Source organism: Actinomadura sp. NBRC 104412 (genome assembly GCF_030269515.1).
Taxonomy (GTDB): domain Bacteria; phylum Actinomycetota; class Actinomycetes; order Streptosporangiales; family Streptosporangiaceae; genus Spirillospora.
On the sequence record NZ_BSTM01000023.1, the window covers coordinates 56,548 to 113,622 of the forward strand.

51 protein-coding genes and 2 tRNA genes (2 of these 53 cut by a window edge) are annotated in these 57,075 nt (G+C 71.7%); 38 read left to right on the plus strand and 15 right to left on the minus strand.

All coding sequences use genetic code 11. From position 1 onward, the window contains the following. The 11 genes from QSK21_RS25400 to QSK21_RS25450 form a co-directional block, all read left to right on the plus strand. Positions 1 to 433, plus strand: partial view of a DUF397 domain-containing protein gene (locus QSK21_RS25400; protein ID WP_285699592.1) — the 3' portion only. The gene continues 251 nt to the left of window position 1, outside the view; the window shows 433 of its 684 coding nt (coding positions 252-684); the start codon falls outside the window, past its left edge; the stop codon is at positions 431 to 433. Then, positions 430 to 672, plus strand: a complete 243-nt coding sequence (locus QSK21_RS25405) for a hypothetical protein (protein ID WP_285699471.1) — start codon at positions 430 to 432, stop codon at positions 670 to 672. Before QSK21_RS25400 ends, QSK21_RS25405 begins: the two co-directional genes overlap by 4 nt. Before the next feature lie 151 nt (positions 673 to 823). Then, entirely contained in the window at positions 824 to 1,558 is a 735-nt protein-coding gene (locus QSK21_RS25410; protein ID WP_285699472.1) for a GntR family transcriptional regulator, read from the plus strand. 124 nt (positions 1,559 to 1,682) lie between these two features. After that, complete coding sequence (locus QSK21_RS25415) at positions 1,683 to 2,126, plus strand: plasmid replication, integration and excision activator (RefSeq protein ID WP_285699473.1); 444 nt, start codon at positions 1,683 to 1,685, stop codon at positions 2,124 to 2,126. Further along, on the plus strand, positions 2,123 to 2,413 hold the full coding sequence (locus QSK21_RS25420; RefSeq protein WP_285699475.1) for a hypothetical protein: 291 nt from the start codon (positions 2,123 to 2,125) through the stop codon (positions 2,411 to 2,413). The genes QSK21_RS25415 and QSK21_RS25420 overlap by 4 nt, the downstream gene beginning before the upstream one ends. A gap of 104 nt (positions 2,414 to 2,517) precedes the next feature. Beyond that, a complete protein-coding gene (locus QSK21_RS25425; RefSeq protein WP_285699476.1) occupies positions 2,518 to 2,703 on the plus strand; it encodes a hypothetical protein in 186 nt (61 codons plus the stop codon). After that, the gene (locus QSK21_RS25430; protein ID WP_285699477.1) at positions 2,700 to 2,900 is read left to right on the plus strand and encodes a hypothetical protein; all 201 of its coding nucleotides are present in this window, start codon (positions 2,700 to 2,702) and stop codon (positions 2,898 to 2,900) included. Before QSK21_RS25425 ends, QSK21_RS25430 begins: the two co-directional genes overlap by 4 nt. Positions 2,901 to 2,985: 85 nt before the next feature. Further along, positions 2,986 to 4,455, plus strand: coding sequence for an FtsK/SpoIIIE domain-containing protein (locus QSK21_RS25435; RefSeq protein WP_285699478.1), 1,470 nt, complete (start codon positions 2,986 to 2,988; stop codon positions 4,453 to 4,455). After that, entirely contained in the window at positions 4,452 to 6,179 is a 1,728-nt protein-coding gene (locus QSK21_RS25440; RefSeq protein WP_352231320.1) for a replication initiator, read from the plus strand. Before QSK21_RS25435 ends, QSK21_RS25440 begins: the two co-directional genes overlap by 4 nt. Further along, entirely contained in the window at positions 6,176 to 6,421 is a 246-nt protein-coding gene (locus QSK21_RS25445; RefSeq protein WP_285699479.1) for an excisionase family DNA-binding protein, read from the plus strand. The genes QSK21_RS25440 and QSK21_RS25445 overlap by 4 nt, the downstream gene beginning before the upstream one ends. After that, positions 6,421 to 7,587 (plus strand): tyrosine-type recombinase/integrase, encoded by a 1,167-nt coding sequence (locus QSK21_RS25450; RefSeq protein WP_285699480.1) that lies wholly within the window; start codon positions 6,421 to 6,423, stop codon positions 7,585 to 7,587. The genes QSK21_RS25445 and QSK21_RS25450 overlap by 1 nt, the downstream gene beginning before the upstream one ends. Positions 7,588 to 7,640: 53 nt before the next feature. Here the strand turns inward: QSK21_RS25450 and QSK21_RS25455 are convergent. After that, positions 7,641 to 7,714 (minus strand) — tRNA-Gly (locus tag QSK21_RS25455). Positions 7,715 to 7,836: 122 nt separating this feature from the next. Here QSK21_RS25455 and QSK21_RS25460 point away from each other — a divergent pair. Next, a tRNA-Pro gene (locus tag QSK21_RS25460) sits at positions 7,837 to 7,910 on the plus strand. Positions 7,911 to 7,967: 57 nt separating this feature from the next. On the opposite strand, the gene QSK21_RS25465 is transcribed toward QSK21_RS25460, so the two are convergent. Beyond that, positions 7,968 to 9,203, minus strand: a complete 1,236-nt coding sequence (locus QSK21_RS25465) for a PP2C family protein-serine/threonine phosphatase (RefSeq protein WP_285699481.1) — start codon at positions 9,201 to 9,203, stop codon at positions 7,968 to 7,970. A gap of 117 nt (positions 9,204 to 9,320) precedes the next feature. On the opposite strand from QSK21_RS25465, the gene QSK21_RS25470 reads away from it, so the two are divergent. Next, positions 9,321 to 10,010, plus strand: a complete 690-nt coding sequence (locus QSK21_RS25470; RefSeq protein WP_285699482.1) for a nucleotidyltransferase domain-containing protein — start codon at positions 9,321 to 9,323, stop codon at positions 10,008 to 10,010. 2 nt (positions 10,011 to 10,012) lie between these two features. Here the strand turns inward: QSK21_RS25470 and QSK21_RS25475 are convergent, their stop codons facing one another. The 4 genes from QSK21_RS25475 to QSK21_RS25490 all read right to left on the minus strand — a co-directional run bounded on the left by QSK21_RS25475 (position 10,013) and on the right by QSK21_RS25490 (position 15,501). Next, positions 10,013 to 10,534 carry a hypothetical protein gene (locus QSK21_RS25475; protein WP_285699483.1) on the minus strand — a complete coding sequence of 174 codons (522 nt, stop codon included), beginning with the start codon at positions 10,532 to 10,534 and terminating at the stop codon, positions 10,013 to 10,015. 57 nt (positions 10,535 to 10,591) lie between these two features. Then, entirely contained in the window at positions 10,592 to 13,288 is a 2,697-nt protein-coding gene (gene alaS, locus QSK21_RS25480) for an alanine--tRNA ligase (RefSeq protein WP_285699484.1), read from the minus strand. Between the two features lie 296 nt (positions 13,289 to 13,584). After that, a complete protein-coding gene (locus tag QSK21_RS25485) occupies positions 13,585 to 14,865 on the minus strand; it encodes a glycoside hydrolase family 18 protein (protein ID WP_285699485.1) in 1,281 nt (426 codons plus the stop codon). Positions 14,866 to 15,003: 138 nt separating this feature from the next. Next, on the minus strand, positions 15,004 to 15,501 hold the full coding sequence (locus tag QSK21_RS25490; protein ID WP_285699486.1) for a MarR family winged helix-turn-helix transcriptional regulator: 498 nt from the start codon (positions 15,499 to 15,501) through the stop codon (positions 15,004 to 15,006). A gap of 59 nt (positions 15,502 to 15,560) precedes the next feature. Between QSK21_RS25490 and QSK21_RS25495 the strand changes: the two genes are divergently transcribed. Beyond that, positions 15,561 to 15,983, plus strand: a complete 423-nt coding sequence (locus QSK21_RS25495; RefSeq protein ID WP_285699487.1) for a cupin domain-containing protein — start codon at positions 15,561 to 15,563, stop codon at positions 15,981 to 15,983. Positions 15,984 to 15,990: 7 nt separating this feature from the next. Here the strand turns inward: QSK21_RS25495 and QSK21_RS25500 are convergent, their stop codons facing one another. Together QSK21_RS25500 and QSK21_RS25505 are read right to left on the minus strand one after the other, a co-directional pair. Next, positions 15,991 to 16,638 (minus strand): LuxR C-terminal-related transcriptional regulator, encoded by a 648-nt coding sequence (locus QSK21_RS25500; RefSeq protein ID WP_285699488.1) that lies wholly within the window; start codon positions 16,636 to 16,638, stop codon positions 15,991 to 15,993. Next, positions 16,590 to 17,882 (minus strand): sensor histidine kinase, encoded by a 1,293-nt coding sequence (locus QSK21_RS25505; RefSeq protein WP_285699490.1) that lies wholly within the window; start codon positions 17,880 to 17,882, stop codon positions 16,590 to 16,592. The genes QSK21_RS25500 and QSK21_RS25505 overlap by 49 nt, the downstream gene beginning before the upstream one ends. Positions 17,883 to 18,126: 244 nt before the next feature. Here QSK21_RS25505 and QSK21_RS25510 point away from each other — a divergent pair, with 244 nt between their 5' ends. Continuing rightward, a complete protein-coding gene (locus tag QSK21_RS25510; protein WP_285699596.1) occupies positions 18,127 to 20,598 on the plus strand; it encodes a Tex family protein in 2,472 nt (823 codons plus the stop codon). Here QSK21_RS25510 and QSK21_RS25515 read toward each other — a convergent pair. Then, the gene (locus QSK21_RS25515; RefSeq protein ID WP_285699492.1) at positions 20,595 to 22,028 is read right to left on the minus strand and encodes a DMT family transporter; all 1,434 of its coding nucleotides are present in this window, start codon (positions 22,026 to 22,028) and stop codon (positions 20,595 to 20,597) included. The genes QSK21_RS25510 and QSK21_RS25515 overlap by 4 nt on opposite strands. 362 nt (positions 22,029 to 22,390) lie before the next feature. Here QSK21_RS25515 and tig point away from each other — a divergent pair, with 362 nt between their 5' ends. The 4 genes from tig (at position 22,391) to clpX (ending at position 26,845) form a co-directional block, all read left to right on the plus strand. Beyond that, positions 22,391 to 23,854: a trigger factor gene (gene tig, locus QSK21_RS25520; protein ID WP_285699493.1), complete on the plus strand. Its 1,464-nt coding sequence runs from the start codon at positions 22,391 to 22,393 to the stop codon at positions 23,852 to 23,854. Between the two features lie 182 nt (positions 23,855 to 24,036). After that, a complete protein-coding gene (locus QSK21_RS25525; RefSeq protein ID WP_285699598.1) occupies positions 24,037 to 24,669 on the plus strand; it encodes a ClpP family protease in 633 nt (210 codons plus the stop codon). Positions 24,670 to 24,758: 89 nt separating this feature from the next. Then, positions 24,759 to 25,385, plus strand: coding sequence for an ATP-dependent Clp protease proteolytic subunit (locus tag QSK21_RS25530; RefSeq protein WP_285699599.1), 627 nt, complete (start codon positions 24,759 to 24,761; stop codon positions 25,383 to 25,385). 185 nt (positions 25,386 to 25,570) lie between these two features. After that, complete coding sequence (gene clpX / locus QSK21_RS25535; RefSeq protein ID WP_285699494.1) at positions 25,571 to 26,845, plus strand: ATP-dependent Clp protease ATP-binding subunit ClpX; 1,275 nt, start codon at positions 25,571 to 25,573, stop codon at positions 26,843 to 26,845. Here the strand turns inward: clpX and QSK21_RS25540 are convergent. The 3 genes from QSK21_RS25540 to QSK21_RS25550 form a co-directional block, all read right to left on the minus strand. Next, positions 26,842 to 27,621: a response regulator transcription factor gene (locus QSK21_RS25540; RefSeq protein WP_285699523.1), complete on the minus strand. Its 780-nt coding sequence runs from the start codon at positions 27,619 to 27,621 to the stop codon at positions 26,842 to 26,844. The two genes, clpX and QSK21_RS25540, sit on opposite strands and share 4 nt — an antisense overlap. A gap of 139 nt (positions 27,622 to 27,760) precedes the next feature. Then, the gene (locus QSK21_RS25545; RefSeq protein ID WP_285699524.1) at positions 27,761 to 28,558 is read right to left on the minus strand and encodes a sensor histidine kinase; all 798 of its coding nucleotides are present in this window, start codon (positions 28,556 to 28,558) and stop codon (positions 27,761 to 27,763) included. Positions 28,559 to 28,788: 230 nt separating this feature from the next. Beyond that, positions 28,789 to 29,490 carry a hypothetical protein gene (locus tag QSK21_RS25550; protein ID WP_285699526.1) on the minus strand — a complete coding sequence of 234 codons (702 nt, stop codon included), beginning with the start codon at positions 29,488 to 29,490 and terminating at the stop codon, positions 28,789 to 28,791. A gap of 137 nt (positions 29,491 to 29,627) precedes the next feature. Between QSK21_RS25550 and QSK21_RS25555 the strand changes: the two genes are divergently transcribed. The 13 genes from QSK21_RS25555 (at position 29,628) to QSK21_RS25615 (ending at position 46,458) form a co-directional block, all read left to right on the plus strand. Beyond that, positions 29,628 to 32,252: a valine--tRNA ligase gene (locus QSK21_RS25555; RefSeq protein WP_285699527.1), complete on the plus strand. Its 2,625-nt coding sequence runs from the start codon at positions 29,628 to 29,630 to the stop codon at positions 32,250 to 32,252. A gap of 37 nt (positions 32,253 to 32,289) precedes the next feature. Further along, entirely contained in the window at positions 32,290 to 33,291 is a 1,002-nt protein-coding gene (locus QSK21_RS25560) for a hypothetical protein (protein ID WP_285699528.1), read from the plus strand. 103 nt (positions 33,292 to 33,394) lie between these two features. After that, complete coding sequence (locus tag QSK21_RS25565) at positions 33,395 to 34,777, plus strand: bifunctional folylpolyglutamate synthase/dihydrofolate synthase (protein WP_285699600.1); 1,383 nt, start codon at positions 33,395 to 33,397, stop codon at positions 34,775 to 34,777. Continuing rightward, positions 34,774 to 35,127, plus strand: coding sequence for a DUF4233 domain-containing protein (locus QSK21_RS25570; RefSeq protein WP_285699529.1), 354 nt, complete (start codon positions 34,774 to 34,776; stop codon positions 35,125 to 35,127). Before QSK21_RS25565 ends, QSK21_RS25570 begins: the two co-directional genes overlap by 4 nt. Before the next feature lie 119 nt (positions 35,128 to 35,246). Continuing rightward, positions 35,247 to 36,611 (plus strand): hypothetical protein, encoded by a 1,365-nt coding sequence (locus QSK21_RS25575; protein ID WP_285699530.1) that lies wholly within the window; start codon positions 35,247 to 35,249, stop codon positions 36,609 to 36,611. 95 nt (positions 36,612 to 36,706) lie between these two features. Then, complete coding sequence (gene ndk, locus QSK21_RS25580) at positions 36,707 to 37,117, plus strand: nucleoside-diphosphate kinase (RefSeq protein WP_285699531.1); 411 nt, start codon at positions 36,707 to 36,709, stop codon at positions 37,115 to 37,117. A 235-nt stretch (positions 37,118 to 37,352) separates the two neighbouring features. Then, positions 37,353 to 38,387 carry a rod shape-determining protein gene (locus QSK21_RS25585; protein WP_285699552.1) on the plus strand — a complete coding sequence of 345 codons (1,035 nt, stop codon included), beginning with the start codon at positions 37,353 to 37,355 and terminating at the stop codon, positions 38,385 to 38,387. Positions 38,388 to 38,503: 116 nt separating this feature from the next. Next, positions 38,504 to 39,514, plus strand: coding sequence for a rod shape-determining protein MreC (gene mreC / locus QSK21_RS25590; RefSeq protein WP_285699553.1), 1,011 nt, complete (start codon positions 38,504 to 38,506; stop codon positions 39,512 to 39,514). A gap of 5 nt (positions 39,515 to 39,519) precedes the next feature. Continuing rightward, positions 39,520 to 40,155, plus strand: coding sequence for a rod shape-determining protein MreD (gene mreD / locus QSK21_RS25595; protein WP_285699601.1), 636 nt, complete (start codon positions 39,520 to 39,522; stop codon positions 40,153 to 40,155). Next, positions 40,152 to 42,233: a penicillin-binding protein 2 gene (mrdA, locus tag QSK21_RS25600; RefSeq protein WP_285699554.1), complete on the plus strand. Its 2,082-nt coding sequence runs from the start codon at positions 40,152 to 40,154 to the stop codon at positions 42,231 to 42,233. Before mreD ends, mrdA begins: the two co-directional genes overlap by 4 nt. Then, positions 42,230 to 43,414: a rod shape-determining protein RodA gene (gene rodA / locus QSK21_RS25605; protein ID WP_285699555.1), complete on the plus strand. Its 1,185-nt coding sequence runs from the start codon at positions 42,230 to 42,232 to the stop codon at positions 43,412 to 43,414. The genes mrdA and rodA overlap by 4 nt, the downstream gene beginning before the upstream one ends. A gap of 87 nt (positions 43,415 to 43,501) precedes the next feature. After that, positions 43,502 to 45,424, plus strand: a complete 1,923-nt coding sequence (locus tag QSK21_RS25610) for a TIGR03960 family B12-binding radical SAM protein (RefSeq protein ID WP_285699556.1) — start codon at positions 43,502 to 43,504, stop codon at positions 45,422 to 45,424. Between the two features lie 164 nt (positions 45,425 to 45,588). Next, positions 45,589 to 46,458 (plus strand): TIGR03936 family radical SAM-associated protein, encoded by an 870-nt coding sequence (locus QSK21_RS25615; protein ID WP_285699557.1) that lies wholly within the window; start codon positions 45,589 to 45,591, stop codon positions 46,456 to 46,458. Here QSK21_RS25615 and QSK21_RS25620 read toward each other — a convergent pair. After that, the gene (locus QSK21_RS25620; protein WP_285699559.1) at positions 46,419 to 47,291 is read right to left on the minus strand and encodes a hypothetical protein; all 873 of its coding nucleotides are present in this window, start codon (positions 47,289 to 47,291) and stop codon (positions 46,419 to 46,421) included. The two genes, QSK21_RS25615 and QSK21_RS25620, sit on opposite strands and share 40 nt — an antisense overlap. 249 nt (positions 47,292 to 47,540) lie before the next feature. Then, positions 47,541 to 47,714 carry a hypothetical protein gene (locus QSK21_RS25625; RefSeq protein WP_285699560.1) on the minus strand — a complete coding sequence of 58 codons (174 nt, stop codon included), beginning with the start codon at positions 47,712 to 47,714 and terminating at the stop codon, positions 47,541 to 47,543. 783 nt (positions 47,715 to 48,497) lie between these two features. Between QSK21_RS25625 and QSK21_RS25630 the strand changes: the two genes are divergently transcribed. From QSK21_RS25630 to QSK21_RS25655, 6 genes are all read left to right on the plus strand, one after another. Continuing rightward, positions 48,498 to 51,629: an Rne/Rng family ribonuclease gene (locus QSK21_RS25630; protein WP_285699561.1), complete on the plus strand. Its 3,132-nt coding sequence runs from the start codon at positions 48,498 to 48,500 to the stop codon at positions 51,627 to 51,629. 271 nt (positions 51,630 to 51,900) lie between these two features. Then, entirely contained in the window at positions 51,901 to 52,215 is a 315-nt protein-coding gene (rplU, locus tag QSK21_RS25635) for a 50S ribosomal protein L21 (RefSeq protein WP_285699563.1), read from the plus strand. Positions 52,216 to 52,227: 12 nt separating this feature from the next. Then, a complete protein-coding gene (gene rpmA, locus QSK21_RS25640) occupies positions 52,228 to 52,482 on the plus strand; it encodes a 50S ribosomal protein L27 (protein ID WP_285699564.1) in 255 nt (84 codons plus the stop codon). A gap of 92 nt (positions 52,483 to 52,574) precedes the next feature. Beyond that, positions 52,575 to 53,972, plus strand: coding sequence for a GTPase ObgE (gene obgE / locus QSK21_RS25645; RefSeq protein WP_285699566.1), 1,398 nt, complete (start codon positions 52,575 to 52,577; stop codon positions 53,970 to 53,972). A 47-nt stretch (positions 53,973 to 54,019) separates the two neighbouring features. After that, positions 54,020 to 55,276 carry a glutamate 5-kinase gene (gene proB, locus QSK21_RS25650; RefSeq protein ID WP_285699568.1) on the plus strand — a complete coding sequence of 419 codons (1,257 nt, stop codon included), beginning with the start codon at positions 54,020 to 54,022 and terminating at the stop codon, positions 55,274 to 55,276. Next, positions 55,277 to 56,548, plus strand: a complete 1,272-nt coding sequence (locus QSK21_RS25655; protein WP_502871599.1) for a glutamate-5-semialdehyde dehydrogenase — start codon at positions 55,277 to 55,279, stop codon at positions 56,546 to 56,548. 17 nt (positions 56,549 to 56,565) lie between these two features. Here QSK21_RS25655 and QSK21_RS25660 read toward each other — a convergent pair whose 3' ends face one another. Further along, on the minus strand, positions 56,566 to 57,075 hold the 3' end of the coding sequence (locus tag QSK21_RS25660) for a M48 family metallopeptidase (RefSeq protein ID WP_285699569.1). The gene runs 528 nt beyond the window's last position; 510 of the gene's 1,038 nt are visible here — the last part of the coding sequence; its start codon lies beyond the right edge, outside the window; the stop codon is at positions 56,566 to 56,568.

Sequence of the window (57,075 nt, forward strand, 5' to 3'; positions counted from 1 at the left end):
GATGCTGGTGCGCCGGTTGCCGTGTGATGCGACGGCGGCCGTGCGGGCGCGTCGGGTGCTGCGGGGCGAGCTGGCGCACTACCCGGCGGGCCTGCTTGATGACGTGGTGCTGTGTACCTGCGAGACGGTGACGAACGCGGTGCTGCATTCGGGGACGGCGCCGTGCGGGTTCCTGGTCCTGGTGGTGGTGGAGACCTTCGACCGGCTGCGCGTTGAGGTGCTGGACGAGGGGAACGGCGCCGGTTCTGTGCTGGGTGAAGAGGCCGGGTTGTTGGCCGAGGGCGGCCGGGGCCTGTTCATCGTTGCGGAGCTGTCGGCGGCGATGGGGGTGTACGCCGATGGGGCGGGTCAGAACGTGTGGTTTGAAATCGACCTGTCCTCTCAGCCCGAGCGGCCGGGTTGTGGTCTGAGCCGGGCGGGTGACCGGTCATGACTCTGCTGGCCAAGGTCGTGGGTGCGGATACCGATCAGGAGTGCGAGTTTTGCCCGGTGCGCGCGGTGCTGCGCGCTGAGCTGGTCCCGGCTGTGCAGGGGTCGGGCCGGTTGCTGGTGTGCCGGTTGCATGGCCGCATGCCGATGATGGTCATGGAGTTCCGGAACGTGGTGATCTGGCTGGATGAGGACGCCGGGAACACGCTCAACTGGACGACGGCAGGGCCGGTGGTGAGCTGACCGGCGAACTGCCCGGCGTGCGGGTACCTGGCCGGGGTGCTCGCCCGCCTTGATAGGTGCCTGGTGGCGGTCCTGTGAAGTCGTGACATGACGTGCGGCAACCCGCTACGCTGCCTGGACGGTTGAGTTGTCGAGCTGATGGCAGGATGAGATGTCGGACGATATGGGGTACGCGCCACCGAAGTACGCGCAGATCATCGCGGCGCTACGGCGCAGGATCGCCGATGGCACCTACCCGCCCGGCTCCGCCCTGCCCTCGGAATCGCAACTGATCAAAGAGTTCGGGGTAGCGCGCCCGACCGTGGTGCGGGCGTTGCAGGCGATGCAACTACGCGGGGAGATCGTCCGCGAGCACGGCCGCGGCTCGTTCGTCAAGGCGGCCCCGCTCACGCCCGAGGGTGAGCAGGCGCACCCGGCGCGCACCGTGCTCGATGACGCAGAGGCCGGCGCCGGGGTGCGCATCCTGCACGTGGGCCAGGTGGACGCTCCGGAGCATGTGGCGCGGCTGCTGGGTGTGGTGGCCGGTGCGCCGCTGCTGCGGCGGCAACGCCTGGGCCTGCGCGGGGAACTGCCGTGTGAGCTGGTGTCGCTGTGGGCGTCGCCGGAGGTGGCGCGCTCGTCCGGGCTGGACCAGGCCGAGCCGCTGACGGCCCCGGTCCGTCAGCTCGTGCAGGCGGGCACGCGGACACGGCTGGTGCACGTGGTGGAACGGCTCAGCGCGCGGCGGCCCACGGCGGCGGAGGCCAAACCGCTCCAGATCTCCAGGACGGCGCCGGTGTTCGGAGTGCTGGCCTCGGTGCTCGACGGTGACGGGCGTGCGGTGCTGGTGGTGGAGCTGGTGCTGCCGGGTGAGCTGCACGATTTGGAAGAGACCTACACCCTGTGACGTGACCTAAGTCACACTATCTCCCTCGGGTACTCGACTTGTCGAGTCGTCTCCGGCGACGTACTCTCATGGCAACTCGACAGTACAAGTTGTCGAGCGGTCGAACGAGTGGAGTGATGCCACCATGGCGATTCAGGGCAGGATCCCCGTCAGCTTCGGTGAGGTGTTCCCGCACGGGGTGTACGCGACCGGTCCGGCGGAGGCGCTGGAGAACTTCGAGTCCAAGCGGCAGGAGATCGACAAGGCCACCGGCCTTCCGGTGTGGGTGATCGATGTGTACGACGCCGACCCGGCGGCGGGTCACAGGGCGTCGGCGATCCGGGTCAAGGTGGCCGCCGAGGTGTGCCCGGTGGTGCCGGATGCGGTGTTCGGGCCGTTCCGCCCGATCGAGTTCGAGGGGCTGACGGTGACGCCGTATGTGGAGGAGACCGGCCGCAAGCCCAACGGGGATCCGCGGGTGCGGGTGGCCTACTCCTTCCGGGCGCGCGGCATCCGTCCCGCCGCTGCCGCAGGTAAGGGCGCGGGCCGTTCCGCCTCCTCCGGGTCGTCCGGTAAGGATGCGGCATGATGGCGGGCCGGGCCAGTCGGCGTGTGTCGGCGTTGTCGCTGCCGGTTGACGCGAACGCCTCTAGTGAGTTCCGGGCGTTCCGTACGCGCACGCCGCTGTTCACGCTCTCGGCCGGGCGGGTGCTGGTCATCCTCACCCTTCCCGAGCGTTTGGGGCCGGGTGATGTGCAGTTCGCGCGGGGCCTGGCCGAGCAGGCGACCGCGTACGCGATCGAGGTGGAGCGGCTGTATCGGTCCGGGCGTCGCGTCTCCTCGCCGGGCCGGTCGGGGAAGCGGGGTGTGGCGTGATGGCCGGGAAGGTCCGTGGTACGTGGGCGGCGTTGTCGGTCAATCCGGGTTCGGGTGCGTGGGTGATCTGTCACGCCTACCCCGGTAAGGCTCCGATTCTGGAGATGCACGGCGCCCCGGTGAGCGTGAGCATCACTCCGGCCGGGCGGGGTGAGGGGCCGGTCACGGCGGCCGATGTGGACCTCGCCCGGCAGTTGGTCACGGCGGCGCAGACCTACCTGGCCGAGATGCAGCGGCTGCACGCCCCAACCGACGGGGCGGGCACGGCCGGACCGGAGCGTGCAGCATGAGCGCGCCCCTCGTCGCCCTGGCGGTCCTGTTCGCGGTGCTGGTGCTGGGCGTGGCCGGGCTGCGGGCCTTGCTGGGCTGGGCCGAGTCGCGCCGGGCGGCGCGCTGGTCGCACACCCTGGCGCGGTTCTGCGGCGACCCCGGCTGCGGGGTGTGCCGGTCCCGCTCGCTGCCGACCGGATCCGTCCGGCCGGTCTGACACAGGTGGGGCGGCTGGAGGTCGCATCTCCGGCCGCCCCGCATCTCTCCCCTCGCAAACCCGCAAGTTGAAGAGGTGATCCATCATGGCATGGGAGTTCCGCAAGCTGGGGCCGGGTGAGAACGTCGCCGTCGAGGCCCAGCGTGACCCGTTCGCCGCGCCCAAGTGGGCGCCCCCGGTCTGGCACATGCCTGAGGGCCTGGTCCTCGCCGTGAACGCCGTCCGCGTCCTGGTGCGGGTGTTGGTGTGGCTGGTCCGCAACATCGTCCCCGTGAGCGTGGCGGCCGTCCTGTCCTTGCTGGGCTACGCCTTCGGCTGGCCGGTCCCCGTCCTGCTCGTCGTGCTGGCCGTGCTCGTCCTGGCGGCCTGGGCGGTCGCGGACCGTCCCACCTTCGTCCGCTACTTCGCGGGTCCGGTGCGGTCGCGGTGGCGGCTGGCCTGGGTGTACCGGCGGCACTGGCAACCGGTCCTGGTCACCGCCGGGTTGACCAAGGTCCACCGGGGCCGTGAGTACCTGCCCTCGATCGTGCGTGTCCGCTCCGGCCCCACCTCCGATCGGGTGCTGGTCCGCATGCTTAAAGGGCAGGCGCCGGAGGCGTGGGAGCGGGTGGCGGCCAACCTGGCGCACGGCTTCGGCGCCCGCCTGGTCCGCATCCGGGAGGGGGACCGTCCGGGCCGGATCTGGCTGGAGTTCGTCCGCCACGACGCCCTAGCCCACCCGATCCCCGCTCTCCCGATCCCGGAGGCGGACCAGGTGGACCTGTCCGGGGTGGTGATCGGGCGGCAGGAGGACGGCTCACCCTGGCGGCTGCGGCTGCTGGGGACGCACGTGCTCATCGCGGGGGCGACGGGGGCCGGCAAGGGGTCGGTGATCTGGTCCACCATCCGCGCGGTGCTGCCGCTGATGCTGGGCGGGCTGGTGCAGGTGTGGGCGATCGACCCCAAACGCATGGAACTGTCCTTTGGGCGGGCGCTGTTCGAACGCTACGGCCGCTACTCCTCCGACCCGAACGGCGGCATGGTCCGCCTGCTGGAGTCGGCGGCGCAGGACATGAACGCCCGCGCGGACCGGTTCGCCGGACACACCCGCTCGTTCACCCCCTCGCATCAGGATCCGTTCCGGCTGGTGATCGTGGATGAGCTGGCGTTCCTGACCGCCTACTGCCCCGAACGCGACCTACGCCGCCGGGCCGAGTCGGCGTTGGCGGTGCTGACCTCACAGGGCCGGTCGGTGGGGTACTGCGTGCTGGGCGCCCAGCAGGACGCCCGCAAAGAGGTCAACAACCTGCGCAACCTGTTCCCCGACCGGATCGCCCTGCGCCTGGACGAATCCGAACAGGTCGACATGGTGCTGGGCGACGGGGCGCGTGACCGTGGCGCGCTGGCCGATCAGATCTCCTCCGTCCCCGAGATCGGCGCCGGGGTCGGTTATGTGCGGCTGGAGGCCGTCCCCGACCCGGTACGGGTCCGCGCCGCCTACGTCTCCGACACCGACATCCGCCACATGGTCGCCCTCGGCCTCGGCGAGACCGGCGGGTTCGGGGAGGTGGCGTGACTCAACTCCTGCTCCAAGAGCCCTCCGGCTCCTCCTTGCCGGGCGTCTCGGCCGAGTCGGCGGGCGATGCTCCATCGGGTGCGCAAGCCTCGGGCGGGGCGGTGGTCAAGACGCTGCCGCCGCTGGCGCGGGGTGTGCTGGAACAGGTCGCCATCGACCATGGGGTGTGCATCCGCCCGGTGCCGATGCGCCGCGTGGACCTGCACACCGGCGCCTCCGACGTGGTGTACCTGCCGTGCGGTCACACCCTGGCCTCGGTGTGCCCGCCCTGCGCCGAACGCAAGCGCCGGCTGCGCGCGGTGCAATGCGCCCAGGGCTGGCACCTGGACGCCGAACCGGTGATCGAACGGGCCGACCCTGATGCCGAACAGGCCGGGCTGATGGAGCTACGCGCCCGTGCCCAAGCCGAACGCGACCGCGCGGCGGCAACCGGGACGGCGGCCGGGGAAGGCGTGGAGTTCTGGGACCGGCTCTTGGCCGAACTCGATGGCGAGATCGAACGTTCCGGCGTCCGCGGCTCCCTCAAGACCGGCGACCGACCGGCGCGGCGTACCCGCTCGACCCGGCGCCGCCAGGACGCCCCCGACCTGCCCCGGCGCCCGGTCGACGCCCGCACGGTGGGCAAGGTGTACCGGGGCCGGGACGGCACAACCTTCCGCCCGTCGCTGTTCCTGACCCTGACCCTGGACTCCTATGGGCGGGTCAACTCCGATGGGACCCCGGCCGACCCCGACACCTACGACTACACGCGGGCGGCACGCGATGCGCTGCACTTCGGCAAGCTGATCGATCGGTTCGTGCAGAACCTGCGCCGGTTCGTCGGCTACGACGTGCAGTACTTCGCCACCGTCGAACCCCAACGCCGCCTCGCCCCCCACCTGCACATGGCCATCCGCGGCACCATCTCCCGCGCGGAACTGCGGCAGGTCGTAGCGGCGACCTACCACCAAGTGTGGTGGCCACCCACCGACCGCGTGCTCTACCAGGCGGACCGGCTCCCGGTCTGGGACGCTGCGGCGGGCGCAAACGGCGGCTACATCGACCCCGACACCGGCGAGGTGCTGCCCACCTGGGATGAAGCCCTGGACGCGATCGGGCAGGACCCCGACGCTGAGCCGCTGCACGTGGTGCGGTTCGGGCGTCAGCTCGACGCCCAGGGCGTCATGGCCGACACGCCCCAGTCCCGCAAGCTGATCGGCTACCTGACCAAGTACCTGGTCAAGGGCGTAGCCGAATGCCACGAACCCGAAACGGCGGCCCAGCGGGAGCACATGGACCGGATGGCCGAAGCGCTGCGGTATGAGCCGTGCTCCCCGACGTGCGCGAACTGGCTGCGCTACGGCGTCCAGCCCAAGAACGCCCGGCGGGGCCTGACTCCGGGGTTCTGCAAGGGCAAGGCACACCGGCGCGAACACCTCGGCTATGGCGGGCGCCGCGTGCTGGTCTCCCGCAAATGGTCCGGCAAGACCCTGGCCGACCACCGCGCCGACCGCAAAACCTGGGTCCTGGCCCGGCTCGCAGAAGCCGGCATCCCTGTCATGAACACCGCCGACACCCACACCACCCATGTGTGGGAACGCGCCGGGCCAAGTGATCCGGACGTGCGGCCGGTCGAGCATCGCCTGTTGCTGCTGATCAACGAACGCATCCAACAACGCACCCAACTCGACCAAGCCACCCAGCACACCACCCCTGAGATTTCGGCAACTGCGGAGGCGGCGTGAACAAGACGGGCAAGGACAAGCCGTTCCATCCCGATGACCGGCTCCTGAACTACAAGCAAGCGGCGGAAGTACTCAACACCAGTCCGCGGTTCCCCCGGCGGCTGGTGGAGGAACGACGGATCCGCTTCGTGCGGGTCGGACGGTTCGTCCGCATCCCCGAATCGGCACTACGTGAGTTCATCGCGGCCGGTCTCGTCGAGCCGGTCACCCTTCACGGCCACAAGACAAGGAGGGCTGCCTGATGGCTGGCAAGCGACGGTTCGGACGCGTTCGGCAACTCCCCTCCGGGCGCTACCAAGCGCGGTACCTCGGTCCGGATGGGGTCGACCGTCCGGCGCCGAATACCTTCGCGAGCAAGACGGACGCGGATCAGTGGCTCGTGCTGAAAGAGGCGGAGATCCGGCGGGGCGAGTGGATCGACCCCGACGCGGGCAGGGTGCCGTTCGAGGTCTTCGCGAAACAGTGGATCGATGACCGCGTGCTCAAGCCTCGGACGGAGGGGCTGTATCGCGGGCTCCTGCGGAATCACCTGCTCCCGACTTTCGGCAACTTCGATCTCGTCGACATCCGGGAGGCTGATGTCCGGCGGTGGCGTAAGGAGCGGCTCGGCGTGGTCGGACAGTCGACGGTGGCAAAGGCTTACCAGCTCCTCAAGTCGATTCTGAACACAGCGGTGGATGATGAGCTGATCCGCCGTAACCCGTGCCGGATCAAGGGGGCCGGCGTCCCGGACACTCCGGAGCGACAAATGATCCCGCTGGGCAAGGTGATCGAGATCCTTGCCAAGACGCCCGAACGGTATCGAGCGCTCGTCCTGCTGGGCACCTTCGCAAGCTTGCGATGGGGTGAGTTGGCTGCGCTGCGCCGTAGGCATCTCGACTTGGAGGCGGGGCTTGTCCGGGTGGAGGGCGCGATAGCTGAGCTGGACGGCGGCAAGCTCGTGGAGGACACGCCCAAGTCGCGCGCTGGGCGGCGGGTGGTGTCGATCCCGGCGGAGATCATCCCTGACCTTCGGGCCCACCTGGACAAGTTCGCTGAGGAGGGGCCGGATGGCCGGGTGTTCGTGGGTCCCAAGGGCGGGCCCCTACGGCGGTCGGGATTCCGGCGGATCTGGAACAAGGTCCGGAAAGATGTCGACCTGCCTGACCTGCACTTTCATGATCTCCGGCATGTGGGGAACACGCTCGCGGCGACTACTGGGGCCAGTCTCAAGGAGCTGATGGCTCGGATGGGGCATGCCTCGACGCGGGCGGCGCTGATCTACCAGCACGCGACTCAAGATCGGGACCGGGCGATCGCTGAGGCGCTGGGGGAGGCGTTCAAGATCGCGCGGGACGGCGGCAAGCCCAGGAAGGGCACGAAGAAGCGATCGGGCACGCAACGGGCACGGAAGCCCAAACGATCTTGAGTGCGAGCAAGGCCCAGGCGGGAAAATCGGTCCCTGACCTGGGCCTTCGTGGTTGGAGCGGGCGACGGGAATCGAACCCGCGTAGCCAGTTTGGAAGACTGGGGCTCTACCATTGAGCTACGCCCGCGTCGGTGGGCCGGAGGGCCGCTGATCGACACCCGTAGGGTACAGGGTTTCGGGCGTGCTCGCGTTGCGCGGGTATTGGGCGAGGCGTCCGGGCTTGATCGGCATTAGACTGCTCGGGTCGGACGGGCTGTAGCGCAGTTTGGTAGCGCACCGGCTTTGGGTGCCGGGGGCCGTGGGTTCAAATCCCGCCAGCCCGACGGAGGGCAGGGGCTCTGGACTCCAACGTGGAGGACGGGGCCTCTTTCGCTTGGTGGTCAGACCGCCAGGCGGGCGGCCAGGAGGGCCACGTCGTCTTCCAAGGGGTGGCGGCTGCCGGCCAGGAGGGTGTCGCAGAGTTGGGGCAGCGGGCAGTCGGCGTGGGTGGCGGCGATGCTGACGGCGCGGTCCATGCCTTGTTGCAGGGTGTGGGCGCGGTCTTCTACCAGGCCGTCGGTGTGCAGGATGACGGTGGCGCCGGCGGGCATGAAATGTTCGTTGTCGGGGCGGTCCAGCTCCGGGGCGACGCCTAGTGGGGGTCCGGCCTCGGTGTCCAGGTAGCGGGCCGGTTCGCCGGGGACGGCCAGCAGGGGCGGCAGGTGACCGGCGCTGGACCACCAGATACGGCGGGACGGGCCGGTGCCCTCCAGCCGGGCCACGATGACCGTGGCCATCGGGCCGCCGTGGAGGGCGTGCAGGACCTCGTCCAGGCGTTGCAGGATGCGGCTCGGCGGTTCGCGCTGGTCGAAGGCGATCACGCGGAGCATGTTGCTGATCTGGCTCATGACGGTGGCGGCCCGTACGTCGTGGCCCATCACGTCGCCCACCATGAGGCACGGCACCTTCTCGGGCAGATGGATCAGGTCGTACCAGTCGCCGCCGATGTTCGGCGCCTGGCCCGAGGGCTCGTACCGGGCCTCCAGCGTCCATTCGCTCAGTTGCGGCATGGAGGGCAGCAGCCGGCGCTGGAAGTCCTCGGTGGCCGCGCGGAGCCTGGCGTACAGGCGGGCGTTCTCGATGCTCACCCCGGCCGCGCCGGCCAGCGCGGTCGCCACCTGCTGATCCCGGTCGGTGAACCGTCCCCCGGCCTTGTCGATCAGGTACAGGTGGCCGTACACCGCGCCGCGGATCGGGATCGGCACCGTCAGCAGCGAGGCGATCGTCGGCTGTTGGGCCTCCGTGAGCTGGTCGAGGCGTAGTCGCAGCGGGTCCTGCCGCGCGTTCCCCGGAGTGGGCAGGTCGCCGACCTGCTCGGCGAACGACCCGGCCCCGGAGCCCGAGCTGATCAACTTGCCGAACCGGCCCTCCTCGTCCGGGACGCCCACCGAGGCGATCCGGGCGTTCACCACCTCCTGGGCCGCCCGGGCGACGGCCTCCAGGACCTCCTCGAGCTCCAGATGCCTGCTGATCTCCACGACGGCGTCCAGGAGCGCACGGGCCTCGCCCCGCTCGGTGGCGAGCCGTTGAAGCTTGGCCTGGATCTGGTCGCGCTCCCCGCCGCGCGGCTCGGCCACGTCCTCACCCCCCTGAGGTGGGTCTACCCCTGGTGCGGCGAATCCTTCCCGCCGTCCTGGAAAAGGTGGTGCGGCGGTGAGGGGCGGTCTCCAGAATGTCCCGGGAAGGAGGCCGTGATGGTGGATGTGACGAATGTGCTGCTTGCCGGTGTCGTGGGGTCCACCGCGTACGGGCTGGCGACTCCGGAGTCGGACGTGGACCGGCTGGCGGTGTTCGCCGCGCCGACGGTGCTGTTCCACGGGTTGCATCCGCCGGTGGGCAAGCAGGCCACCAAGGTCACCACCGACCCGGACGTCACGCGACATGAGGCGGGGAAGTTCGCGGCGCTGTGCCTGGGCGTGAACCCCACGGTCACCGAGCTGCTGTGGCTGGACGAGTACGAGACGCGCACGGAGCTGGGCGATCGGCTGATCGGCGTGCGGGAGGCGTTCCTGTCGGCCAAGCGGGTCAGGGACGCGTACTTCGGCTACGCGGTGTCCCAGTTCCGCAGGCTGGAGGGACGCGGGGACGGGTCGTTCTCGGCGGACACGCGCAAGCGGACGGCCAAGCACGCCCGGCATCTGGCGCGGCTCGTCCACCAGGGGCTGGACCTGTACCGGACGGGACGGCTCACGGTAAGGCTGGAGAACCCGCAGTGGTACCGGGACTTCGGCGAGCGCGTGGCCCAAGGGGAACTGGACGAGGCCAAGAGCCTGCTGGCCGAGGCCGAGTCGAAGTTCGACGCGATCCGGACGCCGCTGACCGAGCGGCCGGATGAGGACACGGTGGAACGCTGGCTGCTTGAGGTGCGCGCGGCCTTCCTCTGACCTCAGGCCGGCGGGCCGGGGCGGACGGGCACCTTGGCCAGGTCGCCCGCGCGCACGCCTTGGAGGACGTTCGTCACGCTCAGCACCACCTCGCCCAGGCCCTCGCGGAGGGCGTCGGCGGAGGGACGGTACGCGTCGAGGTCCTGGATCCCGGCGTCCTCCAGCAGGGAGAGGGGGTCGGCGAGCTGGCCGGCCAGCCAGCCCATCGGGTTGGCGGTGAGCTCGTCGCGGAAGGTGCGCCGGCCGGGCTCGTTGTTCCGCATGCCGGGGTGGTAGTGCATCCGGTCCTTGCTGCCGGGCCCGCCCTCCTCGGTCTCCAGGAAGTCGGCGCGCCACACGGCCTGGTCGACGACCACCTTCTGGGACGCGTTGATGGAGCCGCGCCACGGCTGCGGGTCGAGCAGGCGCAGCTCGACCCGCGCGCCGCGTTCGCGTGCGGCGTGCTCGGGGTCGGGATCGATCAGGAAGACGTCCTCCACCGTCACTCCCAGACTGCCGAAGCAGAACACCCGCAGCACAGCCACGCTCCCCTCACTCGATCGGCCCGACTGATTCGGACGATACGCCTGAAATATCAACAATCAAGGCGCGCTGGTGAGGAGCTCGCGGGCGGTGCGCGCCGCCTGCGCGACCGCCTTGTCCAGCCGTCCGGTGTCCCGTCCGCCCGCGGTGGCGATGCCGCCCTTGCCGCCCGCGCCGCCGCCGACCGTCCGCGCCGCGGTGGTGAGCAGCTCGGCCGCGCGCAGCCCGGAGCCGGCGAGGCACGGGGTCAGCGCCGCCGCGAGGGACGCCGCCGTGCCCGTGCGCGCGCCCAGGACGACCGCGCCCTCCCCGGACGGGCAGCGCGCGATCGTCTCCAGCGCCAGCGTCCGCAGGTCGCCGGCGTCGGAGACCACCCCGTCCGGGACGGTCGCGGTGACCAGCCAGATGCCGCCGGGGAGGATCTCGGCGCCGCCGGTGAGGCGGTCCGCGAGCGCCGCACGTTCGGACGCCCGTAGCGCCTCCAGATGCCGTTGCGCCTCCGCGAAGGTGTCGAGCCTCTGCCGGAGCCGTTCGGGCGCCTGGTCCGGGGGCACCTTCAGCAGCGCCGCGAGCTCGTGCAGCAGCGCATGCTCGTGGTCGTGGTGGCGCAGCGCGTCCGGGCCCGTCAGCGCCTCGATGCGGCGCAGTCCCGTCCCGATCGAGGTCTCGCTGAGGATGTGCAGGGGACCGGCCTGTGACCCGTGCCCGACGTGCGTGCCGCCGCACAGTTCGCGGGACGCGTTCCCGATGTCGACGATCCGCACCCGTTCGCCGTACCGTTCGCCGAACAACGCGACCGCGCCCGCCTCCGCCATCAGGCCGAAGCCCGGAGACATGACCTCGTCCCGCTTCGCCTCCCACACGCGGACTTCGGGGTCGTCCATCAGGTAGTCGTTCACCAGGGACTGGACGTGCCGCACGTCCACATGCGCGAAGTGCGAGAAGTCGAAGCGGAGCCGCCCGGGTTCGACGCGCGACCCTCGCTGCACCGCGTGCTCGCCCAGGAAGCGGCGCAGCATCGCATGCAGCACGTGCGTCGCGCTGTGCGAACGCGCGGTCGCCGCCCGCCGCGCCGCGTCGACGATCGCCTCCGCCTCGTCCCCGGTACGGATCTCACCCGAGACGACCCGCGCCGAGTGGACGTGCAGCCCGTCCAGTCCGGGACGGGTGTCACGGATCTCCAGGACCGTCCCGCCGGACGTGCGCAGCGTGCCCGTGTCGCCGACCTGGCCGCCGCCCTCCGCGTAGAAGGGACTCCGGTCGAGGATCACCTCCGGCTCGTCGCCCTCCGACGCGGACGCGACCGAACGGCCCGACCCGTCCAGGAGCGCCAGCACCCGGGACTCGGCCGAGGTCGCGTCGTACCCGACGAAGGTGGTCAGGCCGTGTTCGCCCGCGACACGCCGGTAGAGGTCGCGCCGCGCCACCTCGCCGCCCTTGCGTTGCCGGCTCGCCTCGTACGCCTGCCTGCGCTGCTCTTCGAGGAGCGCGGTGAACGCGTCCTCGTCCACCGTCAGGCCCGCCGCGCGCGCCGCGTCCACGGTCAGGTCGAACGGGAAGCCGTAGGAGTTGTGCAGGTCGAACGCCGCCCGTCCGGGGAGCACCGTGGAACCCGACGAGCGCGCACGCCCGATCGCCGAGTCCAGCACCCGCGACCCCTGCCGCAGCGTCCGCGCGAAGGTCTCCTCCTCCGCCCCGCACACCTGCGCGATCAGCTCGCGCCCGTCCACCAGCCGCGGCCAGGCCGGGCCGAGCGTGTCGACGACGCACGACGTCAGCGCGGGCAGCGCCGGCTCGTCCACCCCGAGGAGCCGCGCGTGGCGGACGGCGCGGCGCATCAGCCGCCGCAGTACGTACCCGCGGCCCTCCGGGGACGGCAGCACCCCGTCCGCGATGAGGAAAGCGATGGTGCGCGCGTGATCCACCACGATCCGGAACGACGTGGACTCCTCGCCGCCGTCCCGCCCGGGGTACTCGCGTCCGGACAGGTCCTGGACGAGCCGCAGCGTCGGCGCCACCAGGTCGGTCTCCATCAGCGTGTCGACGTCCTGGAGGATCGCCGCGAGCCGGTCCAGGCCCAGGCCGGTGTCGATGCTGGGCGCGGGCAGGTCGCCGACGATGGGGTAGCCCTCCTTGGACGGCCCTTCCCCGCGCACGTTCTGCATGAAGACCAGGTTCCAGATCTCCAGGTGACGTTCGCCGTCGACCGCGGGTCCGCCCTCGCGCCCGAACGCCGGGCCACGGTCGTAGTGCAGTTCCGAGGACGGCCCGCACGGGCCGGGGACGCCCATGGACCAGAAGTTGTCGGCCATCCCGAGCCGCTGGATCCGCTCGCCGGGGACGCCGATCCGCCGCCACAGCCGTACCGCCTCGTCGTCGTCGAGGTAGACGGTCACCCACAGCCGGGACGGGTCGAGCCCGAAGCCGCGGGTGAGCAGTTCCCACGCCCAGGCGGTCGCCTCCTCCTTGAAGTAGTCGCCGAAGGAGAAGTTCCCGAGCATCTCGAAGAACGTCGTGTGCCGCGTGGTGCGGCCGACGTGGTCGAGGTCGGTCGTGCGCGCGCATCTCTGCACCGACACCGCGCGCGGGTGGTCGGGTTCGGAACGGCCGAGGAAGTACGGCTTGAACTGGTCCATCCCCGCGCCCGTCAGCAGCAGCGTCGGATCGGACGGGACGAGCGGGCTCGACGGCACCACGCGGTGGTCGCGTTCGGTGAAGAAGTCGAGGAAGGTCTGCCGGATCTCACCGGAAAGCATGGAAGGGCCTCACGAGGTCGAAGGGACGGCGGCACGCGACGCCGAACCGGGCCGGGCGCGACCGCCCGTTCCCCGGCTCGGCGCGGCTAGCTCGCCGCCCTGCCTCGTGAAGCACCATGCGGGTCAAAATAGCGCCCGCCGCGAGCCCGTGCATCCGGATATGCGCGCCTCGGCGGCCCCCCGGGAACGACCCGGCAACGGCACGACCACGGCAACAGCCTCCCTGCCGAGGGCCGTCCGGCGGTGTCCGCCGGTGCGGCACGCGCGAGGGCAGGGAGGCCGGAGCCGGAACGGGCTCAGCCGATGCCGTTCCGCATCGCGGTGATGAGCTCACCTCCTGAGGTGTCGCCGCTCAGTTCCCAGAAGAAGGCCCCGCCCAGGCCCTGGTCCCTGGCGTAGGCCATCTTGCCGCCGATGGTGGCGGGGGTGTCGTAGCTCCACCACTGGTCGCCGCAGTGCGCGTACGCGGTGCCCGCGACTGTGCCGGTGGACGGGCAGCTCGTCTTGAGCACCTTGTAGTCCTCGACGCCCGCCTCGTACGTGCCGGGCGCCGGGCCGGTGGCCGAGCCGCCGGGCGCGCTCTGCGTGACGCCCCTCCAGCCGCGGCCGTAGAACCCGATGCCGAGCATCAGCTTGCTCGCGGGCACGCCCTTGGCCTTGAGCTTCTGGATCGCCGCGTCGGAGTCGAAGCCCTGCTGCGGGATCCCGTCGTAGGAGTACAGCGGCGAGTGCGGCGCGGTCGGCCCGTCGGCGTCGAACGCTCCGAAGAAGTCGTAGGTCATCGGCAGGTACCAGTCGACGTACTGCGCCGCGCCCGCGTAGTCCGCCGCGTCGATCTTGCCGCCCGCGGCGGCGTCCGCGGTGATCGCGGCGGTCACCAGGTTGCCGGGCCCGAACCGGGAGCGCAGCGCCGCCATCAGGTCGCGGAAGGCCCCCGGCCCGCTGGTGTCGCAGGTGAGGCCGCAGGCGTTCGGGTACTCCCAGTCGATGTCGATGCCGTCGAACACGTCCGCCCAGCGCGGGTCCTCGACCAGCCTGTAGCAGGACTCGGCGAACGCGGCGGGGTTGGCGGCGGCCTGGCCGAAGCCGCCCGACCACGTCCAGCCGCCGAACGACCAGAGCACCTTCAGATGCGGGTACTTGGCCTTGAGCTTGCGGAGCTGGTTGAAGCTGCCGCGCAGGGCCCCGGCGTCCCAGGAGTCGGGCTGCCCGTCCACGCTTTCGGACGCCTGGTAGAAGCGGTCGTAGTCGGCGTAGGAGTCGCCCACCGCGCACTGGCCGTTCTGGACGTTGCCGAAGGCGTAGTTGATGTGCGTGAGCTTGGCGGCCGAGCCGCTGGTGTCGATGTTCTTGACGTGGTAGTTGCGCTGGTAGACGCCCCATTGCGCGAAGTAGCCGACCACCCTGTCCGCCGCCTGTGCAGGGGCGGGCGCGGTCGCCTGCGTGGTGGAGGGGAGCCTTGGGGTGACGGTCGCCGACGCGGGGAGCGCGGTCAGCGTGGTCACGAAGAGTGCGGTCGCCGTGATGATCGATGTGCGGGCGCGCCTTCCGGCCCGCCGTCCCTCTGGCCTGGACATGGTCCTCCGTTCAAGTTCGCCCCCGAACCCAACATCGGAACCCCGCTCTAATTCTTAGGAAACTTTCCTAAGAGTTGAACGGATCGTAGGCGACCGGAGACGGTCTGGCAAGGCCCGGACAGCCGGTCGGGCGGCCGGTCAGGCGGTGCCGAACCACCCCGGCACGTCCAGCCGGAAGAAGTCCTCGGGGGTGAGCCTGCGCAGGTCCTCCTCCAGCGCGCGCAGGCGGTCGGCGCCCAGGTCGTCCGCCCAGCGCGCCCTGATCCGGTCGAACGCCGCCGACGAGCGGGCCAGCGAGTCGGCGCCCCTGGCCGTCAACCGGACGATCTTGCGGCGGGCGTCGGCGGGATCGGTTCCGCGCTCCACGTAGCCGAGCCGTTCCAGGGTCTCGACCGTCTTGCCGGCGGCCTGCTTGGACACGCCGAGCCGCTGGCCGAGCTCGGCGGCGGTGGTGCCGTGCGGGCCGATCGCCTGGAACACGAAGCCGTGCAGCGGGCGCAGGTCCGGGTGGCCCTCCCTGGCGAGCTCCCGGTGCACCTCGTCGATGACCAGGCGGAAGGCCATGAGCATCCGCAGCGGCAGCTCGTATCCGGTGCCGGGGCGGAGGTCGGGCCCCGTGCCGGAGGCGCTTGACATAAAAGACAACCTCATTGACTATATGGACAACTCGATTGTCTATCTTAGGGGAGATCGCCATGACCCTCGTACGCCAGGCCGACTGCCGCAGGACCGAGACGCCCAATGGAGTGATGACGACCCTTGCCAGCCCCACCCAGGGCGGAGCCGCGGATCTCGCCCTGTGGCGGGTCGACATGATCCCCGACCGCCGCGGGCCGCGCCACGCCGCCGACACCGAGCAGGTGTGGAGTTGCCTGGACGGCGCCGCCACCATCGACCTCGGCGGGCAGGAGCTCACCGTCGGGCCGGGCGACACCGTCGTCATGCCGGCCGACGTGCCCCGTCAGGTCACCACCGGCCCGGACGGCGGGTTCTCCGCCGTCGTCACCGCCCCCGCCGGCACCCAGGTCTACGTCCTGGCCGAGCCCGGCGAGGAACAGCGACCGTGCGACCTGGCGCCCAAGGGGGACGAGCGGCTCGTCCCGCTGTGGGCGCGCTGAGCCGCGCCTACGCCATGCCCAGGTAGGTGAGGACGGCCAGGACGCGGCGGTTGTCGTCCTCCGAAGGCGGCAGGCCCAGCTTGCTGAAGATGTTGTTGGTGTGCTTGCTGACGGCCTTCTCCGTCACGAACATGGCCGACGCGATGGCCGCGTTCGAGCGGCCCTCCGCCATCAGGCCGAGCACCTCGCGCTCACGCGGAGTCAGCCTCTGCAACGGCTCCTCGCGGGCGTGCCTGGTGAGCAACTGGGCCACCACGTCCGGATCGAGCGCCGTACCCCCGTCGGCGACCCGGCGCACCGCGTCCACGAACTGGCTCACGTCCGACACCCGGTCCTTGAGGAGGTAGCCGATGCCGCCGGTGCTGTCGGACAGCAGCTCCCGCGCGTAGAGCTGCTCCACGTGCTGCGACAGCACCAGCACCGGCAGGCCCGGGACCTGCTTGCGGGCCTCCAGCGCCGCGCGCAGCCCCTCGTCGGTGAACGTGGGCGGCAGCCGCACGTCCACCACCGCCACGTCGGGGCGGTGCGTGGTCAGCGCGCGCAGCAGGGAGGGACCGTTGTCCACCGCCTCGACGACCTCGAACCCGAACGCCTGCAGAAGGCGGATCAGCCCGTCCCTGAGGAGGGCGAGGTCTTCGGCGATGACAACGCGCACGGCAGCTCCATGGTCACGACGGTCGGCCCACCGGAGGGGCTGGTCACCGCCATCGTGCCATCGAAGGCGGCGAGCCTCCGCTCGATGCCCCGCATTCCCCCGCCCGAGGCCGGGTCCGCCCCGCCCACGCCGTCGTCCCCGACGATCATCCGCAGCCGGTCCCCGGCGTGCTCGATCTGGACCCAGGCCCGGCCCGCGCCGCTGTGCTTGACCACGTTGGCCAGCATCTCGGCGACCGCGAAGTAGGCGGCGGACTCCACCGGCGCCTCCACCCTCCCCGGCACGTCGACGCTGACATCGACGGGCAGCGGAAGCGACAGCGCCAGCGCCCGCACGGCGCCGTCCAGGCCCCGCTCGGCCAGCACCGGCGGGTGGATGCCCCGGACGAGGTCGCGCAGCTCGGTCAGCGCCTGGCCGCTGGCCGACCGCGCCTCGGCGAGCAGTTGCTGCGCGGCCTCCGGATCGTGCTTCATCAGCTGCTCGGCCAAGCCGATGTTCATGCTCAGCGCCACGAGCCTGGCCTGCGCGCCGTCATGCAGGTCGCGCTCGATGCGGCGCAGCTCCGCGGCGGACGCGTCCACGGTCTCGGTACGGGTCTCGGTCAGCTCCCGTACCCGCTCGGCCAGCGCGGTACGGGCGGGGGAGAGGAGGGACTGGGCGACCAGGGCGTGACCCTTGAGGATCCACGGATTCACCGGCAGCGACACGGCCGTGAGCAGGGCGCCCAGGACGAACGGGGCGACGATGCCAACGACGCCCCATGCCTCCAGCGGCCAGAACGGCCCCCAGCCGTAGGAGGTGATCTGCCCCAGCCAGGGCGCCACGAACATGCCCTCGACCCCGTACACAAGCAGGCACGCCGGCAGCAGGCCCAGCGCCAGCCCGACCGGCATGTTCACCACCAGCCACAGCAGATCCCGCCAGGTCGCCGGATCCGACAGCATCCACCACAGGCGGCGGAACGGGTTGTGCGCGTTCGCGGGCTCCGGCCGGTACGGGAGGGGTATCGGCACGCCCGACCACTCCGCCGCCCACATCCGCTGGATGTTGGCGAACGAGCGCAGCGCCGACAGCGAGGCGGGGGCCAGGAACACCCCGACGCCCAGCGGGATGAAAGCGATCGACAGGACGGTCATCACGAACAGCGGGATGCCCACGGCCAGCGCCAGCACGGCCTGCACCAGACCGCGCAGGCATGTGACGAGACCCACCCGGGCGATCTCGGCCCTGCGGTCGCCGTCCATGCGGATCCTCCCGTCGAGACAGCGGGAAGGATTTCCTCCGCCTTCCCGTCGCTCCCCATCGTCTTTGCGCCGTCGCGTCCATTGTGGACGGTTCCGCGCGCTACCTCAGTGGTGCTAAGTCCACTTCACCGATCTTCGGGGCGGCGCGACAAGCGGCCCGGTTACCTGCACAATGCTTGGGCACCACCAGGGGACTTCCAGGGGAGAGCGAATCCACATCGTGACAGCGTCCATCAGCCAGAACGTGTCCAGCGAGGGCGCGGACGGCCGGGCCGTCCCGCCGCCGGTCCCGCCGATCACCGAGCGGATCGCGCGGGAGCTCGGCGTCCGTGAAGGGCAGGTGCGGGTCGCCGTCGAGCTCCTTGACGGCGGCGCCACGGTGCCGTTCATCGCCCGGTACCGCAAGGAGGCCACCGGCACCCTCGACGACGGCCAACTGCGGCAGCTCGAAGAGCGCCTGCGCTACCTGCGGGAGCTGGACGAGCGGCGCGCCGCGATCCTGGAGTCGATCGACTCCCAGGGCAGGCTCACCGACGAGCTGCGCGCGCAGATCATGGCCGCCGAGTCCAAGGCCAGGCTCGAGGACATCTACCTGCCGTACAAGCCCAAGCGGCGCACCAAGGCGCAGATCGCGCGCGAGGCCGGGCTGGAGCCGCTGGCCGACCTGCTGCTGGGCGACCCGTCGAACGACCCGCGGGCCGCCGCCACCGCCTACGTCGACCTCGACAAGGGCGTCGCCGACGAGGCCGCCGCGCTGGAGGGCGCCCGCGCGATCCTGGTCGAGCGGTTCGCCGAGGACGCCGACCTCATCGGCGGGCTGCGGGAGCGCATGTGGTCGCGCGGCCGCGTGGTGTCGAAGGTGCGCGAGGGCAAGGAGGAGGCGGGCGCCAAGTTCGCCGACTACTTCGCGTTCTCCGAGCCGTTCGCCAAGCTGCCCTCGCACCGGGTCCTCGCGCTGTTCCGCGGCGAGAAGGAGGAGGTGCTCGAACTCGACCTGGAACCCGAGGAGCCGGACGACTCGGCGTCCCGCAGCTCCTACGAGGCCGAGATCGCGCGGCGCTTCGGCGTCGAGGACCTGGGCCGTCCCGCCGACCGCTGGCTGAACGACACGGTGCGCTGGGCCTGGCGCACCCGCATCCTCGTCCACCTCGGCATCGACATCCGGACCCGGCTGCGGCAGGAGGCCGAGGACGAGGCGGTACGGGTGTTCGCCGCCAACCTGCGCGACCTGCTGCTGGCCGCGCCCGCGGGGTCCCGCACCACCATGGGCCTGGACCCGGGGCTGCGCACCGGTGTCAAGGTCGCCGTCGTGGACCCCACCGGCAAGGTCGTCGCCACCGACACGATCTACCCGCACACGGGGTCCGCGGGGCGCGGGCGGTGGGACGAGTCCATCGCCACGCTGGCCGGGCTCGCCCGCAAGCACGCCGTCGACCTGATCGCCATCGGCAACGGCACCGCGTCCCGGGAGACCGACCGGCTCGCCGCCGACCTGATCGCGCGGCATCCGGAGCTGAAGCTCACGAAGGTCATGGTGTCGGAGGCGGGCGCCTCGGTGTACTCGGCGTCCGCGTACGCGGCGCGCGAGCTGCCCGGACTGGACGTCTCGCTGCGCGGCGCGGTCTCGATCGCCCGCCGCCTCCAGGACCCGCTGGCCGAGCTGGTCAAGATCGACCCCAAGTCCATCGGGGTGGGCCAGTACCAGCACGACGTGTCGGAGGTCAAGCTGTCGCGGTCGCTCGACGCCGTCGTGGAGGACGCGGTGAACGCCGTGGGCGTGGACGTCAACACCGCCTCCGCGCCGCTGCTCACCCGGGTGTCGGGCATCTCCGAGGGCCTGGCGGAGAACATCGTCGCCCACCGCGACGCCAACGGCCCGTTCCGCACGCGGTCGGGGCTGAGGGAGGTGCCCAGGCTCGGGCCCAAGGCGTTCGAGCAGTGCGCGGGCTTCCTGCGCATCCCCGACGGCGACGACCCGCTGGACGCCTCCAGCGTCCACCCCGAGGCGTATCCGGTGGCGCGCCGCATCGTGGACGCCGCGGGCGGCGACATCCGGAGCCTGATCGGCAACACCCGCGTGCTGCGCGGGCTGCGCCCGTCCGACTTCGTGGACGACACCTTCGGGCTGCCGACCGTCACCGACATCCTTGCCGAGCTGGAGAAGCCGGGCCGCGACCCGCGTCCCGCCTTCCGTGCCGCCGAGTTCAAGGAGGGCGTCAACACCCCCGCCGACCTGGAGCCCGGCATGATCCTCGAAGGGGTCGTCACGAACGTGGCGGCCTTCGGGGCGTTCGTGGACGTGGGCGTGCACCAGGACGGTCTCGTGCACATCTCCGCGATGTCCGATCGGTACGTGGAGGACCCGCGCGACGTGGTCAAGCCCGGCGACATCGTCCGGGTGAAGGTCCTGGACGTGGATCTCAGGCGCAACCGGATCTCGCTGACGCTGCGGCTCGACGACGACGCCCGCGCCGGAGGCGGCGCCCAGGGCGGCGGCCGTGGCCGGGGCGATGGCGGCCAGGGCGGCAGAGGCGGCCGGGGGGCGGGCCAGGGGAACCGCCGGGGTCAGGGCGGGCGCGGCGGTGGCCGCGGAGGCTACGACCGGGGCGGTGCGGGCGCCTCCGGCGGCGGTGCGATGGCCGACGCGCTGCGCCGTGCGGGCCTCGACAAGGGCCTACCCGGGGACATGGGCAAGGGCGGCAAGCGCCGCCGCTAGCCGGCGGAACCCGGCGGCCTCCACATTCCATCGTGGACGCCGCCGGACGTCTCTTGGGCGCCGTCCTCCCCGGCGCCGGTGGTGTACGTGTCGTCGTCCCAGGACGGCCCCCGCCCGAGGGGGTCCTGCGCGTACGGGCCGGGCTTCGGCGGTGTCACGGACGGGATCTCGCCGGTGGCGCGGTCCTCCGGCGGGGGACGGCCGAACGCCTGCGGGCCGGAGCCCCGGTCGGGCGCCAGGTGCCCGGACGGGGACTCGCCCGGGGGTCGGCGGCGGCCGGGCGGGCGCCGCTCCCTCGGCCGGTCGAACGGGCTCAGGCCCGGAGGCGCGTCCTCGAACGGCGGGAACGTCTCGGGCGGAGGCGCCGGGGGCGCCGGGGGCGGCGCTGTCTTGGGCATCGTCGTGGGCGTCGGAGCCGAGAGCGGGACGGATGAGGTGTCGCCGAAGCGCCGTCCCTGGGGAGGGGACGACAAGGAGGGCGAGGTGCCCTGCGGGCCTCGTCCCGTCTCCTTCCGGCCTTCGCCGGACCCGGACGCGGGTGCGGCCCCTGAGCCCGGCCCGGAGGCGGGCTGGGCGGAGACGGGCCGGTGCCGGGGGAATTGCAGGACGGCGATCACGGCCAGCGCCAGCGCGCCCAGCCGCATCCCGAGGTGCCGCGCGTCCTGGGGCCAGGGCTCGCCGTACATGAACGTGCCCGTCACCAGCAGATGGGTCTTGGCGACGGCCGTCATCACCACCGCCACGATGGACACCCGGCACCGCTGAAACCCGGCCATCAGCGCGGCGAAGCCGATCACCGCCGAGGCCACCGTCGCGTACGGGTAGGGCGTGAACAGGCTCGACACGCTGATGCCCGAGTCGCTCCAGCCCTTGATGCACAACTCGGCGGTGCCGATGGGCAGGCCGGAACTGAGCCCGTAGGCGATCCCGGTGATCTCCCGGGCGTGCTTTCCGTCCGGCCGGTGATCGCCGATCAGCCAGATGATCCCCGGCACCAGCAACGCCGGGGTAATGATCATCGCGAGTTTCTCCGGGGGCACGTCCACGGCCCTGATCGGGGGCGGATTACCGATCGACGCGACGATCAGCACCATCGCGGCGGCGATCATGAGCAGGCTCAGCCATTCCCGTCCGGTGAGCCGTTCGCGGAAGAACACCAGCGCGATGAGCAGCAGCAGGAAGACGCCGGACATGAAGATCGGCACGCCGATCGCCAGCGAGACCTGGGACATCGACACGATCTGCAGGGCGAGCCCGCCCAGAACGAGGGCCAGGCCGAGCAGGAAGATCCAGTTGGAAAGGATCACCCAGACCAAGCGCAGGAGCCTGTTGGTGCGCAGCCGTTCGAGGCGGTCGGCCGCCACCTTGAAGATCGCGAAGCCGACATAGTAGAGGCCGGTCGCACCAAAGGCCGCAACTATCCCGTTCATCCCGCACGATTATGGGGGTCCGGATGCTCAATGTCACACCCTGGCAACACATTGCTGATACCGGCGCGTTAGAGAAAACTATCTAGGACCGGCGGTTGACCCGCTGTAACGAGCGGTATGCCCATCAGTTCGGCGACGTGCCCCGGCTTGGTGGGCGCGGTGTCGGCACTCCCGGCCCGTACCCCATAGACTGGCGCGCGAACGCGCGGACCCGGCTACCGGCTGCCCGCGTCGCGCCGCCCGCGGTGGACCCGTCCACCGTGGCCCGTTCAGCGCGGGACCTGCGGAGAGAGACGACGACGGGCCAAGCACGCGTCGAACGCCGCGGCCGAGACAGCGCCCGATCAAGGAGACCTACCCCAGTGAAGACCGATGTCGAGGAGCTGACCCCCACGCGGGTCAAGCTCACCGTCGAGGTGCCGTTCGACGAGCTCAAGCCGAACCTCGACAAGGCGTACAAGGAGATCTCGCAGCAGGTGCGGATCAAGGGCTTCCGGCCCGGCAAGGTCCCCGCCAGGCTGATCGACCAGTACGTCGGGCGGGGGGCGGTCCTGCAGGAGGCGGTCAACGACGCGCTTCCCCAGCTGTACGGCCGCGCCGTCGAGGACAGCGAGATCTTCGTCCTCGGCCAGCCGGACGTGGAGGTGACCGAGCTCGACGACGGGAACCAGTTCGCCTTCACCGCCGAGGTCGACATCCGCCCCAAGTTCGAGGTGCCCGACTACGACGGCCTCGAGGTGACCGTCGAGGACGCCGAGGTCGGCGAGGAGCAGATCGAGGAGACCCTGGGCAACCTGCGCGAGCGGTTCGCCTCCCTCACCGCCGCCGACCGGCCGGTCGAGGAGGGCGACTTCGTCACCCTCGACCTGGTGGCCGAGATCGACGGCGAGAAGGTCGAGGACGCCTCCACCTCCGGCTACTCCTACGAGGTCGGCAGCAAGTCCGGCATCGAGGGCTTGGACGACGCCCTGCCGGGCCTGTCGGCCGGGGAGAGCAAGACCTTCACCGGCACCCTGGTGGACGGCGAGCGGGCCGGCGAGGAGGCCCAGATCACCGTCACCGTGCAGAGCGTCAAGGTCAAGAACCTGCCCGAGCCGGACGACGAGTTCGCCCAGATGGCCAGCGAGTTCGACACCATCGACGAGCTGCGCGCCGACATCCGCGACCGGCTGTCCCGGCAGGTGCGGCTCCAGCAGATCTCCGAGGCCCGCGACAAGGCCCTGGAGGCGCTGCTGGAGAAGATCGACATCCCGCTGCCCGAGAAGGTGGTCGAGGAGGAGATCCAGCGCCGCGGCCGGCAGTTGGAGCAGCAGCTCCAGATGGCCGGGATGACCAAGGAGGACTACCTCTCCCGCGAGGAGAAGTCCGAAGAGGAGTTCGACACCGAGGTCGCCGAGGCGGCCCGGCAGGCGGTCAAGGGCGGCTTCGTGCTCGACCAGCTCGCCGTCCAGGAGGAGCTGGGCGTCGAGAACGAGGAGCTCAGCGACTACGTCGTCACCCAGGCGATGCAGATGGGCGTGCAGCCGCAGCAGCTCGCCGAGTACCTGACCGAGAACAACCAGCTTCCGGCGATCGTCTCGGAGGTGCTGCGCAGCAAGGCGCTCAACCTGCTGGTCGAGCACGTGACCGTCAAGGACGCCTCCGGCAACGAGGTGGACATCGAGGCGATCCGCCGCGAGCTGAACAACGAGACCGGCCAGACCGTCCAGGCCGAGGGCGAGGCCCGGGAGACGGACGGGGAGAAGGACGAGGAGACGGACGGGGAGAGCGAGGCCGAGGAGACCGCCGAGGCCAAGGGCTCGGAGACGTCCGAGAAGGACGCCTGATCCCGTATCGGCTCACGCCCCGTGCCCGGCCAGGGCACGGGGCGTTCCCCTTCTATTGAGATCACCATGCGCGGGTACGCCCCCAGCGAAAAGCGGGGTCTCGCGGCGTGATCGGCCGCCGGGGCGCGTTAATGTCCAAAGCATCCGAACCGATAAAAGGACCGGAGGAACACCCGGTGAGCATGCCTCCGACTTTCGACGAGTCGTCGCGGATCATGGCGCGGGTCGCCGAGGCGCCCCTGCTGCCGCTCGGCGACCAGCTGTTCCAGCGGCTGCTGCGCGAGCGGATCGTCTTCCTCGGCCAGCAGGTCGACGATGACATCGCCAACCGCATCTGCGCCGAGCTGCTGCTGCTGTCCGCCGAGGACGGCCGCCGCGACATCACCCTGTACATCAACTCGCCAGGTGGTTCCGTCACCGCCGGAATGGCGATCTACGACATCATGCAGTACGTCCCGAACGACGTGGTGACGGTGGGCATGGGCCTGGCCGCCTCGATGGGCCAGTTCCTGCTGTGCGCCGGGGCGCCGGGCAAGCGCTACGCCCTGCCGCACGCGCGGATCATGATGCACCAGCCGTCCGGCGGGATCGGCGGCACGGCCTCCGACATCAAGATCCAGGCCGAGCAGATGCTCTACGTCAAGCGGATGCTCGCCGAGCGGATCTCCCAGCACACCGGGCAGCCGCTCGACCAGATCGAGCGCGACTCCGACCGTGACCGCTGGTTCACCGCCGACGAGGCCAAGGACTACGGCTTCGTCGACCACGTGGTGCTCAGCGCCAACCAGGTGCCCTCCGAGGGCCCCGTCTCCTGACGCGCAGAAATCCCTATCGGAGGCACACAGTGAGCGATCTGATCCGACCCGGCTTCGCCGACCTGGTCACCCAGGGCGGGCGGCGCCCGATGCCGGTGGACGACCGGTACATCATCCCGTCCTTCGTCGAGCGCACCACGTACGGGGTCAAGGAGATGAACCCGTACAACAAGCTCTTCGAGGAGCGGATCATCTTCCTCGGCGTGCAGATCGACGACGCGTCCGCCAACGACGTGATGGCGCAGCTGCTCACGCTGGAGTCGATCGACCCCGACCGCGACATCAGCATCTACATCAACTCGCCCGGCGGCTCGTTCACCGCCATGACGGCGATCTACGACACGATGCAGTTCGTCAAGCCCGACGTCCAGACCGTCTGCATCGGCCAGGCCGCCTCGGCCGCGGCCGTGCTGCTGGCGGCCGGGACGCCCGGCAAGCGGGCCGCGCTGCCGCACGCCAGGATGCTGATCCACCAGCCGGCCACCGAGGGCGGCTACGGGCAGTCCAGCGACATCGAGATCCAGGCCCGTGAGATCATGCGGATCCGCGAGCAACTGGAGGAGATCCTGGCCCGGCACAGCGGCAAGTCCGTGGACGAGGTGCGCCGGGACATCGAACGCGACAAGATCTTGACGGCGGAGGAGGCCAAGGCCTACGGCTTGGTCGACGACGTCTTCGTCAGCAGGAAGCGCACGGCCGAGGTAGTGTCGTCCTGAGACGGCGCGCGGCCTGGGAGACCCTCAGCCCGGACGCCACATCTTCCGGGCGAGGGGCTTACCAAGCCCGCCCGAGACGGTAACGTCGAGTCCAACGTCGAAAGCCTTCGGGACGCAACGAACCGAGCCGCATCCGCCGCGGCGTCCAAGGCGGGCGGACGGCCCCACGAAAAGGAGACAGTTGGGTGGCACGCATCGGCGACGGTGGTGACCTGCTCAAGTGCTCGTTCTGCGGGAAGAGCCAGAAGCAGGTCAAGAAGCTCATCGCGGGTCCGGGCGTGTACATCTGCGACGAGTGCATCGATCTCTGTAACGAGATCATCGAGGAGGAGCTCTCCGAGACCTCCGACCTCAAGTGGGACAGCCTGCCCAAGCCCCGGGAGATCTACGAGTTCCTGGACTCCTATGTCATCGGGCAGGAGACGGCGAAGAAGGCGCTCTCGGTAGCGGTCTACAACCACTACAAGCGCGTCCAGTCCGGCGACAGCGGCCGGGACGACGCCGTCGAGCTGGGCAAGTCCAACATCCTGCTGCTCGGCCCCACCGGGTCGGGCAAGACGCTGCTCGCGCAGACGCTCGCCAGGCTCCTCAACGTCCCCTTCGCGATCGCGGACGCGACCGCGCTCACCGAGGCCGGCTATGTCGGCGAGGACGTCGAGAACATCCTGCTCAAGCTGATCCAGGCGGCCGACTACGACGTCAAGAAGGCCGAGACCGGGATCATCTACATCGACGAGGTCGACAAGATCGCCCGTAAGAGCGAGAACCCGTCGATCACCCGGGACGTCTCCGGAGAGGGCGTCCAGCAGGCGCTGCTGAAGATCCTGGAGGGCACCACCGCGAGCGTCCCGCCGCAGGGCGGCCGCAAGCACCCGCACCAGGAGTTCATCCAGATCGACACCACCAACGTGCTGTTCATCTGCGGTGGCGCCTTCGCCGGCCTGGAGAAGATCGTCGAGGCCCGGGTGGGCAAGCAGGGCATGGGCTTCGGCGCGGTGATCCGCTCCAAGTCCGACTACGACGACTCGACCAACCACCTGGCCGAGGTGATGCCCGAGGACCTGCTGAAGTTCGGCATGATCCCCGAGTTCATCGGCCGCCTCCCGGCCATCACCAGCGTGCACCATCTCGACCGCGAGGCCCTGATCAACATCCTCACGGTGCCGAAGAACGCGCTGGTCCGCCAGTACCAGCGGCTGTTCGAGCTGGACGGCGTCGATCTGGAGTTCACCGACGACGCCCTGGAGGCGATCGCCGACCAGGCCATCCTCCGCGGCACCGGCGCCCGCGGGCTGCGCGCCATCATGGAGGAGGTCCTGCTCTCCGTGATGTACGAGGTGCCGAGCCGTCAGGACGTGGCCCGCGTCGTCATCACCCGCGAGGCCGTCCTGGAGCACGTCAACCCGACCCTCGTACCGCGCGAGCGCACCAAGCGCGAGCCTCGCGAGAAGAGCGCCTAAGGGACGCCGTCGCGGTCGCGGGCGGTCTCGCCCAGGCCCGCCTCGCGGGCCAGGACGATCGCCTGCGCGCGGTCGGCCACATGCAGCTTCATGAAGATGTTGCTGACGTGGTTGCGGACGGTCTTCTGGCTGAGGAACAGCGCCGAGGCGATCTCCTGGTTGCTGCGGCCCTGCGCGATCAGCTCAAGCACCTCCCGTTCCCGCTCGGTGAGCTGCGGGAACGCGGTCTGCCTGCGGTCGGGCATCTCGGTGAAGTACGCCAGCACCCGGCGGGCGATCTCCGGACCGTAGATGGCCTCGCCCGCCGACACGGCCTTCACCGCGCGCGCGATCTCCTCGGCCCCCGACTCCTTGAGCAGATAGCCGCGCGCCCCGGCGCGCATGGCCGCGAACACCGAGTCGTCGTCGCGGAACATGGTCAGCACCAGCACCCCGATCCGGGGGCTGGTGCGCGTGATCGTCCGGGTGGCCTCGATGCCGTTGCCGCCCGGCATGTGCAGGTCCATCACCACCACGTCCGGCTGCAACTCGGCGGCGAGCCGCACCGCGTCCGGCCCGTTCTCGGCCTCGGCGACCACCTCCACGCCCAGCGCCTGCAACAGACCCTTGAGGCCCTGCCGGAACACCGGATGGTCGTCGGTGATGAGAACCCTGATGCCCTCGGCACTGGCTGTGTTCCCCGCCGACCTCCGGGGCGCCTTTTGGCGACGCCTTCCCTCCTCGCTCGTTCCTCGCTCGTCGGTCCAGGCGCCGCCGCGCCCCTGCGGTCCGCTCATGATGTGCTCCCCGCGGACCTCCGGGGCGCCTTTTGGCGCCCCGTGTTCGCCCCGACCAACCGACCCCGCCGACCGCCTCGGCCCTCCTCGCTCGTTCCTCGCTCGTCAGTCCAGGCGCCGCCGCGCCCCTGCGGTCCGCTCATGATGTGTTCCCCGCTCGCCCCGATTCGCCGCTGAATGCCCGATGGTAGTCCGGGACGGCGAGGGGGAGGCGGGCGGAGACGATGGTGCCGACGCCGGGCCGGGAGGTGACGGTGCAGGTGCCGCCGACCTCGGCGGCCCATTCGCGCATCCGGGCCAGGCCGCCGGTCGCGGGCGGGCCCGCGCCCCGTACCGGTTCGGGCAGGCCGACGCCCGAGTCGGCGATCATGATGTGCAGGTCCGCGTCCCGGGTCAGCAGCACCAGGGTGGTGCCGGCGCGGGAGTGCTTGCGGATGTTCTCCACCGCCTCCTCGACGATCCGGTACGCGGCGACCTCCACCGCGGCGGGCAGATGGCGGTGGTCGCCGTCGAAGCGGACGTCCACGCGGTCGCTACAGCCCTCGGCCAGCGACTCGATCGCCGCGGGCAGGCCCAGGTCGTCCAGGGCGGGCGGGCGCAGGCCGCGGGCCATCTCGCGGATCTCGCCGACGGTGGTGGCCAGCCGGTCGCGCAGGTCGGTCAGTACCGGCTCGATCCGTTCCGGCTCGCCGGCGAGGGTGAGGCGCGCGGTGTCCAGCGACATGGCGAGGCTGGCCAGGGTGGGGCCGAGCCCGTCGTGCAGGTCGTGCCGCAGGCGGCGGCGTTCCTCTTCGCGGGTGGCCAGGATGCGTTCGCGGGAGCGCTGGAGGTCCGAGGTGAGCCGGGCGAGCCGGGGGGCGTGCGCCATGTGCGCCACCGCCGCTCCGCAGGCGAACGCCACCGCCGCGCCGGCCGCGCCCGCGAGTACCGCTCGCATCCGGTCCTCCCTCGATGTCCCTTCATCGTCCCTTCATCCCATGCCCGGTCGGGGCGGTCGTACGGCGCGGTCGGGACGCCGCCGGTGTTCCCAGGCCGGTCGGGACGCCGCTGACCAGCGTCGCGTGTGGGGCGACCCGATGTCAGGTGACCGGAGTCCCGACCTTGGCGGGAACGGCCGACGGCCGGCCCCCGCAGGGACCGGCCGTCACGGGCGGGTGGAGAGCCCGCTCAGTCCTCCAGGTCCTTGCGCATCAGGCGCATGGCGGTCGCGACGGTGCCGTAGCTGTAGCTGCGGGACGTGCTCAGCGACCCCTCGGGCACCGGCATGATCGTCCCGAAGGTGTCCTTGGTGGCCCAGGCGCACAGGGCCGTGCTGTAGGTGCTGAGGGACGACTGCCGGTTGAGGACGGAGGCGCACACCGCCTCGCCGTCGCCGCCCGCGTCGGCCAGCGGGATGACGGCGGCCGTGACGTTGCTGCTGATCTCGGAGTTCACGGCGCTGCGGAACTCCCTGTAGAGGTCGCTCGGGTCGAAGTCGCCGTTGCCCCCGACGAACAGGTACTTGTCGGAGCCTGACTCGTAGACGGCCGAGTAGACGTCGTCGATCGCGTAGTCGGTGGCCCGCCGGATGATCGAGCGCTGCGAGTTGATCTGCGAGGAGATCCGGCTCTCGGTCGAGTAGTCCCTGGTGTAGCCGCCCGCGGTGGGCGGCGGTGTGCCGATGCTGTGGCTGTTGCCGGCGAGCACCACCACGACCACCACGACGAGCAGCACGAAGATCATGCCGATGCCGAGGATCAACCCGATGACCAGCCCCGCGCTCGACGAGCGGCGCGGCGGGGGCGGCGGATAGGGCACCGGGCCCGGGGCGCCGTAACCGTAGGGGCCCGGCGGCCCGCCGGGCGCGGGCGGGGGGTTCCAACCGCTCATCTCTTCCGTACTCCTTGTCGCCGCCGGACCGGAGGCGGCGCCTCCGGTCCGGCCTGTCCGATCCCCTGTGACGGATGTTTGGACGCATCCGACCGTCCGAGCGTTCTACTGCGCGGCGACCCGTAGAATCGGGCTCCGTGACAACGCCCAGCATTCAGCGCGGCCATGGGGCCGCCGAGGTCGAGCTGCCCACCCAGTACCAGCCTGCGGACGTCGAGAGCAGGCTCTACGAACGCTGGGTATCGGCTGGGCACTTCACCGCCGACCCTGGCCGGCGTCCGGACGCCCCCGCGTACTCCATCGTGATACCGCCTCCTAATGTGACAGGTTCGCTGCATATGGGCCATGCCCTGGACCATTCGATCCAGGACACGCTGGTCCGGCGGCGCCGCATGCAGGGGTACGAGGCGCTGTGGGTCCCCGGCATGGACCACGCGGGCATCGCCACCCAGAACGTGGTCGAGCGCGAGCTGGCCAAGGAGGGCCGTTCCCGGCATGACCTGGGCCGGGAGGCGTTCGTCGAGCGCGTCTGGCAGTGGAAGGCCGAGTCGGGCGGCGCGATCCTCGGCCAGATGCGGCGGCTGGGCGACAGCGTGGACTGGACGCGCGAGGCGTTCACGATGGACGACCGGCGCGCCCGCGCCGTCCGCACGATCTTCAAGCGGCTGTTCGACGACGGCCTGATCTACCGCGCCGAGCGGATCATCAACTGGTGCCCGCGCTGCCTGACGGCGCTGTCGGACATCGAGGTGGAGCACGCCGAGCGCGAGGGCGAGCTGGTCTCCATCAGGTACGGGTCGGGCGACACCGAGATCGTGGTGGCCACGACCCGGGCCGAGACGATGCTGGGCGACACCGGGGTGGCCGTCCACCCCGACGACGAGCGGTACAGGCACCTGGTCGGGCGCGAGGTCGAGCTGCCGCTGACCGGCCGGCGCATCCCCGTGGTGGCCGACGAGCTGGTCGACCCCGAGTTCGGCACCGGCGCCGTCAAGGTCACCCCGGCGCACGACCCCAACGACTTCGAGATCGGCCGCCGCCATGACCTGCCGGTCGAGGTGATCATGGACGAGCGCGGCGTGATCACCGCGTCCGGCCCGTTCGAGGGCCTGGACCGGTTCGAGGCGCGTCCCGCCGTGGTGGCGGCGCTGCGCCAGCAGGGCAGGATCGTCAAGGAGGTCCGCCCGTACGAGCACGCGGTCGGGCACTGCCAGCGCTGTTCCACGGTCGTCGAGCCGCGCGTGTCGCTCCAGTGGTTCGTCAAGGTGGGCCCGCTGGCCAAGGCGGCGGGCGACGCCGTCCGGGACGGGCGCGTCGCGATCCACCCGCCGGAGATGGCGGCCCGCTACTTCGAGTGGGTCGACAACATGCACGACTGGTGCATCAGCCGGCAGCTGTGGTGGGGGCACCGCATCCCGGTCTGGTACGGCCCGGACGGCGAGGTCGTGGCCTTCGGCCCGGACGAGGAGCCGCCCGAGGGCTGGACGCAGGACACCGACGTCCTCGACACGTGGTTCTCGTCCGCGCTCTGGCCGTTCTCGACCCTGGGCTGGCCCGACCGCACCGCCGACCTGGAGCGCTTCTACCCGACCTCGGTGCTGGTCACCGGGTACGACATCCTGTTCTTCTGGGTCGCCCGGATGATGATGTTCGGGCTGTACGCGATGGACGGCGCCGAGCCGTTCAAGGTCATCGCGCTGCACGGCATGGTGCGCGACGCCCACGGCAAGAAGATGTCCAAGTCGTTCGGCAACGTGGTCGACCCGCTGGACTGGATCGAGCGGTACGGCGCCGACGCCACCCGGTTCACGCTGCTGCGCGGCGCGAACCCGGGCGGCGACGTCCCGGTGGCGGACGAGTGGGCGCAGGGTTCGCGCAACTTCTGCAACAAGCTTTGGAACGCCACCAGATTCGCGCTGATGAACGGCGCGCACGTGCGCGGCGACCTGCCGCCCGCCGCCGAGCTGACCACCGTCGACAACTGGATCCTGTCGCGGCTCAACCGTGTGGTGGCCGAGGCGGACGCCCTGCTGGAGGGCTTCGACTTCGCCAAGGCGTGCGAGACGCTGTACCACTTCGCCTGGGACGAGGTGTGCGACTGGTACGTGGAGCTGGCCAAGGTCCAGTTGACCGATGAGCGGGCCGACAGGACCCGGCGGGTCCTGGGCGAGGTGCTCGACACGCTGCTGCGGCTGCTGCACCCGATGATCCCGTTCGTCACCGAGGAGCTGTGGACGTCGGTGACCGGCCGCGAGACGGTGGTGACGGCCGCGTGGCCGGTCGCCGACGCGGCGCGGCATGACGCGGCCGCCGAGGCCGAGGTGGAGTCGCTGCGGCGGCTGATCACCGAGATCCGGCGGTTCCGCAGCGACCAGGGGCTCAAGCCGGGGCAGCGGGTCGCCGCCGTCCTGGAGTTCGGCGCGTCGCCGCTGGCCGCGCACGAGGAGGGCATCCGTACCCTGCTGCGCCTCAACCAGCCGGGCGAGGCGTTCTCGGCGACGGCGTCCCTGCCGGTGGAGGGCGTGACGGTGCGGCTGGACACGGCCGGGGCGATCGACGTGGCGGCCGAGCGCAGGCGGCTGGAGAAGGACCTGGCCGCCGCCCGCAAGGACGCCGACCAGGCCCGGAGGAAGCTCGCCAACGAGGCGTTCCTGGCCAAGGCGCCCGAGGCGGTCGTGGCCAAGAACCGGGACCGGCTCGTCCAGGCGGAGGCCGATATCCGGCGCCTGGAGGCCCAGCTCGCCGCGCTGCCGTCCGGCTGAGCGCGGCGGCCCGTGGAGGAGAGGCTTCGCAAGCGCCATGACTGAATCGCTCCCCCGGCCGGATCTGCCGCCGGACGAGGACCTCGAGCTGGACGCGGACGGGGGAGCGGGGCGCCCGTTCATGCTGCCACCGGCGCCGCTGCCGGTGGCGCCCTGGTGGGCCAAGTCCACCCCGGACCCCACGCCGCCGGAGCACCTGCCCCTCGGGGACGCCCAGGACTACGCCCAAGGCGCCGCCCAGGACTACGGGCAGGGCTATGCCCAGGACTTTGCCCAGGGCATGGCACAGGAGGTCGTCCAGGGCGTGGTCCAGGACATCATCGAGACGGCCCCTCCGCCCCTGACCGCGCCCGCCCCGCCATTACCCCATGGGACGGGGCCGTTGCCCGTCCAGGCGCCGCCTGTGGACGTGCGCGTGGCGCCACCGCCCGCCCCCGCGCCACCGCCCGCCCCCGTTGAGCCCCGGCCACGGCGGCGGAGGCGGAAGGGCCTGTGGGCGGCGCTCGGTGTCGTGCTCCTCCTGGGCGTGGTCGCGGCGGCGGTCGTCGTCACCCTGCCCAGGCAAGAGCAGATCCCCGTGTACGAGGTCACCGCGGCCGGGACGGCGGGCGGCCTCCGCAAGGACGACGGCCTTCCCGAGGCCACCGCCGCCTACCCGTTCCTCATCGCGGCGGCCCGCGCGGGCGGCGTGGCGGAGGCCGTCACCGCTAAGGGCGCCTACCTCGACCCCGCGACGGGCGGGCCGGACGTCCTGTTCCTCGGCGGGAAGGCCGCCATCGGCGACCCCGCCGCCTTCTTACAGCGGGCACGTCCCAGCACGCTGCTCACCGCGGCGCCGACCGTCCCGGGCAAGGGAGGCGGGCAGGTCGCCTGCGGGACGTTCGCGGTGCTGTCGGCCACCCACCTCTACTGCGCGTGGGCGACGGCGAACTCCTTCGGCTTCATCGCGTCCAACGACCCGGCCGAGACCGCGCGGCCCGCCGGTCTGGCCGAGCTGACCGCCCGCATGCGGGCCGACCTGGAGAAGCGCACGAGCTGACGCCCCGGAGCGGTCGGGGAACGCGGGGTGCGTCCGGGACGGGGCAGGGCGCAAGTAGGCTGGCTGCGTGCCGGCATCCCGACTCAGCGACTACCAGAAGGTCATGGCCGCCATCGGCGCGCGCGGCGTCGAATGGAGCTTCGACCCCACCCTCGACCGCATCCGTGATCTCGTGGAGCTGCTGGGCGAGCCCCAGCGGGCCTACCCGGTGATCCATGTCGCGGGGACGAACGGCAAGACCAGCACCGCCCGGCTGATCGAGGCGCTGCTGCGCGAGCGGGGCCTGCGGACCGGCCTGTTCACCAGCCCGCACCTGACCACCATCAGGGAGCGGATCGCCATCGACGGGGAGCCGGTCGGCGAGGAGCGGTTCGTCCAAATCTACGAGGACGTGCTGCCCTACCTGGGGCTGGTCGACGACAAGCACGAGCCGCACCTGTCGTTCTTCGAGGTGCTGACGGGGATGGCGTTCGCGGCGTTCGCGGACGCGCCGGTGGACGTGGCGGTGGTGGAGACCGGGATGGGCGGCGCCTGGGACGCCACGAACGTGGCCGACGGCGCCGTGGCGGTGATCACGCCGATCGGCCTGGACCACACCGACTACCTGGGCGGGACGATCGAGGAGATCGCCGCGGAGAAGGCCGGGATCATCAAGCCGGGCGCGGTCGCGGTGCTGGCGCAGCAGCAGGTGCCCGCCGCCGAGGTGCTGCTGCGCCGGGTTGCCGAGGTCGGCGCGGTCGTGGCCCGCGAGGGCGTCGAGTTCGGCGTGCTGGGACGCGACGTGGCGGTGGGCGGCCAGCAGTTGCGGCTGAAGGGCCTGCACGGCGAGTACGACGAGATCTTCCTGCCGCTGTTCGGCGACCATCAGGCGAGCAACGCCGTGACCGCCCTGGCCGCTGTGGAGGCGTTCGCCGGCGGCGCCCCGACGCGGGGCGAGCCCAATCTGGAGGCGGCGACGCGCATCGCTCCGGGCGAGACGTACGCGGGCGGGGACGCCGGGCAGCTCGACCCGGCCCTGGTCCGCAGCGGGTTCGCCAAGTCGACCTCGCCGGGACGGCTGGAGGTGGTGCGCACCGGCCCGACCGTCCTGCTGGACGCGGCGCACAACCCGGAGGGGATGGCCGCGACCGTGCGGACGATCACCGAGTCGTTCGGTTTCACCCGGCTGGTGGGGGTGTTCGCGGGCGCCGCCGACAAGGACCTGGCGGGCGTCCTCGACCAGCTTGAGCCGGTGCTGGCCGAGCTGGTGGTGACCCGCAACTCCTCGTCCCGCTCGCTGCCGCCCGAGGAGCTGGCCGACCTGGCCGAGGGGATCTTCGGCCCGGAGCGCGTGCATCCGTCGCCGCGCCTGGACGACGCCATCGACCTGGCGATCGGCCTGGCCGAGGAGACCGGCGAGTACCGCGGCGCGGGCGTTCTGATCACCGGCTCGACGGTCACGGTGGGCGACGCCCGCATCCTGCTCCGTGTGGAGGGTTCCCGATGAGCGCGGCGAACGAGGCGGGTCCGATGAGCGCCGTCCGGCGGCTGTTCGCGACGATCCTGGCGTGCGAGGCGGTCGTGATCGGGCTCGCGATCCCGGTGGCGATCACCGTGGGCGGCGTGGACGCCGGGGCGGCCGGGCTGGTGTGCGGGGGCCTGGCGGTGCTGTGCCTGGTCATGGCGGGGATGCTGCGATTCCCCTGGGCGGTGGCCGCCGGGTCGGCGCTCCAGGCACTGATCATCGCGACCGGTTTCATGGTGCCGACCATGTTCTTCCTTGGCGCCCTTTTCGGCGCGCTTTGGGGGACGGTCATCTGGATGGGCCGCCGGACGGGGCGCGCGGGCGCGCGCTAAATTCGCGGGGACGGCTTCGCCATTCGCCCGCCGCGCAATCCGAAACGGTTATTTCGGGAAATTACCGTTGATTAAGTACAACGCGAACGGTGGGCGGCGACCTTCGGAAGGGGAGGGCCGTGTCCTACCGTTCCTTCATCGCCATGCCGGGAGCGGCGCTGCTGGCGCTGGCGGCCCCGCCGGCGGCCGCGCTGGTCGTTCCCGATCTGAGCGCGCAGGTCGTCGAGGGGGCGCGCGCCGACCTGGCGGCGGCGTCCGGCTTCGTCCGCGCCGCGGGGCTCACGCTCCCCGCCCTCGTGCTGACCGTCCCTCCCGCGGCGGTGATGGCGCGGCGCCTCCCGGCGCGGGCCGTGCTGGCGGCGGGCCTGCTCAGCCTGCTCGCCGGGCTCGCCTGCGTCCGGTACGCCGAGACCGTGCCGCTCATCGCAGCGGGACGGGTGTTGCAAGGCGTGGGAGCGGGGCTCGTCCTCCCTGCGACGGCCGTGCTGGTGTGGGCGATGCGCAGCAGGTTCCTCGTCGCGCTGTGGGCGGGGGCGCTGGGCGCGGGCCTGCTGGTGGCGATGCCCCTGGCCCTGTACGTGCTTCCCATGAGCGGTCACTGGCGTGTGGCGCTGGCCCCCTTCCCATGGCCCGCACTGGTGGCGCTAGCGGCGCTCGTGCCGTGCCTGGCCTGGCGTGGCGAGCCCCTGCCCGTACCGAAGCAGGCGGAACGCGGGCAGGTGATGCTGCCCATCGCCCCCGCCGCCGGTGTCGCGTTCCTGGCGGTGATGGCCACGCACCAGTGGTCGCCGGGCGCGCAACTGGTCGTGGCGTGCATCGCGCTGGTCGCGCTGTGCGGACCGGCCCTGGCGGCGGGACGGGACGCGGCGGCGGGCAGCCCGTTCCGCTGCGCGGTCGTGATGGTCGCCACCGGGCTCCTCACGTACCCGGTGACAGGGCCGCTGGCGGGCCTGGCCGCCGCCGAGGGCGCGGTGCCGCCCGTCCCGTTCGCGGCGTGCGGAGCGGCGGCGCTGGCCGGTGCGCTGCTCACCGTTCGGCTCCCCGAGCGTGCGGTGCACGGCACCGTCCTGGCCGGGCACACGCTCATCGTTGTAGCGGTGCTGACGGCACTGGCCGCACGCACCCCGGCCGAGCCCCGTCCGCTGACGGCGGTGCTCGTCCCCCTGGGCCTGGGCGTGGGGGTCGCGCTGGCCGCCTCGCTCCGGGACGCGGGCGCGGGCGCGGCGCTGTTCGGCCTCGGGCTGTGCTTCCCCGCCCTCCTGACAGGCCAGCTCCTCGTCCTCTCGCTCCAGGCGGGACGCTGGCAGCAGGCGCATGCGGCCACCCCTGCGCAGCAGGCACAGGCGCTGGCCGCCGGCTACCAGACGTGGCTGCTCACGGCCGCCGCGATCGCCCTCATGCTGGCGCTGCCGCCCGCCCTGGCGGCACGGCGCCACAGGGCCTCAACCCCGGCCAAGGCGCTGCCGGAGCCGGTCGCCGGGTAAGCTTCGCGGCGCACCCGGCAGGCCCCTGGTGAGGGGTGCGGGTCCATCGTTCAAGAACCTTTCGTCGTTCACGAGCCTTCCAAGGAGAACCACCGGTGTCCGAGCGCACTCTTGTCCTGGTCAAGCCCGACGGCGTCCGCCGCGGTGTCGTCGGCGACGTCATCTCGCGGATCGAGCGCAAGGGGCTGAGGCTCGTGGCGCTGGAGCTGCGCACGCTGACGCGCGAGACCGCCGAGACCCACTACGGCGAGCACGCCGGCAAGCCGTTCTTCGGCGAGCTGGTGGAGTTCATCACCGGCGGCCCCCTGGTGGCGATGGTCGTCGAGGGGCCCCGCGCGATCGAGGCGTTCCGCGCGCTGGCCGGAGCGACCGACCCGGTCAAGGCCACCCCCGGCACCATCCGCGGCGACCACGCGCTGGAGATCGGCGAGAACATCGTGCACGGCTCCGACTCTCCCGACTCCGCCGCCCGCGAGATCAAGCTGTTCTTCCCCGAACTGGCCTGACCGCGCCCCGACGCCGAACGGCGCACGATCACCGGGCACGATCACCGGGCACGATCACCATGACACGCGGGCCGGATCATCCGGCCCGCGTCGCGTTTCACCGAAAAGTCAGCCGTCGGGCACCGGCTTTTTAGCCGACGCGCGGCCTGGGGGTGCCTGCCCTGCCCGGCTTCGTCGCGTTACGATGGGGACGCCGCTCTGCACGCCCGTCAAGCATGAAGGGCTCCCTTTTTTCATGGGTAACAAGTTGTCGTTTCTCGGCCGTGACATGGCGGTCGACCTGGGCACCGCCAACACGCTGGTCTATGTGCGCGGGCGCGGCATCGTCCTCAACGAGCCCTCGGTCGTGGCGATCAACACCAACACCGGGAAGATCGTCGCGGTCGGCATCGAGGCGAAGCGGATGATCGGCCGCACCCCGGGCAACATCGTCGCCGTGCGTCCCCTCAAGGACGGGGTCATCGCGGACTTCGACGTGACCGAGCGGATGCTGCGCTACTTCATCCAGAAGGTGCACAAGAGACGCCACTTCGCCAAACCCAGGATCGTGGTCGCGGTGCCGAGCGGCATCACCGGCGTCGAGCAGCGCGCCGTCAAGGAGGCCGGCTACCAGGCCGGCGCCCGCCGCGTCTACATCATCGAGGAGCCCATGGCCGCCGCGATCGGCGCCGGTCTCCCGGTGTACGAGCCGACCGGCAACATGGTCGTCGACATCGGCGGCGGCACGACCGAGGTCGCGATCATCTCGCTGGGCGGCATCGTCACCAGCCAGTCGGTCCGGGTCGGCGGCGACGAGCTCGACCAGGCCGTCATCTCGTTCTCCAAGAAGGAGTACTCCCTCATGCTGGGGGAACGCACCGCCGAGGAGATCAAGATGGCGATCGGTTCGGCGTTCCCCGCCGAGAAGGAGGAGCCGCACGCGGAGATCCGGGGCCGCGACCTGGTCAGCGGGCTGCCCAAGACGGTGGTGATCTCCGCCGAGGAGGTGCGGCGGGCGATCGAGGAGCCGGTGAACTCGATCGTGGACGCGGTCAAGACCACTCTCGACAAGTGCCCGCCCGAGCTGTCCGGCGACATCATGGACCGCGGGATCGCGCTGACCGGCGGCGGGGCGCTGCTGCGCAACCTGGACGAGCGGCTGCGCGAGGAGACCGGAATGCCGATCCATCTGGTCGACAACCCGCTGGACTCGGTGGTCCTCGGCACCGGCAAGTGCGTGGAGGACTTCGAGTCGCTACGGCAGGTGCTCGTCCCCGAGCCCCGCCACTGACGGACTGACGCGGCCCGGCCGTCCGGCGGCACGCCGGTCCGGCGGAGCCGATCGGGGGACCGCGGCCCCCGGGGGCGGCGCCGTCCCCCCAAGACGACGAATCGGGAGGTCGGTGGGTGAAGGACACCCGGCGGACCCGCGTGGTCCTCGGCGTGCTGCTGGTGGTCGCGCTGACGATGATCACGGTCGACTACCGCGGAGGCGCGAACTCGCCGCTGCGCGGGCTCCGCGGCCTCGGCGCCGCCGTCTTCGGCCCGGTCGAGCGGGCGTCGGCCGCGGTGGTACGCCCGATCGGCGGCACCTTCGACGCGATCACCGACGCCCCCGGCGAGCGGCGCAGGGCCGACCGGCTGGAACGGGAGAACCAGCGCCTCCGCGAGCAGCTCCGGGCCGGGCGGCTCGACCGTGACCGGGCCGCCCAGTTGCAACGGCTGCTCGGCACCGCCGGGATCGGCGGCTACAAGATCGTCGCCGCGCATGTGATCTCCGCGGGGCAGGGCTACGAGGACACCGTCACGCTGGACGTCGGGAGCACCAGCGGCGTCCGTCCCGACATGACCGTCATGAGCGCCGAGGGACTGGTCGGCCGGGTCACCAGGGTCGGCCCGCACACCGCGACCGTGCTGCTGGCCACCGACGTCACCTCCACGGTCGGCAGCAGGCTGGAGGCCAGCCGCGAGATCGGGCTCGTCCAGGGCAGGGGGCGCCGCGGCCTGGGCGGCGGCGGGACGACCCCGATGCGGTTCCAGATGCTCAACGCCAACGCCCCGCTCCAGGTCGGCCAGCGGCTCGTCACGCTGGGATCGCAGGGGGAGCGCCCCTACGTCCCCGGGGTGCCGATCGGGGTGATCGAGCGGATCGACGCCCCGTCGGGCGGGCTGATCCGCACCGCCTATATCCGCCCGTTCACCAACTTCACCAGCCTGGACGTGGTCGCCGTCGTGGTCGCGCCGCCCAAGGCCGACCCGCGCGACGCCGTCCTGCCGCCGCGGCCCAGCCCCACGCCCACGCCCACCCCGAGGGGCAGCGGCACCCCCAGTCCGCGCGGAAGCGGAGCCCCGGAGGAGCGCCCCAGCGGCGACGACTCCGGGTCACCGAGGCCGAGAACGACACGATCGGGGGATTGATCGACGTGCTCAACGCACCGGACACCACGCCGACCGGCCGCAACCTGCTGGCCGGACTGATCCTTGCGGTGGCGCTGGTCCTGCAGGTGTCGGTGGCCAACAGGCTGCCCCTGCCCGGCCAGGTCACGCCCGACCTGGTGCTGCTCGCGGTGGTGGCGCTGGCCCTGGTGTACGGGTCGATGACCGGCATCGTGGCGGGATTCGCGGCCGGGCTCGCCGCCGACATCATCCCGCCCGCCGACCACACCATCGGCCGGTACGCCCTCACGTACTGCCTGATCGGGTACGTGTGCGGGCTGGCCGCCGACGAGATGGACCGCCAGTCGCTGGTGCCGTTTCTCGCGGTCGCCGCCGGGGCGCTGGCCGGGTCCGTCCTGTACGCGGTGACCGGGATGATGCTGGGCGACGCCCGCTCGACATGGACGCTGGCGTCCCGGATGGTGCCGTTGCAGGTGCTGTACGACGTGCTCGCCAGCCCGTTCGTGGTGTGGGCGGTGCTGCGCGTCACCGGCAGACACGAGCGCCGTGAGCGCGGGCGCGACCGGATGATCGTTCCCGCCGCCCGCTACCGGGCCCTGTCCGACCGCAGAGCCGCCGACAGCGGGTTCGGAGCGATCTCGGGCCGGGGGCCGGGCCTGTGAACCCCAAGACCCGTTTCCGGCTGGTCGTGCTGTACGTGCTGGTCGGCGCGATGACGCTGGTGCTGCTGGGCCGGCTGTGGACGTTGCAGGTCCTCGACGGGGACTACTACCGGCAGGTCGCCGCGCAGAACCGCACCCGCGACATCGTCGTCCCGGCGGTCCGCGGCATGATCCTGGACAGCTCGGGCCGCGCGCTGGCCCGCAACCGCACCGCCCTGGTGGTGTCGGTCGACAAGACCGCGCTGTCCCGCCAGAAGGACGAGGGCAAGGCGGTGCTGACCAAGCTGGCGGGCGTCCTGGGCACCACCTACGACGAGCTGACCAAGCGCACCCGCCTGTGCTCGCCCACGGTCAAGCGCCCGTGCTGGCCCGGTTCCCCGTACCAGCCGATCCCCGTGGACGACCGGGTCGACCCCAAGCGCGCCATGCAGATCATGGAGCGGCAGGAGGAGTTCCCCGGCGTCACCGCCCAGGTCCAGGCCGTACGGGAGTACCCGAAGCCGGAGGGCGCCACCGCGGTGCAGGCCATCGGCTACCTCCAGCCGATCACCCAGGAGGAGATGGACCGGCGCAAGGGCCTGCTCGTCACCGGCTACAGCGCCGTCGACCTGATCGGCCGGGACGGCCTGGAGGCGACCTACGACGCCGACCTGCGCGGCGAGCCGGGCCTGCGCACGGTGCTGGTGGACAGCCAGGGCCGGGTCACCGGCACCGCCTCCGAACAGGCGGCCGTGCCCGGCTCCACCCTGGTGACCAGCATCGACGCCAAGGTGCAGGCCGCGGCCGAGAAGGCGCTCGACCACCAGATGGAGGCGGCGCGCGGACGCGGCGAGAAGGCCGACGCGGGCGCCGCCGTGGTGATGGACGTGACCGACGGCCGGGTGGTGGCGCTGGCCAGCCGGCCCAGCTACGACCAGAGCGTGTGGACGGGCGGCATCTCCCAGGACGAGTACGAGGCGCTGCTGGGCAAGAAGCGCGGCGAGCCGCTGATCTCCCGGGTCACCCAGGGCCAGTTCGCGCCCGGGTCCACGTTCAAGGTCTCCTCGGTGGCCGCGGCGGTCGAGAACGGCTACTCGCTCAACGGCATCTACCCCTGCCCGGGTTCGTTCAAGGTCGGCACCCGGGCGTTCCGCAACTTCGAGGGCCAGGCGCACGGCAACATGAACCTGCACCGCGCCCTGGTGGTCTCCTGCGACACCATCTTCTACAAGTTCGCCTACGAGCAGTGGCTCCGCGACGGCGGCACCAAGCCCCGCAAGAAGCCGGCCGACCCGATGGTCGCCATGGCCCGCGACTGGGGCTTCGGCACCCGCACCGGCATCGACCTTCCTGACGAGGCCACGGGCCGCATCCCCGACCGCAAGTGGAAGCTCGACTACTGGAACGCCACCAAGGAGGCCAACTGCAAGGGCGCCAAGCGCGGCTACCCGGAGCTCGCCAAGTCCGACCCGGGCCGCGCCGCCTACCTCAAGGCCATCGCCGCCGAGAACTGCGCCGGAGGCTACCTGTGGCGCGCGGGTGACGCGGCCAACCTCTCCGTCGGGCAGGGCGACGTCCTGGTCACCCCGTTGCAGCTCACCAGGGCCTACGCGGCGCTGGCCAACGGCGGCAGGCTGGTGGTGCCCAGGCTGGGCGTCGCGGTGCTCAACCCCGACGGCACGCTGGTGCGCCGCATCGAGGCGCCGAAGGCGCCGAAGCTGCCGGTCCGCGCCAAGGTGCTCGACTACATCAGGGACAGCCTGGCGGACGTGCCCAAGTCGGGTACGGCGGCGGGCGCGTTCCACGGCTTCGACTTCGGCAAGCTGCGCGTGGCCGGCAAGACCGGCACCGCCGAGGTCTTCGGCAAGGGCGACACCTCCTGGTTCGCCTCCTACGCCCCCGCGGACAAGCCGAGGTTCGCGGTGGTCGTGATGGTCTCGCAGGGTGGCACCGGCGGCTCCACCGCCGCGCCCGCCGTCCGCGAGATCTACGAGGCGATCTACGGGCTGAACGGCAAGAAGCCCGCCCTCAAGGACGGCAAGTTGCCGGAGAACCTGCCCGACCTCCAGCCCAGGGTGACGACGGGGACCGCGCAGTGATCGGCGACACCGGGGTCGGCACGCTCGACGGGTACCGCGAACGCGGCCTGTGGAAGCGGCGGCTGGCGGCGCTGCGCCGGCTCGACTGGGTGCTGGTGCTGTCGGCGCTGGTGCTGTCGGTGCTCGGGTCGCTGCTGGTCAGGGCGGCCACGTACCCGCTGCTGGCCGAACGCGGCGAGGATCCCGAGAGCATGGTGCAGCGGCACGTGCTCAACGTCGTGCTGGCGTTCGCGATCGGCGCGCTGGTGTCGGTCATGGACTACCGGCTGCTGCGCGCCTACGCCCCGATCCTGTACGGGCTGGCCTGCGTCGGGCTGATCGCGGTGCTCACCCCGCTGGGCGAGACGATCAACGGCTCACACTCCTGGATCGTGGTCGGCGGCGGCTTCCAGTTGCAACCCTCGGAGTTCGCCAAGGTCGGGCTGGTGGTGCTGCTGGCGATGATCCTGGGCGAGCCACGCGACGGCGAGGTCGGCCCCGGCACCCGCGACATGCTGCTGGCGCTGCTGCTGGTCGGCGCCCCCGCCGTCCTGATCATGCTGCAGCCGGACCTGGGCACCACGCTGGTGTTCATCTTCGTCGTGCTGGGCATGCTGGCCGTCTCCGGCGCCCGCAAGCGCTGGCTGGCCGGGCTGGTGGGCAGCGGCCTGCTGCTGGGGTTCGCGGTGTGGTTCTTCGGGCTGCTCAAGCCGTACCAGATCGCCCGCTTCACCGCGTTCATCGACCCGTCCGCCGACCCGCGCGGCGCCGGCTACAACGCCCAGCAGGCCCGGATCGCGGTCGGCTCCGGTGGCGTCACCGGCAAGGGGCTGTTCAACGGCGAGCAGACCGGCGGCCACTTCGTCCCCGAGCAGCAGACCGACTTCATCTTCACCGTCGCCGGCGAGGAGCTGGGCTTCATCGGCGGCGCCGCGATCGTCCTGCTGCTCGGCCTGGTGATGTGGCGGGGCCTGCGCATCGCCACGCAGGCCGCCGACCTGTTCGGCACCCTGGTCGCCTCCGGCATCGTGTGCTGGCTGGCCTTCCAGTCGTTCGAGAACATCGGCATGACCCTGGGCATCATGCCGATCACCGGCCTGCCGCTGCCGTTCGTGTCCTACGGCGGCTCCGCCACGTTCGCCAACATGATCGCCCTTGGCCTGCTGCAGGCCGTGCATCTGAGACGCCGCCCGTACGACTAGCCCGTACGGCCGGGGCGTCCCGGGCGCGGCGGTAGGCTGAGGGTTCCCCGTGACTCTTCCAGAGCCGTGATTCCGGAGGCCCATCGCATGCCTGTCGAGTCGATCTTCCCGCGTCTGGAGCCGCTGCTCCCGCGCGTGGGCAAGCCGATTCAGTATGTCGGCGGCGAGCTGAACTCCCAGGTCAAGGACTGGGACGAGGCACGGGTCCGGTGGGCGCTGATGTACCCGGACGCCTACGAGGTGGGGCTGCCCAACCAGGGCGTCCAGATCCTTTACGAGATCCTCAACGAGCGCGAGGGCGTGCTGGCCGAGCGGACCTACAGCGTCTGGTCGGACATGGAGGCGCTCATGCGGGAGCACGGCATCCCGCAGTTCACCGTGGACGCGCACCGTCCGGTCGGGGCGTTCGACGTGCTCGGCGTGTCGTTCGCGACCGAGCTGGGCTACACCAACCTGCTCACGGCGCTCGACCTGGCCGGGATCCCGCTGGAGGCCGCCGACCGGGGCGAGGAGCACCCGATCGTGCTGGCCGGCGGGCACGCCGCGTTCAACCCGGAGCCGATCGCCGACTTCCTGGACGCCGCGGTGCTCGGCGACGGCGAGGAGGTCGCGCTGGCGATCACCGAGGTGATCCGCGAGTGGAAGGACGAGGGACGCCCCGGCGGCCGCGACGAGCTGCTGCTGCGCCTGGCCAAGTCGGGCGGCGTGTACGTCCCGAAGTTCTACGACGTGACCTACCTGCCGGACGGGCGGATCCAGCGGGTCGCGCCCAACCGGCCCGGCGTGCCGTGGCGCGTCGACAAGCACACCGTCATGGACCTGGACCAGTGGCCGTACCCGCGCAAGCCGCTGGTGCCGCTGGCCGAGACCGTGCACGAGCGGTTCAGCGTGGAGATCTTCCGCGGCTGCACCCGCGGCTGCCGGTTCTGCCAGGCCGGGATGATCACCCGCCCGGTGCGGGAACGGTCGATCACCACGATCGGCGCCATGGTCGACAAGGGCCTCAGGGAGTCGGGGTTCCAGGAGGTCGGCCTGCTCAGCCTGTCCAGCGCCGACCACAGCGAGATCGGCGAGGTCGCCAAGGGCCTGGCCGACCGCTACGAGGGCACCAACACGTCGCTGTCGCTGCCCTCCACCCGGGTGGACGCCTTCAACATCACGCTGGCCAACGAGTTCTCCCGGGGCGGGCGCAGGTCCGGGCTGACGTTCGCCCCCGAGGGCGGCTCCGAGCGGATGCGCAAGGTGATCAACAAGATGGTCACCGAGGAGGACCTGATCCGCACCGTCACCACCGCGTACGAGAACGGCTGGCGGCAGGTCAAGCTGTACTTCATGTGCGGGCTGCCCACCGAGGAGGACGAGGACGTCCTGGCCATCGCCGACATGGCCAGGCGCGTGATCAAGGCGGGCCGGGACGCCACCGGCCGCCGGGACATCCGCTGCACGGTGTCCATCGGCGGGTTCGTGCCCAAGCCGCACACCCCGTTCCAGTGGGCCGCGCAGTGCGACCACGAGACCGTCGACCGGCGCCTGCGCGCCCTGCGGGACGCGCTGCGCTCCGACAAGGAGTACGGCCGGGCCATCGGGCTGCGCTACCACGACGGGAAGCCGTCCATCGTGGAGGGCCTGCTGTCGCGCGGCGACCGCCGCGTCGGCAGGATCATCCGGGCGGTGTGGGAGGACGGCGGCCGCTTCGACGGCTGGAGCGAGCACTTCTCCTACGACCGCTGGACGGCCTGCGCCGAGCGGGCCTTGGCCGACGAGCCGGTCGACCTGGACTGGTACACCGTCCGCGAACGCGACGAGGTCGAGGTGCTGCCCTGGGACCACCTCGACGCCGGGCTCGACCGCGAATGGCTCTGGCAGGACTGGCAGGACGCCTTGGACGAGACCGAGGTCGAGGACTGCCGCTGGACGCCCTGCTACGACTGCGGCGTCTGCCCGACCATGGGAACCGAGATCCAGATCGGCCCGACCGGGAAGAAACTGCTCCCGCTCTCCGTTGTCTAGAACGACGTTCCACGCGCGGTCTCCGGGACGAAAGCCCAGGTCGTCGCGCCGTTCCTGGATTGTTCCCGGAGGCCCGGCGGGTCGAAGGGCCCCGGGCGACCCGTACTCTATAGGGAGACGTTTTCGACTCGGCACGAGTAGGAAGGACGAAAGCCCTGGCTCCCATGCCGGAGGGCCCGGCGCCGGCCCCAGTGATCCAGCGCCTGCGCGTGCGCTATGCCAAGCGCGGCAGGCTGCGGTTCACGAGCCACCGCGACATATCCCGGGCCGTGGAACGCGCCGTACGGCGCGCCGGGATCCCCGTCGCGTTCAGCGCCGGATTCAGCCCGCATCCGAAGATCTCGTACGCGGGTGCGGCGGCGACCGGGGTGGCCAGTGAGGCGGAGTACCTGGAGATCGGGCTGACCGAGACCCGCGACCCTGGGCGGGTACGGGCCGAGTTGGACGCCGCGCTGCCGGACGGGCTCGACATCGTGGATGTCGTGGCCGCCGGACCGGAGAAGACCAGCGCGCTGGCGGACCGGCTCGAAGCGTCCGAGTGGCGGGTGCGGCTGGACGGCGTACGCGAGAGCGACGCCGCACGGGCCGTGGCCGCCTTCCTCGGCGCCGCCACGATCGAGGTGGAACGGCTCACCAAGAAGGGACGGCGCCGTTTCGACGTGCGCGCCGCCGTCAGCGCTCTCGAGGCAGAGCGGGACCGGCGCGCCGCGGAGGCGGCGGACGCCCCTTGTGCAATACTTCGAATGGTTGTTCGGCATACCACACCTGCCGTTCGACCCGACGACATCCTCACCGGACTGCGCCAGGTCGCCGACCTCGCGCCGCCGTCACCGCCGCTGGTGACCAGGCTGGCGCAGGGGCCACTCGACGCGCAGACCGGTGAGCTCGCGGATCCGCTCGAACTCGACCGGGCCTTCTCGCCCGGGCGCCAGACCGCGGTGCCGTCCGGCGATGACGCCGGGACGGCGCCCGTTCACGCGCCGTTGCAGTCCGATCAGGCCGCGATCGCGGATGTCGCCGGCGCCCGCTCGTAGACCGAAGCCGTGGTGACGCGGAACCGGTTTCCAGGGAGCGGCGGGCGCGCCCCCGACGACTTCGTCGTCGCCTCGGGGCCACCATCCTGGCCCGGAGGCGGCGGCGCCGACGACTGACTGGAGAGTTCCCGTGCGGCGCACCGCACCAGCCCGCCCCAAGCGGCGGCGGACGGTCGCGCCCGGGAACCTGACGGGAGATTGCCCGCATGCTGGAGAACGAAGCCGATCAGGCCCAGGCCGAAGGCACCGATAACACGACAGACGACACCCCCACCCCATCCGGCGGCACCAAGGAACCCGCCACCACGCAGCCTGGCGAAACCACACAAGTGGAATCCCAGGAATCCGTAGACGCCGGCCACTCCGGCATCACCACCCAGCCCACCGAACAGCCAACCACCACCCAGACCCCTGAGGCCACGCAGTCCGGCGAACAGCCAACCGGCGGCACCCTCGGCGAATCCGTTGAGGCCGCCGCACAATCCGGTGATGCCACAGCCCCCGTTGGTGCCGAGCAGCCCGACGATGCCTCGGAGGACGCTGCGGGATCGCAGGTGACCGGCGGCACCGTGGAGCCCGGCGCTGTGCACTCCGCTGAGACCGCACAGTCCGGCGATGCCACAGCCCCCGTTGGCGCCGAGCAGCCGGGCTCCGTCGAAGAGGCGCAGGAGTCGGCTGACGCCGGCCGCTCTGGCACCACCGCGGAGCCGGGCGCTGGCGAGTCCGGCGGCTCCGTTGAGGCCGCCGCGCAGTCCGGCGATGCCGCAGAGCCCGTTGGCGCCGGGCAGCCAGGTGCCGTCGAGGGGTCGCAGCAGGTCGGTGACGCTGGTCACTTTGTTGGCTCCGAGCAGTCTGGCGGTGCTTCGGAGGACGCTGCGGGGTCGCAGGTGGCCGGCGGCACCGTGGAGGCCGGCGCTGTGCACTCCGCTGAGACCGCACAGTCGGATGCCGCAGAGCCCGTTGGCGTCAGGCAGCCAGGTGCCATCGAGGATCCGCAGGAGATGGGTGACGCTGGCAACTTCGGTGCCACGCAGCCTGGTGACGCCGCGGAGTCCGGTGGCGCCTCACGGGATGCTGCGGGGTCACAGGTGAGCGGTGGCGCCGTGGAGCCCGGGGAGACCGCGCAGCCCGGTGGGAGCGTGGAGTCCGGCGGCTCCGTTGAGGCCGCCGCGCAGTCTGGCGATGCCGCAGGGCCCGTTGGCGCCGGGCAGCCAGGTGCCGTCGAGGGGTCGCAGCAGGTCGGTGACGCTGGTCACTTTGTTGGCGCGGAGCAGTCCGGTGGTGCTTCGGAGGACGCTGCGGGATCGCAGGTAACTGGTGGCACCGTGGAGGCCGGCGCTGTGCACTCCGCTGAGACCGCGCAGTCCGATGCCGCAGAGCCCGTTGGTTCTGGGCAGTCGGGCTCCGTCGAGGAGTCGCAGGAGTCGGTTGACGCTGGCCGCTCTGGTGTTACGCAGCCTGGTGACGCGGTGGAGTCCGATGAGGTCGCGGAGCCGGGCGCTGTGGAGTCTGGCGGGTCCGTTGAGGCCGCCGCGCAGTCGGGCGATGCCGCAGAGCTCGTTGGCGCGGAGCAGTCTGGCGGTGCTTCGGGGGACGCTGCGGGGTCGCAGGTAGTCGGCGGCACCGTGGAGCCCGGGGAGACCGCGCAGCCCGGTAGAAGCGCGCAGTCCGGTGGTGCTGCGGAGCCCGTTGGTTCTGGGCAGTCGGGCTCTGTCGAAGGGGCGCAGGAGTCGGTTGACGCTGGCAACTTTGGTGCCACGCAGCCTGGTGATGCCGCGGAACTCGCTGGGGCCGAGGAGCCGAGCGTCATCGCGGAGCCTGGCGGGTCCGTTGAGGGGTCGCAGGAGCCGGTGGGCGATGGGCGCTCCGAGGGGGGTGCGGAGGTCGGTGCTGGGCGGCCTGGTGGTGAGCCTTGGGAGACCGTTGGGACTGAGCAGACCGGTGAGATCATCGAGGCCGGGGGTGCTGAGCAGGAGCCTGGTGGCGAGCCGGTCGCTGGGTCCGCTGAGCCTGGTGGTGAGCCTCCGGAGGCCGCGGGGATGGTGGAGACCATCGATACGCCGGCGGCCGACGCGGAGGCTTGGGAGGCCGGTGGGACCGCGGACGCGGTCAGCGGCGACGAGGCCGGGGCCGAGCGTGGTGAGTCGGCGGAGCAGGCCGGGTCCGCGGTGCAGCGTCGGCGGGCCAGCCGGCCTGCCGGGCCGCCTCCGGAGATCGATGACACGCCCGCCGTGATCACTGTGCCCGCCACGCCGCCCGCCGCGGCTGAGGCGGAGGAGAACGAGGAGACGGCGAAGCCGGAGCGTCCGGTGCGTCGGGTGCGGACGACGCGGGCGACCAGGCCCGCGATGGCCCCCGACGAGGCGCTTGAAGAGGCGGAGCCGAGTAAGCCCGCACGGTCCCGGACGCGGGCGGCGAAGGAGGGCGAGGCGCCCTCGCGGTCGCGTACGCGCCGTCGTCCGGCCGGGCCGCCGCCGGAGGTGGCCGAGGAGCACAGGGCGGCCGTGCCCACGGCTCCCGTGACCCCGCCGGTTCCCGGCGTGCCGGTCGTCCCGGACCTGGGGCCCGGCGGCCAGCGGACGCAGGAGAGCGAGCCGGTGTCCGGGGGCGTCCCGAGCGTGACGTTCCAGCCGCCCATGGTGGTGTTCCAGCCTCCGCAGCCGGTCCCCCCGCGTGCCGAGGAGGAGCGGGAACGGGACGAGGAGGACTTCGAGCCCGACGAGACCGCCCAGGTCGAGCGGGACGAGGACGAGGAGCAGGGCGAGCGCCCCTCGCGGCGGCGCCGCCGCCGGGGCGGCCGGGGTCGCGGCCGTGGCGGCCGGGACACCGACGAGGAGGCCGGCGAGGAGGCCGAGGAGCCCGCCAAGGCCGAGAAGGACCAGGGCGAGAAGGCGGGCAAGGGCGGCCGTGCCCGTGGTGAGGGCAAGGAGGCCAAGGAGGCCCGCGCCGAGTCCGGGCGCAAGAAGGACGAGGAGGCCGCCGCCGGGGCCGCGGAGGCCGAGACCGCCGACGAGGCCGAGGAGAACGGCGAGACGGGTGGGAGCGGCAGCCGCCGCCGCAGGCGTCGCCGCCGCCGCGCCGGCGCGGTCGACGGGGACGGCGCGACCGTGCCCGACGACCCGCCGAACACCGTGGTGCACGTCCGTGACTCGCGCGCGGTGGAGGACGAGGTCCAGTCGGTGCGCGGCTCGACCCGCCTGGAGGCCAAGAAGCAGCGTCGCCGCGAGGGCCGCGAGCAGGGCCGTCGTCGGCCGCCGGTGATCACCGAGGCGGAGTTCCTGGCGCGCCGCGAGTCGGTGGAGCGCGAGATGGTGGTGCGGCAGGAGGGCGAGCGCACCCAGATCGCCGTGCTGGAGGACGGCGTCCTGGTCGAGCACTACGTCAACCGCGCGACCCACCAGTCGTACGTGGGCAACGTCTACCTCGGGAAGGTGCAGAACGTGCTGCCTTCCATGGAGGCGGCGTTCGTCGACATCGGCAAGGGCCGCAACGCCGTCCTGTACGCGGGCGAGGTCAACTGGGACGTGGCCGGGCTGGAGGGCCAGCCGCGCCGGATCGAGTCCGCGCTCAAGTCGGGCCAGGCCGTGCTCGTGCAGGTCACCAAGGATCCGGTGGGTCACAAGGGCGCCCGGCTGACCAGCCAGATCTCGCTGCCCGGCCGTTACCTGGTGTACGTGCCCGACGGCTCGATGACCGGGATCAGCCGCAAGCTGCCCGACAAGGAGCGCAGCCGGCTCAAGCAGATCCTGAAGAAGGTCATGCCGGAGAACGCCGGGGTGATCGTGCGCACCGCCGCCGAGGGCGCCACCGAGGAGGAGCTGGCGCGGGACGTGTCGCGGCTGGCGGCGCAGTGGGACAACATCCAGAAGCAGGTCAAGAGCGCGTCGGCGCCGTCCCTGCTGTACGGGGAGCCGGACCTGACGATCCGGGTGGTCCGCGACATCTTCAACGAGGACTTCAGCAAGCTGGTGGTGGCGGGCGACGGCGCCTGGGACACCGTCTCGGAGTACGTCGAGTACGTGGCGCCGCACCTGGCCGATCGGGTGGAGCGCTGGACCGACACCCAGGACGTGCTGTCGGCGTACCGGATCGACGAGCAGATCGCCAAGGCGCTGGACCGCAAGGTGTGGCTGCCCAGCGGCGGCTCGCTGGTGATCGACCGCACCGAGGCGATGACCGTCATCGACGTCAACACCGGCAAGTTCACCGGGCAGGGCGGCAACCTGGAGGAGACGGTCACCCGCAACAACCTGGAGGCGGCCGAGGAGATCGTGCGCCAGCTCCGGTTGCGCGACATCGGCGGCATCGTGGTGATCGACTTCATCGACATGGTGCTGGAGAGCAACCGCGATCTGGTGCTGCGCCGCCTGGTGGAGTGCCTGTCGCGGGACCGCACCAAGCACCAGGTCGCCGAGGTGACGTCCCTGGGCCTGGTCCAAATGACCCGCAAGCGGGTCGGGCAGGGTCTGCTGGAGGCGTTCTCGGAGACCTGCGAGTCGTGCAACGGCCGCGGCATCCACGTCCACATGACCCCGGTCGAGCCCAAGGCCGACAAGGGTGCGGGCGCCGGGGCGTCCGGCGGCGCGGGCGGCAGGCGCCGCAAGCGCAAGGGCGAGGTCGAGAAGGCGGTCGAAGAGAAGCTCTCCCAGCAGGAGCGCGCCAAGGGCAAGACCAAGGAGGCCAAGGAAGGCAAGGCCGCCAAGGAGAAGGACGAGGCGCAGGCCAAGCGGGAGCAGGCCAAGCCCCGGGTCGCCACGCGTCCCGCGGGCGCGCCCCCGGAGGAGCTGGAGGCGGCGGATCCGCCCGGCGGTCCGGCGGGACTCGCGACGGCGTCGACCAGTCCGGACGCCGCGGACGTGACCGAGGAGCCCGAGCCTCAGGCGGCCGTGGAGGCGGCGGAGGCGGCGGCCGAGTCCGCGGAGTCCGGCCCGGGCGCGCTGGCGTCGGAGGGCCCGGTGGACCCGCTGGTCAACGGCGCCGAGCCGGCCGACGAGGCGGAGCCCGGCCCCGGGCTTGAGTTCAGCACCGAGCCCGAGCCCGAGGCCGAGGCCGAGCCGGGGTCGGCGGCCGGGACGGAGGACGATCAGGCGGCGCTGAGCAACGGCAGGCGGCGGCGCACCCGCCGTGTCCGGGCCAAGGCCGAGGCCGCGTCGGCGGACCCGGGGGACTGACCGGTGCCCGTGCCGGCGGCGTTCGCGTCCGGCACGGGCGTCCGGTATCCTGGGTCTTCGACGTGCGGGAGCGCGTCGTCTCGACGTGCACCACTTCGGTGCGTCGCCCGCCCCTCCGGCGGGTGAGGATTCAGCAGAGAGCGCCAGGCGATGGCGTCCTGGTGTGCCGCCCGCGGCTCCGGTCGCGGGTAGGCCCCCACCCGGGGGCTGGTGAAGACCACGCGCGGGACCGGTTCGTTCCGGAAGCGCGCGCAGAGGAGAGGTTTCCGCGGTGTACGCGATTGTCCGCGCAGGCGGCAAGCAGGAGAAGGTGGCCGTCGACGACGTGCTCACCGTCGACCGGCTGCCCGGCGAGGTCGGCTCGACCGTCACGTTCCCTGCCGTGCTGGTGGTGGACGGCGAGAAGGTCGTCAGCTCCTCCGCCGAGCTCGCCAAGTACAAGGTGACCGCCGAGATCCTCGGCGCCGTCAAGGGCCCGAAGATCAACATCATGCACTACCGGAGCAAGACCGGGTACAAGCGGCGGATGGGCCACCGCCAGCCGTACACCGAGGTCAAGATCACCGGTATCGAGGCCGGGAAGTAGGAGGTCCGGGACATGGCACACAAGAAGGGCGCGTCGTCCAGCCGTAACGGTCGTGACTCCAACGCCAAGCGCCTGGGCGTCAAGCGCTTCGGCGGTCAGGTCGTGAACGCGGGCGAGATCATCGTGCGGCAGCGCGGCACCCACTTCCACCCCGGCCTGAACGTGGGGCGGGGCGGCGATGACACGCTGTTCGCGCTGGTCGCGGGCACGGTCAAGTTCGGGCGTTACCGCGGCCGCAACGCGGTGAGCATCGTCCCGGCGGAGTAGATCCGCCGTCAGCGACGTTAACGACAGGGGCGGACCATTCCGGGTCCGCCCCTGTTCCTGTTCGGGACGAGAGAGCACGGGAGGGGATCGTGGTGGCGAAAGCCGGATCCGGTGCGCGGTTCGTGGACCGGGTGGTGCTGCATGTCGCTGCGGGCGACGGCGGGAACGGCTGCGCCTCGATCCACCGGGAGAAGTTCAAGCCGCTGGGCGGCCCGGACGGCGCCAACGGCGGCCGTGGCGGTGACGTGATCCTTGAGGTCGACACGGGCGCCGCGAGCCTTCTGGACTACCACCGCCGCCCGCACCGTAAGGCGGCGAACGGCCGTCCGGGGCAGGGCGGGCACCGTACCGGGGCGGACGGCGACGACGTGGTGCTGCCCGTGCCGGACGGGACGGTCGTCAAGGACACCGACGGGAACGTCCTCGCCGATCTCGTCGGTGAGGGCACCCGGTTCGTCGTGGCGCGCGGCGGCAAGGGCGGGCTGGGCAACGCCGCCCTCGCCACGGCCAAGCGCAAGGCGCCCGGGTTCGCGCTGCTCGGCGAGCCCGGCGACGCCCGCGACGTCGTCCTGGAGCTGAAGAGCGTCGCGGACGTGGCGCTGGTGGGCTTCCCGAGCGCGGGCAAGTCCTCGCTGATCGCGGCGCTGTCGGCGGCCCGGCCAAAGATCGCCGACTATCCGTTCACGACGCTGATCCCCAATCTGGGGGTGGTGAGCGCGGGCGACACCACGTTCACGGTCGCGGACGTGCCCGGCCTGATCGAGGGCGCCAGTGAGGGCCGGGGCCTGGGCCTGGAGTTCCTGCGGCACATCGAGCGCTCGTCCACGCTGGCGCACGTGCTCGACTGCGCGACCCCGGAGCCGGGACGCGACCCGCTCAGCGACTTCGACGTGATCGAGAAGGAGCTGCGGGCCTACGACCGGGCGCTGGGCGACCGGCCGCTGTCGGACCGTCCCCGCGTCGTCGTCCTGAACAAGGTGGACGTGCCGGACGGCCGTGACCTGGCCGAGCTGGTGCGCCCGGAGTTCGAGGCGCGCGGGCTGCGGGTGTTCGAGGTGTCCGCCGCCACCCGCGAGGGGCTGCGCGAGCTGTCGTTCGCCATGGCGGCGATGGTGGAGGAGTACCGCGCCTCGCTGCCGCCCGCCGAGCCGACGCGGCTGGTCATCAGGCCGGAGCCGGTCGACGGCGGCACCGACTTCGAGGTGCGGCCGATGGGCGACAACACCTATCTGGTCACGGGCGAGAAGCCCGTCCGGTGGCTGCGGCAGACCGACTTCTCCAACGAGGAGGCGGTGGGCTACCTCGCCGACCGGCTGGCCCGGCTGGGCGTGGAGGACGCGCTGGCCGAGGCCAGCGCCACCGCCGGCGCCACCGTCATGATCGGCACCCGGGACGACTCGATCGTGTTCGACTGGGAGCCGGAGGTGGTCGCGGGCGACGGCGCCCTGGGCCCGCGCGGCACCGACCGCCGCCTCGGCGGCTACCGCTAGCCGCCCGACCGACCCGAGATCACGACCACGCGTTCCCGAGGGAGAGCATGAGCCCCGACCAGGCACCCGCGACATCCCGCACCGCCGGTACCGTCCTGGACCGTGACGCGCCGGGACGCCCGGAGGTGGCGAGCGCGCGCCGGATCGTGGTGAAGGCGGGCTCGTCGTCGCTGACCACACCTCAGGGGACGATCGACGCGGACAGGATCGACGCGCTGGTGGACGTGCTGGCGTCCCGCCGCAGGGCCGGTACGGAGATCGTGTTCGTGTCGTCCGGCGCGATCGCCGCGGGGCTCGGCCCGCTGGGGCTGGTCAGCCGTCCCGGCGACCTGGCCACCCAGCAGGCGGCGGCGAGCGTCGGGCAGGGGCTGCTGATGGCCCGCTACACCTCCTCGTTCGCCCGGTACGGGCTGACCGTGGGGCAGGTGCTGCTCACCGCCGACGACATGATCCGCCGCGTCCACCATCGCAACGCCTCGCGGGCGCTGGGCAAGCTGCTCGACCTCGGCGTCGTCCCGGTCGTCAACGAGAACGACACCGTCGCGACCGACGAGATCAGGTTCGGCGACAACGACCGGCTGGCCGCGCTGGTGGCCCATCTGACCAGGGCCGACGCGCTGATCCTGCTGTCGGACGTGGACGCCCTCTACACCGGTGACCCGCGCCGCCCCGGCGTCCGGCGGATCACCGACGTGCACGGCCCGCGCGACCTGGACGAGGTCGAGCTGGGGGGCTCCGGGAGGGTCGGCACCGGCGGCATGGTCACCAAGGTGGAGGCCGCCAGGATCGCGGGGATCCCGGTCGTGCTGACCGACGCCGCGTCCGCGCACCGGGCCCTCGCCGGCGAACCGGTCGGCACCTGCTTCCATCCCGCCGGGGGACGCCGCCTGTCGACGCGGCATCTGTGGCTGGCGCACGCCACGACCGGGCAGGGCCGTGTCATGCTGGACCCGGGCGCGGTGGACGCGGTCGTCCGGCGCCGCAAGTCGCTCCTGCCCGCCGGGATCACCGGCGTCCAGGGCGACTTCGCGGCCGGTGACCCGGTCGACCTGTGCGGCGCCGACGGCAGGGTCGTGGCGCGCGGGCTGGTGAACTACGACGCGGCGGAGATCCCCGACCTGATGGGCCGGTCCACCCGCTGGCTGGCCCGCGAGCTGGGCCCGGAGTACGAGCGCGAGATCATTCATCGCGACGACCTGGTGATCCTGGACGGGGCCGGCGAGCCGGGCGGCCTGCCGGGCGGCACCGCGAACGGCGCGGAAGACGGCGAGCGAGCGACCGAAGAGACGACAAGGAGCCGGTAGATGAGCGGCGAGGTGCAGGAGCGGGAGCGCGAGGAGTTCCTGCGGGTTGCGGAGCGTGCCAGGGAGGCGGCGGCCGGGCTGGCGCCGCTGCCGCGGGCGGCCAAGGACGCCGCCCTGCACGCCGTGGCGGACGCGCTCGTGGCGTCCGCGCCGCAGATCGTCAAGGCCAACGAGGCGGACGTGGCGCGGGCCCGCGAGTCCGGCACCTCCGAGTACATGATCGACCGGCTGAGCCTGACCTCCGAGCGGATCGCCGCGATCGCCGAGGCCGTCCGCAAGGTGGCGGCGCTGCCCGACCCGGTCGGTGAGACGGTGCGCGGCAACGTCCTGCCCAACGGCCTCGACCTGCGGCAGGTGCGGGTTCCGCTGGGCGTGGTCGGCATCATCTACGAGGGCCGTCCCAACGTCACCGTCGACGCCGCCGCGCTGTGCCTGAAGAGCGGGAACGCGGCGCTGCTGCGCGGCTCGTCGTCCGCCTACGAGTCCAACGCGGTGCTGGTGGACGTGATGCAGGGCGCGCTGGCGGGCACCGAGGTCCCGCGGGACGCCGTGCAGCTCGTCCCGGGCACCAGCCGCGAGTCGGTCAGGCACCTGATGCGCGCCCGCGGCCTGGTGGACGTGCTGATCCCGCGCGGCGGGGCGTCCCTCATCAACTCGGTGGTGGAGCAGTCCACGGTGCCGGTGATCGAGACCGGGGTGGGCAACTGCGCCGTCTACGTGGACGCCGCCGCCGACGTCGACCAGGCCGTCACGATCCTCCTGAACGCCAAGACGCAGCGCCCGTCGGTGTGCAACGCGGCCGAGACCGTCCTGGTCCACCAGGACATCGCCGCCGAGTTCCTGCCCAAGGCGCTGGACGCGTTGCGCGAGGCGGGCGTCACGGTCCACGGGGACGAGGCCGTGCGCGCCTACTCGGCCGACGTCGTCCCGGCCACCGAGGACGACTACTACGCCGAGTACCTGTCCCTCGACATCGCCGCCCGCGTCGTGCCCAGCCTGGACGAGGCCGTACGGCACATCCGCGTCTACGGCTCCGGCCACACCGAGGCCATCGTGACCACGTCGCAGACGGCGGCCCGCCGCTTCGTCGCGCTGGTCGACTCGGCCGCGGTCATGGTGAACGCCTCCACGCGCTTCACCGACGGCGAGGAGTTCGGGTTCGGCGCCGAGATCGGCATCTCCACCCAGAAACTCCACGCCCGCGGCCCCATGGGCCTACCGGAGCTGACCTCCACCAAATACGTCGTCACCGGCGAAGGCCACCTCCGGTAGTCCCCAGCGCGGCGACCTCAGTTGCTGTTGCCGGTGGGCCCGCTGTCGCGGCGTGAGATCCGGTCGAAGAGGCCGCCGGCGGCCGAGGCGGCGCCTTCGGCGGCGCTGCGCACCTTGCCGATGAACGGGTCGGCGCTGCGCTCCCAGGACTCGCGGTAGGAGTTGGCGGCCTCGCGGACCTCGTCGGTGAACTTGGCGGACGCGTCGTCGGCGCGGCGCGGGTAGTCGCCGGCCAGGATCCGCTCGTACTCGGGGCCCTTCGCCCAGCGGTCGAGCTCGGCGAAGCGGATCACCGCGTACGGGTGGGTCTGCGGCAGCAGGTTCAGGAACTTCAGCAGGCCGTCGCGGACGTCGCCGGCGGCGTCGTACTGGCGGGCCTGCTCAAGGAACGCCTCGCTGCTCATCTCGTGCAGCCGCGTGCCGCCGGCCAGCTTCATCATCGTGCGCTTGGCGGCGTCCACGTCCTGGCCGGTCAGCAGCCCGGCCCGGTCGGACGACAGCTCGGCCTTGCGGAACCACTCGTTCAG

What these genes read in the sequence shown, in the direction of transcription:
- QSK21_RS25405 (WP_285699471.1), top strand. Translation starts at nt 430, where the DNA reads ATGACTCTGCTGGCCAAGGTCGTGGGTGCGGATACCGATCAGGAGTGC.
- QSK21_RS25410 (WP_285699472.1), top strand. Translation starts at nt 824, where the DNA reads ATGTCGGACGATATGGGGTACGCGCCACCGAAGTACGCGCAGATCATC.
- QSK21_RS25415 (WP_285699473.1), top strand. Translation starts at nt 1,683, where the DNA reads ATGGCGATTCAGGGCAGGATCCCCGTCAGCTTCGGTGAGGTGTTCCCG.
- QSK21_RS25420 (WP_285699475.1), top strand. Translation starts at nt 2,123, where the DNA reads ATGATGGCGGGCCGGGCCAGTCGGCGTGTGTCGGCGTTGTCGCTGCCG.
- QSK21_RS25425 (WP_285699476.1), top strand. Translation starts at nt 2,518, where the DNA reads ATGCACGGCGCCCCGGTGAGCGTGAGCATCACTCCGGCCGGGCGGGGT.
- QSK21_RS25430 (WP_285699477.1), top strand. Translation starts at nt 2,700, where the DNA reads ATGAGCGCGCCCCTCGTCGCCCTGGCGGTCCTGTTCGCGGTGCTGGTG.
- QSK21_RS25435 (WP_285699478.1), top strand. Translation starts at nt 2,986, where the DNA reads ATGGCATGGGAGTTCCGCAAGCTGGGGCCGGGTGAGAACGTCGCCGTC.
- QSK21_RS25450 (WP_285699480.1), top strand. Translation starts at nt 6,421, where the DNA reads ATGGCTGGCAAGCGACGGTTCGGACGCGTTCGGCAACTCCCCTCCGGG.
- QSK21_RS25470 (WP_285699482.1), top strand. Translation starts at nt 9,321, where the DNA reads ATGGTGGATGTGACGAATGTGCTGCTTGCCGGTGTCGTGGGGTCCACC.
- alaS (WP_285699484.1), bottom strand. Translation starts at nt 13,288, where the DNA reads ATGCTTTCCGGTGAGATCCGGCAGACCTTCCTCGACTTCTTCACCGAA.
- QSK21_RS25485 (WP_285699485.1), bottom strand. Translation starts at nt 14,865, where the DNA reads ATGTCCAGGCCAGAGGGACGGCGGGCCGGAAGGCGCGCCCGCACATCG.
- QSK21_RS25490 (WP_285699486.1), bottom strand. Translation starts at nt 15,501, where the DNA reads ATGTCAAGCGCCTCCGGCACGGGGCCCGACCTCCGCCCCGGCACCGGA.
- QSK21_RS25495 (WP_285699487.1), top strand. Translation starts at nt 15,561, where the DNA reads ATGACCCTCGTACGCCAGGCCGACTGCCGCAGGACCGAGACGCCCAAT.
- QSK21_RS25505 (WP_285699490.1), bottom strand. Translation starts at nt 17,882, where the DNA reads ATGGACGGCGACCGCAGGGCCGAGATCGCCCGGGTGGGTCTCGTCACA.
- QSK21_RS25515 (WP_285699492.1), bottom strand. Translation starts at nt 22,028, where the DNA reads ATGAACGGGATAGTTGCGGCCTTTGGTGCGACCGGCCTCTACTATGTC.
- QSK21_RS25525 (WP_285699598.1), top strand. Translation starts at nt 24,037, where the DNA reads ATGCCTCCGACTTTCGACGAGTCGTCGCGGATCATGGCGCGGGTCGCC.
- QSK21_RS25530 (WP_285699599.1), top strand. Translation starts at nt 24,759, where the DNA reads ATGCCGGTGGACGACCGGTACATCATCCCGTCCTTCGTCGAGCGCACC.
- QSK21_RS25540 (WP_285699523.1), bottom strand. Translation starts at nt 27,621, where the DNA reads ATGAGCGGACCGCAGGGGCGCGGCGGCGCCTGGACCGACGAGCGAGGA.
- QSK21_RS25545 (WP_285699524.1), bottom strand. Translation starts at nt 28,558, where the DNA reads ATGCGAGCGGTACTCGCGGGCGCGGCCGGCGCGGCGGTGGCGTTCGCC.
- QSK21_RS25550 (WP_285699526.1), bottom strand. Translation starts at nt 29,490, where the DNA reads ATGAGCGGTTGGAACCCCCCGCCCGCGCCCGGCGGGCCGCCGGGCCCC.
- QSK21_RS25560 (WP_285699528.1), top strand. Translation starts at nt 32,290, where the DNA reads ATGACTGAATCGCTCCCCCGGCCGGATCTGCCGCCGGACGAGGACCTC.
- QSK21_RS25565 (WP_285699600.1), top strand. Translation starts at nt 33,395, where the DNA reads ATGGCCGCCATCGGCGCGCGCGGCGTCGAATGGAGCTTCGACCCCACC.
- QSK21_RS25570 (WP_285699529.1), top strand. Translation starts at nt 34,774, where the DNA reads ATGAGCGCGGCGAACGAGGCGGGTCCGATGAGCGCCGTCCGGCGGCTG.
- QSK21_RS25585 (WP_285699552.1), top strand. Translation starts at nt 37,353, where the DNA reads ATGGGTAACAAGTTGTCGTTTCTCGGCCGTGACATGGCGGTCGACCTG.
- QSK21_RS25610 (WP_285699556.1), top strand. Translation starts at nt 43,502, where the DNA reads ATGCCTGTCGAGTCGATCTTCCCGCGTCTGGAGCCGCTGCTCCCGCGC.
- QSK21_RS25615 (WP_285699557.1), top strand. Translation starts at nt 45,589, where the DNA reads ATGCCGGAGGGCCCGGCGCCGGCCCCAGTGATCCAGCGCCTGCGCGTG.
- QSK21_RS25630 (WP_285699561.1), top strand. Translation starts at nt 48,498, where the DNA reads ATGGTGGAGACCATCGATACGCCGGCGGCCGACGCGGAGGCTTGGGAG.
- rpmA (WP_285699564.1), top strand. Translation starts at nt 52,228, where the DNA reads ATGGCACACAAGAAGGGCGCGTCGTCCAGCCGTAACGGTCGTGACTCC.
- proB (WP_285699568.1), top strand. Translation starts at nt 54,020, where the DNA reads ATGAGCCCCGACCAGGCACCCGCGACATCCCGCACCGCCGGTACCGTC.
- QSK21_RS25655 (WP_502871599.1), top strand. Translation starts at nt 55,277, where the DNA reads ATGAGCGGCGAGGTGCAGGAGCGGGAGCGCGAGGAGTTCCTGCGGGTT.